55 protein-coding genes (1 of these 55 running past the window's edge) are annotated in these 56,306 nt (G+C 57.6%); 33 read left to right on the top strand and 22 right to left on the bottom strand.

What is annotated here, in order from left to right; translation table 11 throughout:
• Positions 1-838: 838 nt before the first annotated feature.
• Positions 839-1,522 (bottom strand): fumarylacetoacetate hydrolase family protein, encoded by a 684-nt coding sequence (locus LA5095_RS27210; RefSeq protein ID WP_055120861.1) that lies wholly within the window; start codon positions 1,520-1,522, stop codon positions 839-841.
• Positions 1,523-1,672: 150 nt separating this feature from the next.
• Positions 1,673-2,353 (bottom strand): FadR/GntR family transcriptional regulator, encoded by a 681-nt coding sequence (locus LA5095_RS27215; RefSeq protein WP_055120863.1) that lies wholly within the window; start codon positions 2,351-2,353, stop codon positions 1,673-1,675.
• Between the two features lie 136 nt (positions 2,354-2,489).
• Here LA5095_RS27215 and LA5095_RS27220 point away from each other — a divergent pair, with 136 nt between their 5' ends.
• From LA5095_RS27220 to LA5095_RS27240, 5 genes are all read left to right on the top strand, one after another.
• Positions 2,490-3,416, top strand: coding sequence for a fumarylacetoacetate hydrolase family protein (locus tag LA5095_RS27220; protein WP_055120865.1), 927 nt, complete (start codon positions 2,490-2,492; stop codon positions 3,414-3,416).
• A gap of 66 nt (positions 3,417-3,482) precedes the next feature.
• Positions 3,483-4,508: an ABC transporter substrate-binding protein gene (locus LA5095_RS27225; protein ID WP_055120866.1), complete on the top strand. Its 1,026-nt coding sequence runs from the start codon at positions 3,483-3,485 to the stop codon at positions 4,506-4,508.
• Complete coding sequence (locus LA5095_RS27230) at positions 4,505-5,314, top strand: ABC transporter ATP-binding protein (protein ID WP_055120868.1); 810 nt, start codon at positions 4,505-4,507, stop codon at positions 5,312-5,314. Before LA5095_RS27225 ends, LA5095_RS27230 begins: the two co-directional genes overlap by 4 nt.
• Positions 5,311-6,177, top strand: a complete 867-nt coding sequence (locus LA5095_RS27235) for an ABC transporter permease (RefSeq protein WP_055120870.1) — start codon at positions 5,311-5,313, stop codon at positions 6,175-6,177. The genes LA5095_RS27230 and LA5095_RS27235 overlap by 4 nt, the downstream gene beginning before the upstream one ends.
• The gene (locus LA5095_RS27240; protein ID WP_055120872.1) at positions 6,161-7,246 is read left to right on the top strand and encodes an Ldh family oxidoreductase; all 1,086 of its coding nucleotides are present in this window, start codon (positions 6,161-6,163) and stop codon (positions 7,244-7,246) included. Before LA5095_RS27235 ends, LA5095_RS27240 begins: the two co-directional genes overlap by 17 nt.
• Positions 7,247-7,339: 93 nt before the next feature.
• Here the strand turns inward: LA5095_RS27240 and LA5095_RS27245 are convergent, their stop codons facing one another.
• Both LA5095_RS27245 and LA5095_RS27250 read right to left on the bottom strand, forming a co-directional pair.
• On the bottom strand, positions 7,340-8,029 hold the full coding sequence (locus tag LA5095_RS27245) for a GntR family transcriptional regulator (protein ID WP_055120874.1): 690 nt from the start codon (positions 8,027-8,029) through the stop codon (positions 7,340-7,342).
• Positions 8,022-10,883, bottom strand: coding sequence for an FAD-binding and (Fe-S)-binding domain-containing protein (locus tag LA5095_RS27250; protein ID WP_082442987.1), 2,862 nt, complete (start codon positions 10,881-10,883; stop codon positions 8,022-8,024). The genes LA5095_RS27245 and LA5095_RS27250 overlap by 8 nt, the downstream gene beginning before the upstream one ends.
• A 167-nt stretch (positions 10,884-11,050) precedes the next feature.
• Here LA5095_RS27250 and LA5095_RS27255 point away from each other — a divergent pair, with 167 nt between their 5' ends.
• The 8 genes from LA5095_RS27255 to LA5095_RS27295 all read left to right on the top strand — a co-directional run bounded on the left by LA5095_RS27255 (position 11,051) and on the right by LA5095_RS27295 (position 18,743).
• Positions 11,051-12,229, top strand: coding sequence for a pyridoxal-phosphate-dependent aminotransferase family protein (locus LA5095_RS27255; protein WP_055120877.1), 1,179 nt, complete (start codon positions 11,051-11,053; stop codon positions 12,227-12,229).
• A gap of 35 nt (positions 12,230-12,264) precedes the next feature.
• Entirely contained in the window at positions 12,265-13,245 is a 981-nt protein-coding gene (locus LA5095_RS27260; protein WP_055120879.1) for a TRAP transporter substrate-binding protein, read from the top strand.
• Positions 13,246-13,347: 102 nt separating this feature from the next.
• Positions 13,348-13,914: a TRAP transporter small permease gene (locus LA5095_RS27265; RefSeq protein ID WP_235808903.1), complete on the top strand. Its 567-nt coding sequence runs from the start codon at positions 13,348-13,350 to the stop codon at positions 13,912-13,914.
• On the top strand, positions 13,914-15,194 hold the full coding sequence (locus tag LA5095_RS27270; RefSeq protein WP_055120881.1) for a TRAP transporter large permease: 1,281 nt from the start codon (positions 13,914-13,916) through the stop codon (positions 15,192-15,194). The genes LA5095_RS27265 and LA5095_RS27270 overlap by 1 nt, the downstream gene beginning before the upstream one ends.
• Entirely contained in the window at positions 15,191-15,967 is a 777-nt protein-coding gene (locus tag LA5095_RS27275) for an enoyl-CoA hydratase/isomerase family protein (protein ID WP_055120883.1), read from the top strand. The genes LA5095_RS27270 and LA5095_RS27275 overlap by 4 nt, the downstream gene beginning before the upstream one ends.
• Complete coding sequence (locus LA5095_RS27280; RefSeq protein WP_055120885.1) at positions 15,964-17,169, top strand: CaiB/BaiF CoA transferase family protein; 1,206 nt, start codon at positions 15,964-15,966, stop codon at positions 17,167-17,169. Before LA5095_RS27275 ends, LA5095_RS27280 begins: the two co-directional genes overlap by 4 nt.
• Positions 17,170-17,211: 42 nt before the next feature.
• Positions 17,212-17,637, top strand: coding sequence for a GlcG/HbpS family heme-binding protein (locus LA5095_RS27285; protein ID WP_055120889.1), 426 nt, complete (start codon positions 17,212-17,214; stop codon positions 17,635-17,637).
• A 920-nt stretch (positions 17,638-18,557) separates the two neighbouring features.
• Positions 18,558-18,743 carry a hypothetical protein gene (locus LA5095_RS27295; RefSeq protein ID WP_055120892.1) on the top strand — a complete coding sequence of 62 codons (186 nt, stop codon included), beginning with the start codon at positions 18,558-18,560 and terminating at the stop codon, positions 18,741-18,743.
• Between the two features lie 290 nt (positions 18,744-19,033).
• On the opposite strand, the gene nqrF is transcribed toward LA5095_RS27295, so the two are convergent.
• The 6 genes from nqrF to LA5095_RS27325 are packed head-to-tail and all read right to left on the bottom strand — an operon-like array spanning position 19,034 to position 24,897.
• Positions 19,034-20,254: an NADH:ubiquinone reductase (Na(+)-transporting) subunit F gene (gene nqrF, locus LA5095_RS27300; protein WP_055120894.1), complete on the bottom strand. Its 1,221-nt coding sequence runs from the start codon at positions 20,252-20,254 to the stop codon at positions 19,034-19,036.
• Between the two features lie 14 nt (positions 20,255-20,268).
• Positions 20,269-20,877: an NADH:ubiquinone reductase (Na(+)-transporting) subunit E gene (gene nqrE, locus LA5095_RS27305; RefSeq protein ID WP_029064970.1), complete on the bottom strand. Its 609-nt coding sequence runs from the start codon at positions 20,875-20,877 to the stop codon at positions 20,269-20,271.
• Positions 20,877-21,530, bottom strand: a complete 654-nt coding sequence (locus LA5095_RS27310) for an NADH:ubiquinone reductase (Na(+)-transporting) subunit D (RefSeq protein WP_055120896.1) — start codon at positions 21,528-21,530, stop codon at positions 20,877-20,879. The genes nqrE and LA5095_RS27310 overlap by 1 nt, the downstream gene beginning before the upstream one ends.
• A complete protein-coding gene (locus tag LA5095_RS27315) occupies positions 21,530-22,348 on the bottom strand; it encodes a Na(+)-translocating NADH-quinone reductase subunit C (RefSeq protein WP_055120897.1) in 819 nt (272 codons plus the stop codon). The genes LA5095_RS27310 and LA5095_RS27315 overlap by 1 nt, the downstream gene beginning before the upstream one ends.
• Positions 22,341-23,549, bottom strand: coding sequence for an NADH:ubiquinone reductase (Na(+)-transporting) subunit B (locus tag LA5095_RS27320; protein WP_055120899.1), 1,209 nt, complete (start codon positions 23,547-23,549; stop codon positions 22,341-22,343). The genes LA5095_RS27315 and LA5095_RS27320 overlap by 8 nt, the downstream gene beginning before the upstream one ends.
• A 4-nt stretch (positions 23,550-23,553) precedes the next feature.
• Positions 23,554-24,897, bottom strand: a complete 1,344-nt coding sequence (locus tag LA5095_RS27325; RefSeq protein WP_055120901.1) for a Na(+)-translocating NADH-quinone reductase subunit A — start codon at positions 24,895-24,897, stop codon at positions 23,554-23,556.
• A 286-nt stretch (positions 24,898-25,183) separates the two neighbouring features.
• On the opposite strand from LA5095_RS27325, the gene LA5095_RS27330 reads away from it, so the two are divergent.
• From LA5095_RS27330 to LA5095_RS27340, 3 genes are all read left to right on the top strand, one after another.
• Positions 25,184-26,215, top strand: coding sequence for an FAD:protein FMN transferase (locus LA5095_RS27330; protein WP_055121111.1), 1,032 nt, complete (start codon positions 25,184-25,186; stop codon positions 26,213-26,215).
• Positions 26,216-26,246: 31 nt separating this feature from the next.
• Positions 26,247-26,492: a (Na+)-NQR maturation NqrM gene (gene nqrM, locus LA5095_RS27335; RefSeq protein ID WP_055120902.1), complete on the top strand. Its 246-nt coding sequence runs from the start codon at positions 26,247-26,249 to the stop codon at positions 26,490-26,492.
• Between the two features lie 182 nt (positions 26,493-26,674).
• Entirely contained in the window at positions 26,675-27,199 is a 525-nt protein-coding gene (locus LA5095_RS27340; protein ID WP_055120904.1) for a CBS domain-containing protein, read from the top strand.
• Positions 27,200-27,294: 95 nt separating this feature from the next.
• Here the strand turns inward: LA5095_RS27340 and dld are convergent, their stop codons facing one another.
• The 7 genes from dld to LA5095_RS27375 form a co-directional block, all read right to left on the bottom strand.
• Positions 27,295-29,001, bottom strand: a complete 1,707-nt coding sequence (dld, locus tag LA5095_RS27345) for a D-lactate dehydrogenase (protein ID WP_055121112.1) — start codon at positions 28,999-29,001, stop codon at positions 27,295-27,297.
• Between the two features lie 242 nt (positions 29,002-29,243).
• On the bottom strand, positions 29,244-30,224 hold the full coding sequence (locus LA5095_RS27350) for a D-2-hydroxyacid dehydrogenase family protein (RefSeq protein ID WP_055120906.1): 981 nt from the start codon (positions 30,222-30,224) through the stop codon (positions 29,244-29,246).
• Positions 30,221-30,493 carry a hypothetical protein gene (locus tag LA5095_RS27355; RefSeq protein WP_055120908.1) on the bottom strand — a complete coding sequence of 91 codons (273 nt, stop codon included), beginning with the start codon at positions 30,491-30,493 and terminating at the stop codon, positions 30,221-30,223. The genes LA5095_RS27350 and LA5095_RS27355 overlap by 4 nt, the downstream gene beginning before the upstream one ends.
• Positions 30,486-31,577: a 4-oxalomesaconate tautomerase gene (locus LA5095_RS27360; protein ID WP_055120910.1), complete on the bottom strand. Its 1,092-nt coding sequence runs from the start codon at positions 31,575-31,577 to the stop codon at positions 30,486-30,488. Before LA5095_RS27360 ends, LA5095_RS27355 begins: the two co-directional genes overlap by 8 nt.
• Positions 31,574-32,635, bottom strand: coding sequence for an isocitrate/isopropylmalate dehydrogenase family protein (locus tag LA5095_RS27365; RefSeq protein WP_055120913.1), 1,062 nt, complete (start codon positions 32,633-32,635; stop codon positions 31,574-31,576). The genes LA5095_RS27360 and LA5095_RS27365 overlap by 4 nt, the downstream gene beginning before the upstream one ends.
• Positions 32,636-32,645: 10 nt before the next feature.
• Complete coding sequence (locus LA5095_RS27370) at positions 32,646-34,673, bottom strand: tripartite tricarboxylate transporter permease (protein WP_055120915.1); 2,028 nt, start codon at positions 34,671-34,673, stop codon at positions 32,646-32,648.
• A gap of 70 nt (positions 34,674-34,743) precedes the next feature.
• Positions 34,744-35,850 (bottom strand): tricarboxylate transporter, encoded by a 1,107-nt coding sequence (locus tag LA5095_RS27375; protein WP_029064983.1) that lies wholly within the window; start codon positions 35,848-35,850, stop codon positions 34,744-34,746.
• 127 nt (positions 35,851-35,977) lie between these two features.
• Here LA5095_RS27375 and LA5095_RS27380 point away from each other — a divergent pair, with 127 nt between their 5' ends.
• Together LA5095_RS27380 and LA5095_RS27385 are read left to right on the top strand one after the other, a co-directional pair.
• A complete protein-coding gene (locus LA5095_RS27380) occupies positions 35,978-36,649 on the top strand; it encodes a response regulator transcription factor (RefSeq protein ID WP_055120917.1) in 672 nt (223 codons plus the stop codon).
• Positions 36,646-38,007, top strand: a complete 1,362-nt coding sequence (locus LA5095_RS27385; RefSeq protein ID WP_055120919.1) for a sensor histidine kinase — start codon at positions 36,646-36,648, stop codon at positions 38,005-38,007. The genes LA5095_RS27380 and LA5095_RS27385 overlap by 4 nt, the downstream gene beginning before the upstream one ends.
• A gap of 33 nt (positions 38,008-38,040) precedes the next feature.
• On the opposite strand, the gene LA5095_RS27390 is transcribed toward LA5095_RS27385, so the two are convergent.
• Positions 38,041-38,928: a LysR family transcriptional regulator gene (locus LA5095_RS27390; protein ID WP_055120921.1), complete on the bottom strand. Its 888-nt coding sequence runs from the start codon at positions 38,926-38,928 to the stop codon at positions 38,041-38,043.
• 97 nt (positions 38,929-39,025) lie between these two features.
• On the opposite strand from LA5095_RS27390, the gene LA5095_RS27395 reads away from it, so the two are divergent.
• Together LA5095_RS27395 and LA5095_RS27400 are read left to right on the top strand one after the other, a co-directional pair.
• Positions 39,026-39,496, top strand: a complete 471-nt coding sequence (locus LA5095_RS27395; RefSeq protein WP_055120923.1) for a c-type cytochrome — start codon at positions 39,026-39,028, stop codon at positions 39,494-39,496.
• 20 nt (positions 39,497-39,516) lie between these two features.
• Complete coding sequence (locus tag LA5095_RS27400) at positions 39,517-40,077, top strand: luciferase domain-containing protein (protein ID WP_055120925.1); 561 nt, start codon at positions 39,517-39,519, stop codon at positions 40,075-40,077.
• A gap of 93 nt (positions 40,078-40,170) precedes the next feature.
• On the opposite strand, the gene LA5095_RS27405 is transcribed toward LA5095_RS27400, so the two are convergent.
• Together LA5095_RS27405 and LA5095_RS32830 are read right to left on the bottom strand one after the other, a co-directional pair.
• Positions 40,171-41,046 carry a homocysteine S-methyltransferase family protein gene (locus tag LA5095_RS27405; protein ID WP_055121113.1) on the bottom strand — a complete coding sequence of 292 codons (876 nt, stop codon included), beginning with the start codon at positions 41,044-41,046 and terminating at the stop codon, positions 40,171-40,173.
• 71 nt (positions 41,047-41,117) lie between these two features.
• On the bottom strand, positions 41,118-41,282 hold the full coding sequence (locus tag LA5095_RS32830) for a hypothetical protein (protein WP_158510446.1): 165 nt from the start codon (positions 41,280-41,282) through the stop codon (positions 41,118-41,120).
• On the opposite strand from LA5095_RS32830, the gene LA5095_RS32525 reads away from it, so the two are divergent.
• Complete coding sequence (locus LA5095_RS32525) at positions 41,262-41,654, top strand: multicopper oxidase domain-containing protein (protein ID WP_055404479.1); 393 nt, start codon at positions 41,262-41,264, stop codon at positions 41,652-41,654. The genes LA5095_RS32830 and LA5095_RS32525 overlap by 21 nt on opposite strands.
• 16 nt (positions 41,655-41,670) lie before the next feature.
• Here the strand turns inward: LA5095_RS32525 and tcuB are convergent, their stop codons facing one another.
• Both tcuB and tcuA read right to left on the bottom strand, forming a co-directional pair.
• Entirely contained in the window at positions 41,671-42,738 is a 1,068-nt protein-coding gene (tcuB, locus tag LA5095_RS27420; protein ID WP_055120930.1) for a tricarballylate utilization 4Fe-4S protein TcuB, read from the bottom strand.
• Positions 42,728-44,113, bottom strand: coding sequence for an FAD-dependent tricarballylate dehydrogenase TcuA (gene tcuA / locus LA5095_RS27425; RefSeq protein WP_055120932.1), 1,386 nt, complete (start codon positions 44,111-44,113; stop codon positions 42,728-42,730). Before tcuA ends, tcuB begins: the two co-directional genes overlap by 11 nt.
• A gap of 79 nt (positions 44,114-44,192) precedes the next feature.
• Between tcuA and LA5095_RS27430 the strand changes: the two genes are divergently transcribed.
• From LA5095_RS27430 to LA5095_RS27485, 12 genes are all read left to right on the top strand, one after another.
• Positions 44,193-45,119 (top strand): LysR family transcriptional regulator, encoded by a 927-nt coding sequence (locus LA5095_RS27430; RefSeq protein ID WP_055120934.1) that lies wholly within the window; start codon positions 44,193-44,195, stop codon positions 45,117-45,119.
• A 359-nt stretch (positions 45,120-45,478) separates the two neighbouring features.
• A complete protein-coding gene (locus LA5095_RS27435) occupies positions 45,479-46,033 on the top strand; it encodes a Pvc16 family protein (protein WP_029064967.1) in 555 nt (184 codons plus the stop codon).
• Complete coding sequence (locus LA5095_RS27440) at positions 46,030-46,779, top strand: hypothetical protein (protein WP_055120936.1); 750 nt, start codon at positions 46,030-46,032, stop codon at positions 46,777-46,779. Before LA5095_RS27435 ends, LA5095_RS27440 begins: the two co-directional genes overlap by 4 nt.
• Positions 46,780-47,056: 277 nt before the next feature.
• The gene (locus LA5095_RS27450) at positions 47,057-48,598 is read left to right on the top strand and encodes a phage tail sheath family protein (protein WP_055120940.1); all 1,542 of its coding nucleotides are present in this window, start codon (positions 47,057-47,059) and stop codon (positions 48,596-48,598) included.
• A 27-nt stretch (positions 48,599-48,625) separates the two neighbouring features.
• Positions 48,626-49,057: a phage tail protein gene (locus LA5095_RS27455; RefSeq protein ID WP_029064965.1), complete on the top strand. Its 432-nt coding sequence runs from the start codon at positions 48,626-48,628 to the stop codon at positions 49,055-49,057.
• A 10-nt stretch (positions 49,058-49,067) separates the two neighbouring features.
• A complete protein-coding gene (locus tag LA5095_RS27460) occupies positions 49,068-49,517 on the top strand; it encodes a phage tail protein (protein WP_029064964.1) in 450 nt (149 codons plus the stop codon).
• A gap of 1 nt (position 49,518) precedes the next feature.
• Positions 49,519-49,689: a hypothetical protein gene (locus LA5095_RS32835; RefSeq protein ID WP_158510447.1), complete on the top strand. Its 171-nt coding sequence runs from the start codon at positions 49,519-49,521 to the stop codon at positions 49,687-49,689.
• Position 49,690: 1 nt separating this feature from the next.
• Positions 49,691-50,398 carry a CIS tube protein gene (locus tag LA5095_RS27465; RefSeq protein WP_055120942.1) on the top strand — a complete coding sequence of 236 codons (708 nt, stop codon included), beginning with the start codon at positions 49,691-49,693 and terminating at the stop codon, positions 50,396-50,398.
• A 3-nt stretch (positions 50,399-50,401) separates the two neighbouring features.
• Positions 50,402-52,132, top strand: a complete 1,731-nt coding sequence (locus LA5095_RS27470; RefSeq protein WP_055120944.1) for a phage baseplate assembly protein V — start codon at positions 50,402-50,404, stop codon at positions 52,130-52,132.
• An 18-nt stretch (positions 52,133-52,150) separates the two neighbouring features.
• Positions 52,151-52,450 carry a PAAR domain-containing protein gene (locus LA5095_RS27475; protein ID WP_055120946.1) on the top strand — a complete coding sequence of 100 codons (300 nt, stop codon included), beginning with the start codon at positions 52,151-52,153 and terminating at the stop codon, positions 52,448-52,450.
• Between the two features lie 3 nt (positions 52,451-52,453).
• Positions 52,454-52,849 carry a GPW/gp25 family protein gene (locus LA5095_RS27480; RefSeq protein WP_055120948.1) on the top strand — a complete coding sequence of 132 codons (396 nt, stop codon included), beginning with the start codon at positions 52,454-52,456 and terminating at the stop codon, positions 52,847-52,849.
• Positions 52,846-56,306: the 5' portion of a baseplate J/gp47 family protein gene (locus tag LA5095_RS27485; RefSeq protein ID WP_055120950.1), read on the top strand. The gene runs 169 nt beyond the window's last position; 3,461 of the gene's 3,630 nt are visible here — the first part of the coding sequence; its start codon is at positions 52,846-52,848; its stop codon lies beyond the right edge, outside the window. The genes LA5095_RS27480 and LA5095_RS27485 overlap by 4 nt, the downstream gene beginning before the upstream one ends.

Raw genomic sequence — 56,306 nt, forward strand, 5'->3', positions numbered from 1 at the left:
CTCGTCAGGCTCATAACCTGAAGGTCGCAGGTTCAAATCCTGCTCCCGCAACCAAATACGCCAAAGGCCGTCCAACAGGGCGGCCTTTGGCGTATCTGGACAGTGGATACAGGCGAGAACCTCTCCGGGCCCATCAAGGAGGGCAAAGCCCGACGCAGAAGGGCAAAAAAACACCAAATCCTGCTCCCGCAACCAACAAAAAAAGCCGCCCACATCGGGCGGCTTTTTTGTTGGAAGGGGGCGCCGATCTTGACCTGACGGGGGCCCCGGAAGGAGGACATAGTCCGACGCAACCGGGCAGAAAACATTCAAATCCAGATCCCGAAACCAAACAAGTTCAAGCCGCCCTCAAGCGCGGCTTTTTTGTTGCACCCGACAAGGACCCGGACCTTGCAAAACGCGACCAAAAGGCCAGGCTCACGACAAGCGCCTAGACCCAAAGCGCAACGCGAAAGCAAAATCCCGATCCCGCAAACAAACAAAGCCCGCCGAGAAATCGGACGGGCTTTTTTTCGTTCTGACCTACAACAAACCGCGCACCCTGATCCTTTGTTTTCCTAAACATAACGGACGACCTCCTCAAAGGTGGAGGATCAACAAATCCGGTAAGACCCAATCGCTGCACAAGCTTTGACGCAACCCATCCTGAGGCAAGTTACAAATACCGAAAAGCAGCATCGGATGCTCTAAGAACAACAGCGTGTGTGTCTGCCAAGATTTCCCGGTTGGCCAGGGTCGGATCTGATGTGCGCTCTTCAAGATGAACGAGAGTGAAATCATCCAGCGATTAGTTGCTTTGAGTAAGGCCAAGCCGCCCGAGCCGGCCTCGCTCCTGGCTTCAGACGACCTTGACGGACAGTGTTCCGACGGATTCGATGCTCGCTTCCATGGTGTCGCCTGGCTCCACGGCATTTACGCCCGAAGGAGTCCCGGCCATGATCACATCTCCCGCCGCGAGTTCGAAGTATTCCGAGAGATAGGAGATCATCTCCGGCACCTTCCAGATCATCTGGTTCAGATCACCTTCTTGTCGCAAGTCGCCGTTGACTGTTAGTTCAATCCGGCCCTGATCCGGGTGGCCAACATCGGAGACCGGATGCAATGGACCCACTGGTCCGGACCGCTCGAATGCTTTGCCGATTTCCCAGGGGCGTCCCATCTTCTTCATTTCGCCCTGCAAGTCCCTGCGCGTCATGTCCAGGGACACACCGTAGCCCCAGACGTGGTCGAGAGCATCTGACAGGGCGATGTTGGTACCTCCACTCTTCAGTCCAACCAGGAGTTCGACCTCGTGGTGTACGTCAGATGTGTGCGGTGGGTAGGGAAATTCTCCGGAAGCGTCCAGATTGTTTGGGTTCTTTTGAAAAAAGAAGGGAGGTTCGCGGTTGGGGTCGTGTCCCATTTCGACAGCATGCGCCGCAAAGTTCCGGCCAATGCAGTAGACGCGACGGACGGGAAAAGACCCTCCGTCGCTGGTGGGAATGACGTGTACCTTTGGTGTCTCGATTACATGCTCAGACATCGCTTTCCTCGCTTGCGGTCAGTTGTAGTTGGGCCCGCAGACTCGCGATACCGACTTAGGACCGCTCGCTTTATGACTTGGACCGAATGCACAAAAAATAAACTCGTTGGCAATGAGTTTTGATCAACCAATTCTTGAATCGGTTGGGGCTTACCCCTCGCCCAAAACGACTTCTGGCATCATCCGCGAATAAACCGAGCGCAGATGTTGCTGCATCATTTGCATGGCCAGTTCACCGTTTCCGGACGAGATCGCCCGCACGATCGCATCGTGTTCGACGAAGCTTGTATAGCCGGGCACGGGCTTGCGGGTATCGCGCGGTTGACCCCAGACAATTGAGCGGCGCACCGAGTTCAGCGTCTCGAAAAAGTACAGGTAAAGCTGATTGCGTGTGCTTCGCGCGATAGCGTGGTGCAACTTGTTGTCCCATGCTTCGTAGGCGCGCCAGTCAATGGCTTCGCGGCATTTCTCAGCGCAAATTTTCATTTGTTTACAATCAGATTTGCTCGCATTCTTTGCAGCGAGCCGCGCCAGTTCGGGTTCAATGCTGTAGCGGACCGTGATCACCTGTTCGGGCTTTATCTGGTCGCGGAGGTAGGTGACATCCTGAAGGTTCAGGACGGGCCGCGAGCCGACGAATGTGCCGCGTCCCACATGCCGCCAGATCAACCCCTGCGCCTCGAGGTCGGCAAGTGCTTTACGCAGTTGGTTGCGTGTCGTGTCCAAACGTTTGCACAGTTCGCGCTCGGGCAAAATGCGGTCGTTCAACCGATATCCGGCACTATCGATCAGGTCACGCAGTCTTTGTGATAGTTCGGTTGTCTCGTTCATGTCGCCACCCAATTTGCTGATTGGTTGATTGAATTAGAGCGAGAGTCAATCAACTCTTGTCAGCAAGGTTAGCAAGAGATCGCGAAACATCGCGACACTCTGCCGCAAAAAAAGACGGTATCGGGAGGAAAATGTCGTGCGTCTAGCCACAGTGTCATCAGGTGGAGAGAATATCTGTGCGGCCGTTCTGAAAGACGACCGGCTTTTGAACCTGTCCAAAGCCGCGCACCACCTGACGGGCCCTGCTGCCGAGGCATTGAAGGCAAATTCAATGCTCCTTCTGATTGCCGGATCGCCGGAGACGCTCGATACCGCACGCAACCTTGTGGACGACGCTGAAGCCGGTCTCCTTGACGCGGCGATTCTGCCCGAGGGGGCAGATCTGCTGGCGCCAATTCCCGTCATTCGCAAGAACGTTCTATGTGTCGGGCGCAACTATGCTGAACACATCACCGAGGGGGACCGGGCGCAAAAGCAGCAGGTCGGCGTAACCGAGTATCCGGTTTTCTTCACCAAACCGCCGACGTCCATCGTAGGCCCGGGCGGCGATGTGCTGACCTTTCCGAACGTCTCAAAGCAAACTGACTACGAAGTTGAACTGGCCGTGATTATCGGCACGCCGGGGCGCAATATCGCCAAGGCGGACGCAATGAAACACGTCTTCGGCTACACTATTTTGAATGACATCTCCGCCCGCGACGTACAGCGCCGCCATGGCGGGCAGAATTTCAAGGGAAAGGCCTTTGACGGCTCTTGCCCCATGGGTCCTTGGATTGTGACCGCGGACGCCATTGATGACCCGCATGCTTTGCCGATTTCGCTGACCGTAAATGGTGAGATCCGGCAGAACGGCAACACCGCGGACATGATTTTCGATATCGAGACACTTATCGCTTCGTTGTCGGAGGGCATGACGTTGGAGCCCGGTGACATCATCGCGACCGGTACGCCGTCGGGCGTGGGATACGCCATGGATCCACCAAGTTTCCTGAAGGATGGCGACACCGTCGTTTGCAACATTTCAGGGATCGGCACGCTCACGAACTCGGTGCGTGCCGTATAAGCGATCTTCCGAAGACGTCGATAGGACGAGGGGGATTGGAAAGAACGCGAAGGGAGGAATAAGCGTATGATGAACCGCAGAACATTAACATCTTTACTGACGGCAGCGCTGGCAGCCGGATTGTTTGGAAAGGTTACGTTTGCGCAAGACTTGCAAGAAATTACTTTCGTGCAGCCGAGCCCGTCAGCCATCAACTCGTTTCCGGTCTTTGTCGCCATAGGCGAAGGGTTTTTCGAAGACGAGGGCTTGAACGTTACGGTCGAAGCCATCAATGGTTCGGGTGCGGTTTTGCAGGCGTTGTCTGCAGGTCAAGCGCAGTTCGGCCGTCCGGGCCCCGGCCCGCTTATCGCAGCGCGTTCACGCGGTGTGGATGCCACACATATCTACAACGTGGCTGCACGGAGCAATTTTGGAATCGCAGTTCAAGAAGGCTCCGATTTTCAGAAGATCGAGGACCTGCGCGGCAAGGTTATCGGGACCGGTACAGCGGACGGTGCTGAGGTGGGCTTTGCCCGCAACGTGCTGACCGGGGCTGGAATGGTCGAAGGCACTGACTTTGAGTTCCTCACGGTCGGTGACGGTGGCCCGGCAACCGCGGCGTTCCTGAACGGTGAAATTGACGCCTATTCTGCGTCCACCGCAGATACAGCGGTTCTCAACCAGCGCGGCATGAAGGTGCGTGACATCACACCCGCCGAGTTCGGCCGGTTCTTCGGCAACGGCATTGCCACCATGGCCGATACGATCGCCAACGACCGTGAGCTTGTTGAAGCATGGAGCCGTGCCTTTGCCAAGGGCCATGCCTTTGCACTGGACGACGCCAATCGCGATGCAGTTCTTGCCCACCTTGCCGCAGGCAATCCGCAGGAAGGTGAAGACAAGGAGTTCCAGGCGGCACTGTTCGATGCGGTTCGTTCCAAGACAATTGCTGCTGGCGACAGCCCGCATCTTGGCTGGTATCCGGCGGCAGTCTGGGAAGAATGGCAGGAAGCTCTTGTCGCTGGCGGTGAAATCCCAGGACCTCTCGATGATCTGAGCGTGATCTGGACCAATGAGTTCGCAGAGCTCGGAAGTGCAGGCGTCGGAAAATGAACGCCTCATTGGCAAATGACTACTCCGGCGCTTCATCTGAAGCGCCGGTTTATGAGTTGACCAATGTCAGCAAGACGTACGCGCGCAATGCGGTGATCGCGCTGGAGAACGTGGACCTCACCTTGCGCCACGGGAGCTTCACGTCGGTTATCGGATCAAGCGGCTGCGGGAAATCGACCCTGTTGAAGATCATGGCGGGGCTCATCCCACCCACGAAAGGCCGTGTGATCCTTCAGGACAAGCCTGTCACCGGTCCGCGGCGCGACATCGGAATGATGTTCCAGCAAGCCACGCTCTTTCCCTGGAAGACCGCGGTCGAGAACATCGTGCTGCCGATCGAGATCCGTGACGGGAAAGCGGCCGCCAAGCAGGCGAGGGAAAAGGCGCATGACCTGCTCGACATTGTCGGGCTGAAAGGGTTCGAGAACGTTTATCCCAATGAATTGTCCGGCGGCATGGCGCAGCGAGCGTCGATCTGCCGGATGCTGATTACCGAACCGGCAGTTCTGCTTTTGGACGAACCGTTCAGCGCGCTGGACGAGCTGTCTCGCGACATGATGAACATGGAATTGCAGAGAATTTGCCGTGAGCAGGACGCGACGGCCTTTCTGGTCACGCATTCCATTCAGGAGGCGGTGATACTGTCGGATGAGATCGTCGTAATGAAACCCCGCCCTGGCCGAATTGCGGAGATCGTCCACGTTGATCTGCCCCGGCCGCGCACGCTTGATATGATGACGACACCGAGATTTGGCGAAATCGTGGATCATATTCGCAGCATGTTGGACAAGGGAGAAGACATGTGACTGATGCGCCCACCAATCAGCGGCTAGAGGCCGAAGCAGCGGACGATACCGTCTGGGTTCAGGAAGTTGCATTCATCGATTCCGTGCCCCGTTGGATCGCCATGACATTTGTGTTCGTGGTTTTCATCGGCACCTGGGATCTGGTAACACGCTTGGAACTCGTTTCGCCGATCATTTTGCCCACGCCGTGGGAAACCTTCGACGACATGATCTTTGTCGGAAACAATCTTCTTAGCGGCGGCTATATGCTTGTTTCTCTTTGGATCACAGTCAAAGAGGTGATCTACGGATTCGCGCTGGCCATCACCCTCGGCTTCTCGCTTGGCGTACTCGTCGGCGAAACAGTGTTCGGCGAAAAAGCTGTCATGCCTTACCTGGTAGCCATCGACACCATGCCGAAGGTTGCTTTTGCGCCCCTCTTTGTTGCCTGGCTGGGCTTCGGCATCGAATCCAAAGTGGCACTGGCGGCGTTTATCGCCACCTTCCCGATCGTGGTGGGAACGGCCGCAGGTCTTCACTCGGCTGATGAGAATGCCCGCATGCTCTTCAAGACCATGGGTGCGAGCCGGATGCAGACGTTGATCAAGATGAAGCTTCCCACCGGGCTGCCGCAGATCTTCACAGGGCTTAAGATCGGCGCCGTCGGCGTTATGGCCGGCGCGATCACGGGCGAATTCCTGGGCGGCGGCAAGGGCTTTGGCGAACTGATTCGGGTCGCTGCATCCCAGCTCAACACGCCCCGGGTATTTTCGCTGATCCTGTATCTGAGCCTCGTCGGGCTTGCACTGTACCTGATCGTGCAATGGACACAGCGCAGGATCGTCTTCTGGCAGAAGGAATCCGTAGGTGCACACGACAACTGAAGAATCCGCCATACCGGTGCAAACCCTGCGCGATTTCGTTTCAGCTGCGCTGCAGTCGAAGGGCGTCCCGCATGATGATGCCGTCACAGTCGCCACGCTCATGGTTGAGGCGGACATCTTTGGGTATGGCACGCATGGTGTTTTTCGCCTGCGGCAATACCTGGCGCGTTTGGACGGTGGCGGCTGCAACCCGACGCCGTCTGTGACTGTGGCGCAGGAAACAATTGCAACGGGGGTGATCGACGGGGACGACGGGCTTGGCCATCTTGCCATGTCCGCTGCGCGCGATCTTGCCATCGAAAAGGCGCGCGCCGCCGGTATTGGCTGGGTTGGTGTCCGCCGCGGCAATCATGCCGGGCCCTTGGCGCTTTATGTGCGCACGCAGGCCGAGGCCGGTCTGCTTGGCATGGCGGCTGCAGTAGGAAGCGCGAACCACGTTCCTCCATACGGGGGAACCGACCTGCTGCTTGGGACCAACCCGATCGCGTTCTCGGCACCTGCAGCCGGTGCCGATCCATTCGTATTCGATATGGCCACAACCGTTGCAGCGATGGGAAAGATCAAGACGCTTCTGCAACAGGGCAAGGAGATGCCGGAAGGCTGGATGGTTGGACGGGACGGCAAACCGCTCACGGATCCAGCCCGGAAATCAGAGGGCTTCCTCCTGCCGATCGGCGGCCCAAAGGGATTTGGTTTGTCGATTGCAATTGGGCTCATGGCCGGTGTGCTCAACGGGGCTGCCTTCGGCTCGGATGTGGTCGACTTCACGAATGACACGAGCTCTTCGACAAATACCGGGATGTTTGTCATGGCACTTGATCCCGCTGCCTTCGGAATTGGGGACGATTTTGCGGGTTCCGCCAGTCGGGTCTTTGACGAGATGCGCGCCTCCGACCCGCTTCCGGGTCACGACCCTGTCCGCTTGCCAGGAGACGGCAAGACCGCGGCGGCTGATGCCCGCCGGTCAAGCGGCCTTGTTCTGAACCCTGCTCTGCGGCGTGACCTGAATGTGCTTGCAGCTGATTGCGGGCTCCCTGCTCCGTTTCCGGACGAACCCGCAAAAGGCTGACAACGCGGCTGCGGGGAACCCTTGCTTGCGAGAAGCGATGCCGGCGATGTCATTCATACAGAGCCACGTCGAAAGCACACCCGGACCTGTTCCCTAGTCGGCTTCATGGTCGGCCGCGTTCTTCAACCAGCGCAGCACTGAATTTTGCTTGTTTTTCATGTGAACGCTCAGGATTGATGCCAGCATCTTGCCGTCGCGCGCTTCCAGCGCTCTCATGATTTCATTGTGTTCGTCCACGGCTTCGCTCCAGCGCTCGTCAGACATGTTGGCCGCATATCGTGCGCGCTGCATACGTGCTGACAATGCCATGCTGGAGTTGGCCAGGGTTTCGTTTCTTGCAGCAGTAAGAATGCCAAGATGGATGTCTTGGTTAAGTTTGAAATACGTGGCCAGGTCCCTGTCGCGATAGCTTTTTATCATTGCGTCGTGAAGCGAGCGGATCCCGGCTATTTCCTCGTCAGTGATCTTTGCGCAGGCCAGCTCACCCGACAGGCCCTCAAGAACGGCAAGCACCGGAAAGACCTCTTCAACCTCTTCTATGGTGATCAAGGTGACCCATGCGCCGCGATTTGGTTCCAATCGGACCAAACCTTCCGCGGCCAAGACCTTCAATGCCTCGCGCATTGGCGTCCGCGAGACGCTGAATTGTTCACAAAGGGCCTTTTCGGGAACTTTCTTGCCCGGGGCAATTTCGCTTTCGATGATCAGGGGACGCAGACGTTCCACCAGTTCAAGGTGAAGCGATCTTCGCTCGATGACCATGTTTGCGGATAAATCAGTCATTTTGCACCGTGTTGTCCGGATTCAGTGCCAAGTCGAGAAGTTGGGCCATGTGCATCGGATTGCAATCGGTGTTGTCCGCTATTTGGTGGCGACAGGACGTGCCATCTGCCACGACAATTGCATCGCCAGATGCGGCGCGAGCAGCGGGAAGAACGTCCAGTTCGGCCATCTTTATCGACGTGTCATATGTGTCCACACCATAGCCAAATGCACCGGCCATACCACAGCAACTGCTGTCGATCTTGGTTACATTGGTGTCCGGCAACAGTGCCAGCATTTTTTCGATTGCGGGCATAACTCCCATTGCTTTCTGATGGCAGTGCCCGTGCAATATCACCTCGGGCGCCGGAGATTCAAGGCGCGAGATGAAGTGCGGATTGTCCCCTTGATCGGCAATGAATTCCTCGAACATCCGTGCCAGTTTAGCGATCTTTTCGCTATCTTCGCCAGGTAAAAGCGCAGGTATCTCGTCGCGAAGGGTCAACAGGCAGCTTGGTTCCAGCCCGACAATGGGAATGTCAAGTTCCGCATAAGGCATCAGGGCATCGATAAGCCGTTTTGCCTCTTGCCGTGCCTGATCAACCAATCCGACCGACAGAAACGTGCGGCCACAACACAATGGACGGCTATTGCCGATAGGTTTTACCACATCGACCACACTGCCCGTGGCGTTCAGAACTCTGACTGCCGCGCGCAGGTTTTCGGGCTCGAAATAGCGGTTGAAACTGTCGACGAACAGAACCGCGTCCGGTGCGGAGGTCGCGCTGACCTCGGTATCCTTGAACGGCTTCGCGGCCCATCTGGGCAAGGGGCGTTTTGCTGTGAAACCCGTCAGGCGTTCGGTTGCCATGGCCAAACCCGGTACCTTGTCCCGCAGGTTCAAGAGAAATGGCATTTTTGCCGCCCAGGGCGCATATCGCGGCAAATAGCCGATGAGGCGATCATGAAGGCTGGAGCCATGCTTTTTGGCGCGCGCAGACAGCACCTCAATCTTCATCCGCGCCATATCCACGCCGGTCGGGCACTCGCGCTTGCAGCCCTTGCAGGACACACAAAGCTTCATCGCATCTGCCATCTCTTCCGATACCAGTGCGTCGGGCCCAAGCTGTCCGGAAATCGCAAGGCGGAGGGTGTTGGCGCGGCCGCGGGTCAGGTCCTTTTCCTTGCGCGTCACTCGAAACGAGGGACACATGACGCCGCCTCTCAGTTTGCGGCAGGCGCCGTTGTTGTTGCACATTTCAACCGCACCCTGAAATCCGCCATCTTTGCCGGACCACTCGGACCACTCCAGTTCGGTTTTCAGTTGCGAGGCCCGGTATTCCGGTCCATAGCGAAACAGGCGACGGTCATCCATCTTTGGCGCATTGACGATCTTGCCGGGGTTAAACACGCCGGTCGGATCGAAACGGTCTTTCACCTCCTCAAAGGTTGCGACCATCCGAGAGCCAAACATCTTTTCATGAAATTCCGAGCGGACGATGCCGTCACCATGCTCACCTGAATGCGACCCCTTGTAACGGGCAACAAGATCAAAACACTCTTCGGCAATCGCGCGCATTGTGGCGACGTCATTGTCCAGCTTCAGGTTCAACACCGGGCGCACGTGCAGGCACCCGACCGACGCATGTGCGTACCATGTACCTGTGGTGCCGTGGCGTTCAAAAATCTCCGTGAGCCCAGCCGTGTAGGCGGCAAGGTCAGGCAGTTCAACCGCGCAATCCTCTACAAACGATACGGGCTTTCCCGCGGTCTTCATGGACATCATTATGTTGAGGCCAGATTTGCGCAGTTCAGCGATCTGTCCCTGCAGGCCTGCATCCGTCACCGCGGTGACACCGCCCCAGGCCTTGCCGGTCCCGGTCCAGGAAAACCCGAGATCGCCCATCATCTGCTCGAGATCTTTTAACTTTTGCACCCCGTTGGCTCGCGTGAATTCCACCAGCAGCAAAGCCTCTGGTGTGCCGGTCACAAAATTTTCGATTGTCCTGGCAAAAAGCGGAATGTCGCGAGCCAGCGCGATCATCGTATGATCGACCAACTCGACGCCCTCGGGATCAAGTGTCACCAGATGCTGCGCCGCGTCCATTGCCTGATGGAAGGTCGGGAAGTGGCACACACCCAGGGCTTTGCCATCCTGAAGCGGGGAGAGTTTCAGCTCGATCGCGGTTGTGTAGGCAAGCGTGCCTTCCGAGCCAACAAGAAGATGAGCGAGGTTCTGGGCGTCCAGTCCAGAGGTCAGCGCGTCGATGTTGTAGCCACCCACGCGGCGCATGACATTGGGGAACCGGGCAGCGACTTCAGCCGATTCCCTCTGGCCGATCGCCGCAAGATCGTGGGAAAGCGTGTTGTAAGCCGTGTTCTGCTCGGCAAGACCTGCCCCAAACCTGTGTTTGCTGCCATCGGCCAGGATCGCGTCGATCGACAGGACATTGTCCCGCATCATGCCGTACCGGATGGATTTCCCACCGCAGGAGTTGTTTCCCGTCATCCCGCCAATTGTTGCGCGCGACGCTGTGGAGACATCGACCGGGAACCAAAGTCCATGCGGTTTGAGCACCCGATTCAGTTCATCGAGCACGATGCCCGGGCGCACGACACAGCGTTTGTTTGCGACGTCAAGTTCGAGAATTTCGTTGAAATGCTCGGAGTTGTCCAAAACCAGCGCTTCGTTGACGGTCTGTCCACACTGTGATGTGCCGCCGCCGCGGGGAAGGATCGGCACGCCTTGATCGCACGCGCAGTCAATCGCCGCGAGAATGTCGTCTTCTGATCTGGGTGTCAGCACGCCCACCGGCATCATCTGATAAATCGATGCGTCCGTCGCATAGCGACCGCGCGAGAACGAATCGAACATCAGATCGCCCGACACCCTTTTTGAAAGCTCACGCGCAATGTCGTTCAACGCCGGGATCCTTGGTTCGTGTAATCTGAAAATGAATTATGAATTAAAAATTGCATATTCACAACTTCAATGTCATTCTGTGACGCACGTTCAAACGCAGGTCCCACAAGGTTCGATTTATGAGACAAGCTGGTCGTCATTTTCTGCAAATTCCCGGCCCCAGTTCGGTTCCGGATCGCATACTGAGCGCGATCTCCGGTCAGGTGATTGACCACAGGGGGCCGGCGTTCGGCAAAGTCGGTGCGCAGGCGCTGGAAGGGATCAAAACCATCTTCAAGACCGAGCAGAACGTCGTGATCTATCCATCGTCGGGCACCGGCGGTTGGGAGGCGGCGCTGGTCAATGTGCTGTCGCCGGGCGACCGGGTTCTGATGTTTGAAACCGGGCATTTTGCGACGTTGTGGAAAACGATTGCCGAGAAACTGGGCTTGAAGCCTGAGTTCATAGAAGGTGACTGGCGCGGCGGTGCCGATCCGGACCAGATCGAGGCATATCTGGCTGAAGACAGAAATCATGAGATCAAGGCCGTCTGCGTTGTCCACAACGAGACATCGACGGGGTCCGTCTCGCCGATTGCTGCTGTCCGCAAGGCAATCGACAACGCCGGACATCCGGCACTGTTCATGGTCGATACGATCTCGGGACTCGCGTCGCTCGACTATCAGCACGATGAATGGGGCGTTGATGTCACCGTTTCCGGATCGCAAAAGGGACTGATGTTGCCGCCGGGTCTTTCGTTCAACGCGGTAAGTGCCAAGGCCATGGCGGCGAACGCCTCGGCCGCATTAAAGCGGTCATATTGGGACTGGGCGGATATGGTCGGTCCGAACAAAACAGGATACTTCCCGTATACGCCTGCCACGAACCTTCTTTACGGGCTGAACGTCGCCATTGACATGCTGCACGAAGAAGGACTGGAAAATGTCTTTGCCCGACATGCGCGTCACGGGACAGCTGCACGTGCTGCCGTCCGCAGCTGGGGGCTGGAAGTTCTCTGCAACAAGCAGGGGCAGGAAAGCGGCGTGCTGACGGCTGTCATGGTCCCGGAAGGCCACAGCGCAGATAGGTTCAGGGCAACGACCTTGGAACACTACGATATTTCTTTGGGTAACGGCCTGTCGAAGGTTGCCGATAAAGTATTCCGCATCGGCCATCTTGGTGACTTCAACGATCTCATGTTGGTCGCAACATTGGCGGGCGTCGAAATGGGTCTGACAAAGGCCGGAATTCCCCACAACGCAGGGGGAGTCGGAGCTGCGATGGCGATGCTGGAGAACACGCAAATCGCGGCAGAGTGACGAAAACAGTCACATTTCCAAGGGAGGAAACACACATGACCATCAAGGCAATTCTTATTGCAACAGCCGCTGCGATTGGCGGAACAAGCAGTGCCTTTGCCGCCGACATCACGCTGAAGTTTGGCCATGTCGGCAATCCTGGTTCACTGTTCGAAGCAAGCGTCGACAATTTCGCGGAATGTGTGAATTCGTCGATGGGCGGCAAAGTCGAGGTTCAGACGTTCGGCTCTTCGCAGTTGGGCAAGGACAAGGAGCTTTTGCAAAAGCTGAAGCTGGGTCAGGTCGACTTCGCGCTTCCGTCGTCCGTCATGTCTTCGGTCGATGACACGTTCGGCATATTTGAGATGCCCTACATCATCCGCGACCGCGATCACATGCGCCGTGTCCAGGACGCGATGATGGACAAGTTTCAGGCCGCTGCAAACGGTGGCGGATATCACATCGTTGGCCTGGCCGAGAACGGCTTCCGCCACATCACCAACAACACGCGGGCAATCAATGTGCCGAGTGACCTAGAAGGCATCAAACTTCGCACTCCCAACGGTGTGTGGCGTGTCAAGATGTTCACGGAATACGGCGCAAACCCGACGCCAATGGCATTCTCGGACGTGTTTACCGCGTTGCAAACCGGCGTGATGGACGGCCAGGAAAACCCCTATGCGCAGATTGCATCCGCAAAATTCCAGGAAGTCCAGAAATACCTGTCAATTACCGGCCATGTTTACACGCCTGCCTACATCCTCGCTTCGCAGAAGGGATTTGCGAAACTGCCGGAGGATGTGCAGGCCGGCCTGACCGCCTGTGCGGCGTCCACGCAGGACTTCACCTACGAAAAAGCGGCACAGCTCGAAACCGAATTGCTGGACGTGATCAAGGCTGCCGGTGTCGAGGTGAATGAGGCGAACAAGGATGCATTCGTCGAGGCATCCGCGCCGATCTACAAGGCATTCGCCGACGAGGTCGAAGGCGGGCAAGACATGATTGACCAGGTTCTGGGCCTGGCGAACTCAAACTGACGCTTGTATCGGGCAGCGGGCAATCCGCTGCCCTTTCATTCTTGTGGCTATACAGATCCGCGTGAGCCTCCCTTTGGCTCCTGCAAGAAGACAAGGCGCGAAGTGAACCAGCTCTCAATCTCACTCCTACCTCGGATTGTCACGATCCTCGGCAAAGTGCTTGAATGGATCACGATCTCGCTGATGGTGCTTCTGACCTTCGTCGTGATTTCGGCGGTGATTGCGCGTCTCTCGGGCCAGAGTTTTTCGTGGTATGACGAAGTCGCCGCGATCATGCTCGCCTGGATAACCTACTACGGCTCGGCGCTCGCTGCGCTTCACCGTCGTCACATCGGGTTTGATACGGTGCTTCTGGCGATGCCGGTCAAGGCGCGTCTGGCGGCCCTGCTGGCGGGCGAGGCAATCGTGTTGATCTTCTTTGTGCTGATGGCGCGAGCCGGGCTTCAGGTTCTCGAAGTTCTCGAAGGCGACACGCTGATCTCACTGACCTGGGTTCCGGTTCAATTCACCCAGTCGATTATCCCGATTGGCGCGATCCTGTTCATCCTGTGCCAGCTTCTCAGCCTGCCGAACTACTGGAAAGTCACCGCCGCCGGCGTTTCGCTGGAACACGCGGAGATCGAGGAAGAGGTTGAGGCCGAGATGATCAAGAACAAGGATCGTAACTGATGTTGATGGCTGCGATCTTTTGCGCACTGCTGGCGATGATCTGCATTAATGTGCCAATTGCAGTTGCGCTGGCCATGTGTGGCGTGATCGGCCTCCTGGCGGTCGAGGGCACAGGCAGTTTGGTCACGATTGCCCTGGACATGTATGACGGATCCACCAAGTTTTCGTTGATCGCGATTCCGATGTTTGTGCTGGCAGGTGCCATTATGAACGCGGGCGGGATCACGGATCGGCTGATCAATTTCGTGTCCGCCATCATAGGCTTCATCCGCGGTGGTCTGGCGATGGTCAATATTGGCGTGTCGCTGTTCTTCGCGGAGATCTCGGGATCGGCTGTAGCGGACGTCGCTGCAATGGGCTCGATTCTGATCCCGCAGATGAAAAAGCGCGGCTACTCAAAGGAGTTTTCCGCCGCCGTCACGTCGTCCTCGGCCTCTCTGGCGATTATCATCCCGCCATCGATCCCCATGATCCTTTATGCAGCCTCAGCCAACACCTCAGTCGAGCAATTGTTTGTGGCAGGCGTTGTGCCGGGGCTCCTGGGCGCTGCCGGGTTGATGGGCGTCGCCTATGCTTTCGCGAAACGCTATGACTATCCGGTGGAAGAGGCATTCAACCTGCCGCGCGTACGCGAGACGTTCAAGGACGCGCTGCCCGCTTTTGCGTTGCCTGTGATCATCCTGGGCGGGATATTCGGCGGATTTGTCACCGCAACCGAAGCCGCAGGGTTGGCCGTGCTTGCTGCACTTGTTGTCTCTGCCTGGTATCGCAACCTGAACTTGGCACATTTGCGCCGGGCGATGCTCGACGGCGGCATACAAACCGCCGTGGTCATGCTTTTGGTTGCCGCATCGGTTCTTATGGGCGGTTTCTTGACCCGTGCGCAGATCCCTCAGCAACTGGCGGAAGCGATCTTGTCCGTCACCGCTCAGCAATGGGCGATCTTGCTGATCCTGAACTTCTTTTTCCTGATCATCGGGTTCTTTCTGCACTCGGCGGCCGCGATCATTCTGGTTGTCCCGATTGTGATCCCGCTGATCTCCGCCGCGGGCATTGATCCCGTGCATTTTGGTCTCGTCGTCACCCTGAACCTGGCAATTGGCCAACAGACACCGCCGGTCGCTTCCGTTCTGATCACGTCCTGCTCAGTGGCCCGGGCGAACATCTGGGCCGTGTCGAAAGTGAATATCTTCTTTGTCGCGGTTCTGTTGGCCGTGCTGATGCTCTGCACTTACGTGCCAACGGTGCCGATGTTCCTCGTCGAGTACTTCTACCGATGACCGAAGAACTTACCCAACACCTGAATGACGGTGTCTTGTGGGTGGCGTTCAACCGCCCGGAGACGCGCAACGCGCTGACATTTGCGATGTACGACGCGCTCGCAAATCTCTGCACATCGCTGCCAACCAATGGACCGATCAGGGCCATCGTTATTTCCGGTAACGGCGGAAAGGCGTTCGCGGCCGGCACCGATATGAGCCAGTTTCGCGACTTCAAGACTGCGCAGGACGCGCTGGACTACGAAGCCCGGATCGCACAGGTGCTGGACGACTTGGAACGTTGTCCGGTACCGACGATCGCAGCGATCAATGGCGCGTGCACGGGCGGCGGGGCCGCGATCGCGGCGGCGTGTGATCTGCGTATCACCTCTTCCAGCCTCAAGTTCGGGTTTCCCATCGCACGTACCTTGGGAAACTGCCTTGCCAGCGATAACCTTGCCCGCCTGTCGGATCTGATGGGAGCAGGCCGCGTCCGCGAAATCATATTCACTGCGCGGCTGATCCTGGCTGAAGAAGCCCAGGCGATTGGTCTGGTGAGTGAGGTTCTGCCGGATGAGGCGGCACTTATGGCGCGCGCCAAGGAACTGGCACAGTTGGTCGGCACCATGGCGCCCCTGACCTTGCGCTCCACAAAAGAGGCCATGCGTCGCCGGCGAGCTGCGATTGCAGTTGAAGACGACGACCTGATCGCGATGTGTTACACCAGCGATGATTTCCACATCGGTATCGATGCATTTCTGAGCAAATCCAAACCGGATTGGACCGGAAAATGACGGCCGCAACCGGACCCTTGACCGGTATGAAGGTCATCGAGCTTGCGCATATCATGGCAGGTCCGGTGTGCGGCTTGATGCTGGCGGACATGGGCGCGGATGTCATTAAGGTGGAAAAGCCGCAAGGCGATGATTCTCGCCGGTTCGTCCCACCCGAGATTGAAGGTGAATCCGCCGCATATATGATGATGAACCGCAACAAGCGGGGAATAGCACTGAACCTCAAGGACCCGTCGGCGCGAGACATATTGCACAAGCTCCTTTCAGATGCGGATGTCGTGATAGAAAATTATCGCCTTGGCACAATGGAACGGCTGGGTCTCGGCTATGAGGATCTGGCGGCAGTCAACCCGCGCCTGATCTATTGCGAAATCTCCGGGTTTGGGCGTACCGGTCCGTACGCTGAGCGTGGCGGTTTTGATTTGATAGCCCAGGGCATGGCCGGTCTGATGTCGATCACCGGCGAGGGACCGGGGCGTCCGCCGGTCAAAGTGGCTGCACCGATTTCAGACATCAATGCCGGTATTCTGGCGGCCATGGGTGTGAGTGCGGCATACGCAAATGCGTTGAAGACCGGCCGGGGGCAAAAAGTTGACACGTCGCTGTTTGAGGCCGCGATTGTGCAAACATACTGGCAATCGGCGATTGCTTTTTCTACAGGTGAAAATCCACAACCGCTTGGCTCAGCGCATCCGCTCAACGCACCTTACCAGGCGTTCGCAACCAGCGACGGCTGGATCAATGTTGGCGCCGCGAACCAGAGCAACTGGCTCCGTTTGCTGGATGTCATCGATACGCCTGAGCTTGATGCCGATCCGAGATTTGCGTCGAACCAGTCGCGGATGCAAAACCTGCCTGCGCTCGTCGAAATCCTGAATGAGAAACTTCAGCGGGACACGACCGCCAACTGGTTGGCCAAGATGGAAGCCGCGGCGCTTCCAGCCGGTCCGGTCCTGGGCATTCTGGAGATGCACGAGGACCCTCAGGCGGTTGCACGTGATATGATCGTGGAGACAAATCACCCCATCGCTGGCGATGTTAAAACCGTTGGACACCCGGTCAAATTCAGCAAAACACCTGCCAAAGTTGCCAGAGCCGCGCCGGTGTTGGGACAACATAGCCGAGAGGTGTTGCAACAGCTTGGGTATGATCAGGAAACTGTCGCGAGCCTGATGGCAAGCGGGGCGGTCATAGCCGCATAGTCTCCTAATAGGCCAAGGCGTAGACGTAGATCGGGGGTCGGAGTGAAACTTGCTTTGGATACAGCGCAGAAAATTGTCTCGGCCGCTTTGGACTGGCGGCGCGTCCAAGGGATGAAGCCCATTACGGTAGCTGTTCTTGATAGCGGCGGATTTTTGATGGCGCTGGCCCGCGAAGATGGCACCAGCAATCTGCGTCCTGACATTGCTCAGGGCAAGGCGCGGGGGGCTATCGGTATGGGGCTTGGCTCGCGTGCCCTGTTTGAACGGGCAAAGTCACAGCCCTATTTTATCCAGGCAATGAACAGCATTGCCGAAGGATCGCTGGTGCCGGTTCCCGGCGGCGTTTTAATCAAAGAGGACGGCCAAATCCTGGGGGCAGTTGGAATAACCGGTGACTCGTCCGACAATGATGAAACTTGCGCAATCGCGGCAATTGAGGCAGCCGGATTCACGGCAGACGGAGGCTGATCGACGCCCGAGCCGACGAGAACGGTTCGGCCGCCTCAACGTCCGGCATTCCAGCCGTGTTGCTCCGTTGAAAATCATGCTGCCGCAGCAAAAAACTCCACAGCAAGACCTAGTAAAATCAAGACCTGGCGAAAAAACGCACTGCGTGTGTGGCGGCGGCCAATTGAATCCACCGCATCACTAGGCGATCTTCCCCCTATTTGGTTGGCTTTCGATTAGCAGTGTTCGTGCGTGATTGATCAAATGGCGGTCGGAATTCTTCAAGTAGCGCTCGCCGGATGCGGTCGGAGATCGAATCTGCATTGCACTTGTGGGTTCAGCACACCCTACTTGGACAAAAGGACTCATCCGGCCGATTGCAATAGGGCAGGTAAAGCAGTGAAACCGCCTCGTGCAAGCTCTGGTCTTGTCAGGTGGCAGCTGAAGACACCACACAGGTTCCCTTGTCCTCCCTCTGATCCTCCCCATTTGAAGCGGCCCAACGTTCCACTCCGGAATGCTCTGAAAGCAATAGTCTCGGTGTGATCAGGCTCCCGCAACCAAACAGGATCAAGTCACCCTGAAGGGCGTCATTTTTGTTGAATTGGACAAGGCACATCCCCCCGGCAGAAACCAGAACAGTGACCAGGCCCGGCGCAAAAGGAAAAACTCTCAAAGCAAATCAGACAAAATTCGCTAACTCGACCTGAAGCTTCGATCTTTGAACGAAACTCTGGCCGTTTGTGCCGACAGTTGGACAAACCCAGAGTAGATTCGATAGCCATGGAACCATTTCCGAGAAGCATGTCGGAGCAACAACGCCTTGATACCTGTTCAATGACCGTTGTAGAAAGCGTCCACAATCTGTGGACTTGGTTTCAAGGGAAACAAAGCCAATTTAGTCCGTCGCGGGCCGCTCTGGAACTCAACAGGAACGTTTTTTGGAAGAGATCTACCTTACGCCGTTGACCGGATCCATTCTTGTTGTCCTGGCAGTCGGCTCCGGTCACCTTTTTCGGGACAACTGGAAAAAGCAGGAAGATGGATGGCAACGCAGAGCCTGGCTCTACGGAGTGCTCGCAGGAGGAAGTCTTTTGACGCTTGCCTTCGTTCCCTTGAAATTCTGAGACTTTCTTGTGGTGCTGAAAGGGCGCGGGCTCGGATGGGGTGGAATCCTAGGTTAAGGTATTTTGATCTCTATTGAAGTTTGTGGATGACATTGTCCTCTGCCTCCTCACCTCTTCGTAAAATTCCTTATACGGTTCACAATCGCAAGCATGGCGTTTTTTAGACCCCCGGGTCGCGGTCGTTCCACCGGTAGGAGAGGCCGTCTTCATACGGAGTTCGAATGTATCACCGTTATGTATCTCAATAAGAAAAACCGGCAACTGATTGCCGGTTTTTTGTCTTGTTCGTTTTAGCCACCAAAGTCGTCGAGCATGATGTCTTCCCGGTCGACGCCCATTTCTACGAGCATGTTGATGACCGAGGAGTTCATGATCGGCGGTCCGCACATGTAGAATTCACAATCCTCCGGAGCGGGGTGGTCCTTCAGATACTGCTCGAAAAGCACGTTGTGAATGAACCCGGTGTAACCGTCCCAATCGTCACCGGGCTGCGGATCCGACAATGCAACATGCCATTCGAAGTTCGGGTTTTCCGCCGCCAGCTGGTCGAAGTCTTCAACGAAGAACATCTCCCGCTTTGAACGTGCGCCATACCAGAAGGTGATCTTGCGCTTGGAACTCAGCCGCTTGAGCTGATCGAAGATGTGGCTGCGCATGGGTGCCATCCCGGCACCGCCACCGACAAAAACCATCTCCTTGTCGGTTTCGCGTGCGAAGAACTCACCAAACGGACCGGAAATTGTGACCTTGTCGCCCGGTTTCAGATCGAAGATATAGGAGGACATCTGGCCCGGTGGAATTCCCTCTGAACCGGGTGGAGGCGACGCGACACGGACATTGAGCATGATCATGCCCTTTTCTTCCGGATAGTTCGCCATCGAATAGGCGCGTTCTATCGGAACGTCGACGGTGGACTTGTACTGCCAGAGATTGAACTTGTCCCAGTCCTCCCGGTATTCCTCCTCGATATCGAATTCCGTGTAGGACAGGCTGTGCGCGGGTGCCTCGATCTGGATGTAGCCGCCGGCCCGGAAATTGACATCTTCACCTTCCGGCAGGTCGAGAACCAGCGCCTTGATGAAAGTTGCGACGTTTTCGTTCGAGCGGACGGTGCACTCCCACTTTTTGACACCGAAAACCTCTTCGGGAACTTCAATGTCCATGTCCTGCTTGACCGCAACCTGACAGGACAGGCGGTCGCCGCAGGAGGCCTCGCGTTTCGTGATATGGCTTTCCTCCGTCGGAAGAATCGATCCGCCACCGGAGTGAATCTTGACGCGGCACTGCGCACATGTTCCGCCGCCACCGCAGGCAGAGGGAACGAAGAGCTTCTGTTCGGCGAGTGTCTGCAACAACTTGCCGCCGGCGGGAACCGAAATGGTCTTCTCCCCGTTGATGGTGATGCTGACATTCCCGGTCGACACAAGCTGACTGCGCGCGACCATGATTATGGTCACCAGGGCTAGCACGATCAACGTGAACAGGATGACGCCCAGGCTGAATGTTTCCATTCCGATCGTCTCCCTTAGAGTTTGACGCCGCTGAAGGACATGAAGGCCATGGCCATCAGACCGGCGGTGATGAAGGTGATGCCGAGGCCCTGCAGGCCGTCGGGTACGTCTGAGTATTTCAGTTTTTCCCGGACACCTGCCATTGCGGTGATTGCGAGAGCCCAGCCGAAACCAGACGCGATACCGTAGGTGGTCGACTGCGCAAAATCGTAGTCGCGCTCCACCATGAACAGCGATCCGCCGAGAATGGCGCAGTTCACCGTGATCAGCGGCAGGAAGATGCCGAGCGCGTTGTAAAGCGGTGGGAAGAACTTATCGAGGATCATCTCCAGGATCTGAACCATGGCCGCAATGACGCCGATATAGGAAATCAGGCCCAGGAACGTCAGGTCGACATCGGGAAAGCCTGCCCAGGCAAGGGCGCCCGGCTTCAGCAGATACGTCAGCAGCAGATTGTTTGTCGGCACGGTAATCGCCTGAACGACCATTACCGAGATGCCGAGACCGATCGCCGTGGAGATCTTCTTGGAAACGGCAATGAATGTGCACATGCCGAGAAAAAATGACAGCGCAAGGTTTTCAACGAAAATCGCCTTGACTGCGAGTGCGACCAGGCCTTCCATCAATGAGCCTCAACCGTTTGTATTTTGAATTCACGTTCTTCGACCTGCTTCGGTTTCCAGGTCCGGAAAGCCCAGATCAGAAGCCCGATGACGAAAAATGCCGACGGTGGCAGCAGCAGCAATCCGTTCGGTACGTACCACCCGCCATTGTTGACGGTTTGCAGGATCGTAACGCCGAAAAGCGAACCTGCGCCGAACAACTCGCGAATGAAACCGACGAGCATCAGGATCAGTCCGTAGCCGAGCCCGTTGCCGACGCCGTCCAGGAAAGAGGCGACTGGCGGGTTTTTCATCGCGAATGCTTCCGCACGGCCCATCACGATGCAGTTGGTGATGATGAGGCCAACGAACACGGACAGTGTCTTTGAGATCTCGTACGCGAATGCCTTGAGGATCTGATCCACCAGGATCACCAGTGAGGCAATGATCACCATCTGCACGATAATGCGGATCGAACTCGGAATGTGGTTGCGCAGCATGGAGATGAACATGGAGGAAAAACCGGTCACGGAAATCACCGCCAGTGCCATCACAAAGGACACCTGCAGCGACGAGGTGACCGCCAGTGCCGAGCAGATCCCGAGAACCTGCAAAGTGATCGGATTGTTGTCGACCAGGGGATCAACGAGCAGTTCTCTGCGCTTGTGTGCCATCAGATGTCTCCTGCTTGAAGGTTGCTCAGAAAGGTTTCGTAGCCTTCTTCGCCCATCCAGAACTTGACCAGATTGTCAACGCCGCGCGAGGTCAGGGTGGCCCCTGCAATGGCGTCGATATGATATTCGATACCGGCTGCCGGCGGCGCCTTGTCGACGGTGATCTGCAGGTCACCATTGTCGTCACGCAGTTTTTTGCCGGTCCAAAGCGCCTTCCAGCGTGGGTTGTCGACTTCGGCGCCGAGGCCGGGTGTTTCGGCGTGCTGGTAGAATTGAAGTCCGAAAATGTCGTTTCCATTGGCCTCGAGCGCAATGAAACCGTAAAGCGTCGACCAGAGCCCATATCCGTGAACCGGCAGTATGACCTTGTCGATGGAACCGTCTTCCTTGCGAAGCAGGTAGATGGTCTTGAAATTCGACTGACGGCCGATGCCTGCCGGGTCGCTGGAAAGGTCCCGGCTGAGCTCCGGGTCATCGGCGGCTGCCCGTTCGTCGAATGTCGCGACGTCAAATTCATCGGTGAACTTGCCGGTCGTCAGGTCGAGAACATGCGGTTCAAAGGCCTGAAAGGCTTCCCGGATGTTTTCGCCCGGCGTGTAGACACCCGCGACCTGCAGGATATTGATCCTCTTGTCGCGAAGCTTGTTCTCCTCCTGGATCGGCCGCAGCGAAACGGCCGCGACAGAGACGATCATGGAAGCGAACAGGCACAGGGTAACTGCAACGAACAATGTCTTGGGAACCGAGTCGGCCGGAAGATCGAGAAACCGCCGCAAGGGCCCCTTTCGGGCATTCGTGTCAGGAGTGTTGTCAGCCATACCGGCGCATCCTCCGCTTAATATTGGCTTGAACGACAAAATAGTCGATTAGCGGCGCAAACACGTTTGCAAACAGAATGGCGAGCATCATGCCTTCAGGGAAGGCCGGGTTGACCACACGGATCAGTACGACCATCACGCCGACCAGCGCCCCGTAGAAATAGCGGCCTGCGTTGGTATGCGACGCGGAAACCGGCTCGGTGACCATGAAGGCAAGGCCAAAGGCATAGCCGCCGATCACGAGGTGCCAGTACCAGGGCATGGCAAACATCGGGTTCGTGCTGGACCCGATCATGTTCAGGAGCAGCGAGAAACCGATCATTCCGGCAAGACAGCCGACGATCAGGCGCCAGTTGGCGATCTTCGTGACTAGCAGGAATGCGAGTCCGATCAGGCAGGCGAGTGTTGAGGTCTCGCCGAGACTGCCCTGCATGAATCCGAGAAAGGCGTCCATCCAGGTAATCCCGGCGGACGTCAGCTCCCGGTAGCCCTCCGAAGCGCTGATGGAGAGAGCGGTCGCGCCGGAAAATCCGTCAACAGGTGTCCAGACCGTGTCGCCGGACATGTAGGCAGGATAGGCGAAATAGAGGAAAGCGCGGCCGGTCAGCGCCGGATTGAGGAAATTCTTGCCGGTTCCGCCGAACACTTCCTTGCCGATGACAACACCGAAGGCGATCCCGAGCGCCACCTGCCACAAGGGCGTGGAAGCAGGCAGGATCAGCGTGTAGAGCATGGAAGTGACAAGAAACCCTTCGTTGACTTCATGACCGCGGATGGTCGCGAAAACAACTTCGCAGATGCCTCCTGCCACCAACGTCGCGATGTAGATGGGGAAGAAGTAAAGCGCCCCGTGTATCATGCAGGCGAATATGTTCGACGGATCCAGCCCGATGCCGAACATCTGCAAAATCCAGATCCGCCAGCCGGTCTGGGCTTCTGGACCGAGTGCCGCAAGCGCCGAGTTCGCCTGGAAGCCTGTGTTGTACCAGGCAAACAGGATGCAGGGGATCGTCGAAATGACCACGTAGGTCATGATCCGCTTCATGTCGACGTAACTACGCACATGCGGTGCGTTCTTGGTTACTGTTTTCGGCGTGTAGACGAGGGATTCCACCATCTCGTAGATGGGGAACAGTTTCTCGTATTTTCCACCCTTTTCAAAAAGGGGCTCAATACGGTCAAAGAACCTGCGCAGACCCAAAGGATCAGCCCTCCTTCTCGATCTTTTCCAGGCACTCGCGAAGGGCAAGGCCATATTCGTATTTTGCAGGGCAAGCGAAACCGACGAGACCGAGGTCTTCTTCATCGAGTTCAAGCGCGCCAAGCGCCTGCGCGGCGTCGGTGTCCTTGATCAGGAGCGCCCTGAGCAACTGCGTCGGAAGGAAATCCTGCGGCATGAGCTCTTCAAACGTGCCCGTTGGAACCATTGCGCGACGCCCGCCATTCAGATTGCTGGTCAACGCATAGAGTTTCTTGGAAAATGCAGAGGCAAGAACCGGCTGGAATGCATATTTTCCGGGCATCGGACGGATCCATCCGAGCGGGATCTGCTTCTTGTCTTCCTCGATCATCGAAACCTGCCGGTGATACCGGCCGACATAGCTCATCGGGCCGTCAGCTGCGCGTCCGCTGAGAACGGAGCCAGACAGGATACGCGGAATGCAATCCGCGGCAATCTCGCCCTCTGCAAGATCCTCAATGGATGCACCGGACAACGTCCGCACCAGACGGGGGTTTTTTGCAATCGGACCGCAGATCGAAATCACGATGGTCGGGTCAAGGTGCCCGGTTCGTGCAAGAGCGCCGATTGCCAGGACATCCTGGTATGAAATTGTCCAGACCGACTGTTCCGCCCTGGGGGGTGTCAGAAAATGCATATGCGTTCCCGGCAAGCCGGCCGGGTGCGGACCGGTAAAGCCAACGGGAGTTACGCCCGCGGCCGCGGCCCCGTCGAATGACAGGTCCGGAGACTGGCAGAGATAGGTAGGTCCATCCGTCAGCTTTGAAACGGCAAGGAGACCCTTTGCGAAATCATCGACGCGTTCCTCGATGATGACGTTCGCCTCCGCTGCAAGCGGTTCACTTTCCAGGGCGGTCACATAGATGGCGAGCGGTTTGCCGTCTGTCTGCGGAACCTTTGAATAAGGACGGGACTTGAAGGAGGTCCAAAGGCCTGCAGCGCAGATTTTCGTTTTGACGTCATCTGCACTCGCATCGTCCGCCAGTGCGCCGAAGTCGATCCCTTTGTCGTCGACGTTGTCGACCTCGACCACAATGCTTTGCAAGACGCGACGTGCCCCGCGATTGATTGCACGGACACGGCCGGTCACGGGCGAAACGATCATGGCCTCCGGATTGTCCTTGTGAAAGAACAGCGGAGTTCCCCGTTTGACCTCTTCGTGTTCCTGCACAAGCACCTTGGGCTTGAGACCGATGTAGTCCGGTCCGACAAGTCCGACGGAGCGCACAGGCTGTCCCTGGTGGATTTTCTGCTCTGGCGCGCCCGCGAGTGGCAGATCCAGGCCTTTTTTGATGTTTATTGTATCCATCTTAAACCCGCTGCGGATGTTCAGGAGTGCCGCAGTTTGAAACTTGCTTCATTGATGGTGATTTCGACTGGTCACGCGAGCATGACTGGCTTTCACCGAGAGGCCGACTTCTGAGGATTTATTGGAATGCCAGCAGAAAAACAACTGGCGTTTCAAACTAAAAAACAGTATCAGCCCCGTAACAAAGCCCCCGTGTTGATCCCAGACTGCACCATGCATCCGGCAAGGTTAACGCATCCTTTGGCTTTTGCCCATTAGATCGAATATCTACCTTGTGATTGACACCATGAAAAAGACCCTCTTCGTTCTTGCGGCCCTTTCACTTTCTGCCTGTATGGGTGAAGAGCCGGCAAAAGTCATCACACTTTCAGGCAAGACGATGGGGACCACCTACAACATTACGGCGGTAGGTGTACCCGATGATCTTGAAGAGGCGGCTCTGTCCGGCGACGTGGAGGCAGTCCTTGCGGATGTCAACGCCAAGATGTCGAACTGGGACAAAAACTCCGAGGTGTCACGGTTCAATGTTTCTGAAGAAACGGCACCGGTTGAAATTTCAGCGGATTTCGTAACCGTGATGACGGCCGCGAACGAAGTTCACAAGCTCAGTGACGGCAAATTCGACGTTACTCTGGGACCACTGATTGAACTCTGGGGGTTTGGTCCGCGCAAGCCTGACGACCCCGTGCCCTCGGACGAGGACATCGAAGCGGCACTTGCATTTGTTGGCCAGGCAGAAAAGCTCTCGCTTGATCCGGAGGCTTCGGTGCTTTCCAAATCCGCGCCTGAAGTCGGCATCAATCTTTCAGCCATTGCAAAAGGCTTCGGTATTGATGCCGTTGCCGCGAAGCTCAAGGCGCTCGGTATCGACAATTACATGGTCGAGATCGGTGGCGATCTTGTCGCGTCCGGACTCAATGACAAGGGAGCCGCCTGGAAAATTGGCATTGAAAAGCCTGAACCTGGAGAAAAGGCGGTCGAGCAAGTCGTCTCGCTTGAAGACAAGGGCCTGGCGACATCGGGCGATTATCGCAATTTTGTTGAGCACGAAGGTGTGCGCTACTCCCATATCATCGATCCGGTAACGGGAAAGCCGATCACGCATTGGACAACATCCGTCAGCGTTGTTGCCGATGATGCCATGATGGCCGATGCCTGGGCGACCGCAATGCTGGTTCTGGGGTCCGAACGCGGTCTTGAAGCTGCGGAAGCCAACAACATTGCCGTGTTTTTCATTTCCCGTGATGAAACCGCAGACAAAAGCGCATATGTTACACAGGAGAGCAGCGCCTTCGAGGCATTGCTCAAAGAGAAGTAATTCGGTAACCGGCGTCGCTTAGAAATCTCATATGGCTACTTTCCTGATTGCATTTGTCCTCCTGCTTCTCGTCGTGACGGGCATGTCGCTTGGTGTCATTCTCATGGGGAAGACAATCAAGGGCAGTTGCGGCGGTCTTAACGCCATTTCCGGAGCGGACAAGTGCGTGGTGTGTCACAAGGACGTCGATCCGGACAGTCCGCTACGCGACAAACTGCAGTGCCCTCGCGCACGCAAGATGCTGGAAAAGATGGATAAACCGGCGGAAGTTGTCTGACCGGACTGTACCCGATATTGCCACTCCTCAAAATCCGGACCGCAACACCGAAGGCCCCCCTCTTGTTTTCGGCGTGTCACGGCTATCGGAAATTCCTTTGCCCTTTGGACGTTTCCTATTGTGAAATCCTGTCGTAAGCTCGAACGGCGAACGCTGAATTCAACGGTGAGAAGGAAGTCCCCATGGCCCCAAGTTCCTACCAGGCTCCCATGCGTGGCGACACGAAAGAAAAACGGACGGTCAGCCAGTCTGTCGATACCAATCTAGGCTCTTCGACCAGCACCGTGGCCAAGATACTTGAGAAAAAGGGTTCGAACGTCTACTCCGTCCTGCCGGGCGATACCGTGAAGACGGCTGTTGAAGTGCTCAAGGACAAGCGTATCGGTGCGCTTCTGGTGACGGACGAAAACGGCGAGATGATCGGTATCTTGTCAGAGCGGGATATCGTTCGCAAACTTGCCGAAACGCCCGGCCAGACGCTGCCTCAGCAGGTCGACGGCCTGATGACCCGCAACGTCAAGACATGTGCTCCTTCCGATCCGCTGGTAACCGTTTTGCAGATGATGTCGGAAGGAAGGTTCCGCCACCTTCCGGTCATGGATGGAGGCAAGCTCTGCGGCATGATCACCATCGGTGACGTCGTCAATTTCCGCCTGACCGAACTGGAATATGAAGCTCTGAAGATGAAACAGATGATCGTCGGCTGAAGCCGGTTGCGGGCGCCATGTTCAAGAGTCTGAATTGACCTCCCGTGCGGCCGATGTGCCGCGCGGGAGGTTTTTTGTCGAAGTACCGGTATGCCTCAGTGGTAGCATTTGCGACGGGACATTTTCCCGATGCCCGGATTTAGGGTGTTGGTCGGGTCGCATTCCTTGTAGAAATTCGCAAGATCCGGCTTTGCGGCATAAAGATGCCCGACATTGTGTTCTGCCGGATATTCGGCGCCGCGTTCGTCCAGGATTTGGAGCATTTTTTCCTTGAGCTTTTTCGGATCGACGCCCTTTTTCACGATATAGTCCTGATGAAGGACATGGCAGAAGAAATGCCCGTAATAGAGTTTGTGGATCAGACCTTCTTCCAGCTCGGCCGGCAATACTTCGAACCAGTCGCGGTCGTCGCGGCGTAGCGCAATGTCGAGCGCAAGAATGTCTTCAACCTCGTTTTCGTGGACGGCATGGTAACGAACGGCGGCACCGGCCGCCGCGAAACGGTGCAGACCGGCAATCTTGCCTTCCCGGGCCGTGCAGACGAACCAGTCGCCGTCTTCTTTTTCAAAGAACTCAGAAAGAAAACTCTCGGCCTCCGCAACACCGCCATCGCGCATTTTCAGGATCAGGTGATGCTCATATTGGCTACGGAATGCCTCCATGCGACCCGGCAAGACGTTCGGCCAGATCCGGCTGAGGGCCTGCATGAACCTGTCGGTGAGATTGTCGGGAAGAAGCGGCACGCGGGACAGCCTTGCGTCGACCCAGCCCTTCATCGCAAATATCCCCGGCAGCCGGTCCGTACCCAGTTTGTCGATCAGGACCAGGGTGTCTTTACCGTAGCGTTTTGAAATGTCGTAGATTTCGGCATGCATATACTCACCCGAGACGGGCAGGTGCTCGAATTCGGCCAGGATATGGCGGCGAAGACGTGTCAGAACCTGGGTGTCGTTAGTGCCGATATAGAAAACCTTTTCCGCTTCCGGCTTGGGATAGGTGTCGAGCCTCGCTGCAAAGACCGCCAGTTTGCCCGCGCAGCCGGAGGCTTCATGCAGACGTTGCTTGTCAGCATTGAAACGCGCCGGACTTGGCGAATCGATCTCGCGGACCCTTCGGTGGTAGTCCGAGTCGGACGCTTTCAGGTTGGTGTCTTCAACGTCATCGGATGAATAGTCACCTTCTTCCAGGCGTCTGAGGATTGTCTCCGGATCATCGCCGAGACGGATACCGAGATGGTTGACCAGTTCAAGGCGCCCTTCTTCGGTAATCTGCGCAAACAGGGACAACTCGGTATAGGACGGTCCGCGTTCGACCAGGGAACCGCCGGAATTGTTGCAGACGCCGCCGATAATCGACGCACCTATGCACGAAGAACCGATCACCGAATGCGGTTCACGGGCGAGGGGAGCCATCAGTTTTTCAAGCGAGAACAAGGTTGCTCCGGGAAAGCTGACGATTTGCTGGCCGTCGTTCAGGAGCTGGATCTTGTCCATCCGTTTCGTGCTGATAATGACAGCGTCTCGATCATACTGACCATTGGGTGTCGACCCCTCGGTCAGACCGGTGTTGGCCGCCTGCATGATGACGATCTTGTCCGCATCGACACAGGCCTTCAACACTTGCCACTGCTCGAGGAGGGTGCCTGGTTGGACAACCGCAACGGCCTCCCCCTCACCGGACCGGAAGCCTTTGCAGAAGCGTTCCATCGATCTGGGATTCGTGATCACGTGCCGTTGGCCGACGATTTGCCGAAATCGGTCCACCAGCTGCTTGTTGGTCGTCGAAGCGGTCGTGTCGTGCATCTGATTTTCCCGTTTGGCATCCTGTTTCGGTGCGCGGTTCCAACTGGCAGCGCCTGTGTGCCGTGGATGACCTTTGCTGACAAGTATCGCAGGACCGGGTTTTTCCAACGGCCAACGTTCTCGTGATGACTACAGTGATTAGCGGCAATGCCTGCTTGGAACAATTAGCAATGTTCCGGACGGGATTTTGAAATGAGGGCGCGAGACCTTGCTCGCACCCTATGTCCTGCTGCAGGCCGTTGTCAGTCCTTGTTTTCAGAGCGGACTTCAGGGTTGATCATGTGGATCGGCTCGCCCGCCGCATAGGCAGTCACCTGATCGAAAATGTCCGAGAACTGGAGATTGAACTCGTCTTCGGTCACATAGCCGATATGAGGTGTCGGCAGGACATTCGGATGCGTCAGCAAAGGGTTGGCGGCATCTGTCAGGGGTTCGGTGTCGAATACGTCGATCGCGGCAAAAATCCGTCCGCGGTCTATTTCAGCTTCCAGCACACCCGGTGCGATCAGGCCTGAACGGGACGTGTTGACCAGGAGGGCCCTCGGCTGCATGGCAGACAGGTCCTGTGCGGTTAAGATGCCGCGTGTGTCCGGTTTCAGCCGGACATGCAAGCTGACGATGTCGGAAGTTCCGAAAAACGCGTCCCGGCTTTCGGCCACATTGGCACCATCGGCAGACGCGCGCGCGCGGCCGGCTTCTGACGACCACCATTGGATCTTCATGCCGATGGCTTCGGCGTAACCTGCAACAGCCTTGGCAATGCGGCCGTATCCGTAAAGTCCAAGCGTTCTGCCCCGCAGGCTTCTTCCGACACCCATCTGCCAGTTTCCACTGCGGACGGAGGCAACCTGTTGCGGTATCTGGCGATAGCTTGACAGGATGAGAGCCAACGTCAGTTCCGCGGCGGCGTAGGATGGTGTTCCCGCGTGCATGTTGGAGCACAGAAGGACCCCGTTTCGCGTACACGCCTCAACGTCGATATGCGGATAGACGCTCCGTTGGGAAATCAGTTTCAGGCCGGGCAACTGGTCCAGCAATTCCGCGGTTACTTTCGTGCGTTCGCGGAACAGGACAACAGCATCGGCGGGTCGAAGCCTTGTTGCAAGTTCACCAGGGTCTTCGACGTGATCCGTCCAGACCGTGACATCATGATCTTTCAGCTTGGCGAAGCAGGGAAGACCGCGCAGCGTGTCGAACCAGTCATCGAGAATATGAACTTTCATCGGCTTTCCACACCGCTGCCTTCAACCAGCGTCCGGGGTGTCGGCACGAAGACATCGGTCTGCAGCACGCTCAGTGCCTTGGTGATCTGGGTTCGTTTGGAAAGAAGGTGATTGTACTGGGCATCGCAGCCTGAAACCGGGGTCGGATAGTCCCTGATTTCGTCGGAAAGAAGCTGGCGCGCCGTATCCAGCGCAAGAACAGCTGCGTCGATGTTGTCTTCGTAGCGCATCATATCCTCCAGTCGTTCGAAATTGGCGATGTCAGTCACGGGACCAGATGTCACCCGGAACGAAAACGTCGCCGCTTGCCAGCTTCCGCGCGGTTCGCAGCAGTCCGGCAGACTTCACGTGAAAGTCTCTCCCCTGATGTTCATAGTCTATCACGACTTCCATATTACCCATCGGGTGTTCGAGCCGCAGATTCGCAGGAGATTGTGGCATCGGTGCGAGAAATCCTTCCCCTATGGTACCGCTCATTAGAAGGCAAGAGGCAAGGCATTGGGACCCGGTGACCGCGAGAGTCGGGTGACATTTCCACGGCATGAAATAACGGACGCAGGCAGAGCCGCCATCGCGCGCCGCGGCCAGCAGCCCGAATTTCGGCGTGACTGATTTCGTGACGTCGCCCAGTCCCATCCGTTCGCCCGCAATCAGGCGGACGGCTTCCATTTTTTCAAAGAGTGGCTTGTTCGCGTCCAGATCTGTCGCGCTTTCATAGCCGGTAACGCCGAAATCCTCCGCGCGCCCGATCACCATCGGCATTGCGACGTCCATGCAGGTTACCTCGAGCCCGAGGATCTCTTCCTTCGGTTTTCCGGTCGGCAGGATCCCGCTCGTCAGGCTGCCTTCCACTTTCATGAATTTTAACTCGATGGGCGCAGCGTTTCCCGGAACCCCGTCAATCGCGGCATTGCCGTCATAACGGACCGTTCCGCCCGGCGTTTGAACGCGTTCAGTGACGAGGCTGCCGGTGTTTACTGCCCTGATCTTGACGTCTGTGACATCTCCAGCCGGCTCGACGAGGCCCATTTCGATGGCGGCGGGGCCGACGCCCACCAGAATGTTACCGCAGGAAGGTTTGAAATCGACGAGCCTTTCTTCCACGCCGACCTGGGCGAAGAAATAGTCGATGTCTGCCCAGTCGTCGTCTGATTTTGACAGCATGGCAACCTTGGTCGTCACCGCGGTGCCGCCACCGATGCCGTCTATGTTGAATGGATGTCCGGCTCCGACGATGGAAATCAGAACAGCGGACAGTTCATTCAGATCCTCCGGCAGATCGTTGCGCCGCAGATAGGGGCCACGGGAAGAGCCGCCGCGCATGAACACGAAAGGTGTGGGTGTCTGCATCATGTGTCAGCCTCCTGGATGAGATCGACAAGGACTTTGGAAAAGGCCTGCGTTCCGAGTGGTCCTCCCAGATCGGAGGTTCGCGTTCGGGGGTCGGCGATCGCCTTCTTCAGGGAAACTTCGATGAGTGCTTTGGCCCTGACCAGTTCCAGATGACCGAGAAGCATGGCAGCCGACCCGATCAGTGAGGTCGGGTTAGCCCGGTCATGGCCCGCTATATCGGGAGCCGATCCGTGCTGCGCCTGGGCGGCTGCATTTTGCGGTCCGAGATTGAGTGAAGCGGCAAGTCCGAGACCGCCGGCAAGTTCGCTCGCAAGGTCGGACAGGATATCGCCGAACATGTTGGTCGTTACGATCACGTCGAACCGGCCCGGGTCGCGGACAAGCAGCGCAGCGGCGGCATCGACGAGAACCTCGTCATATTGAATGCCGGGATACCCTGTCGCGATGCGGCGCATGACGTCGAGAAACAGGCCGTCGCTCGTGCGCATCACATTGGCCTTGTGAACCGCCGTGACCTTCTTTCGGCCGTTTGCGGCCGCATGGTCAAAAGCCGCCCGGCCGATGCGTTCGCTGCCGCGTTCGGTGATCAGCCGCATTGCCATGGCAACACCGGGAACCGGCATGAACTCGCCTGGTCCGGAATGCAGGTTCTTGTCCGCGTAAAAGCCCTCGAGATTCTCGCGAAAGATAATCAGGTCGACCGGTGCACCGGTTGGCGTCGCAAGGCCCTTGAAGCTCTGTGCCGGGCGAATGTTGGCAAATAGATCGAGTTCCTTGCGCAGTACACCGGAGGGATTGAGGCCGCCGTCTTCCCTGGAAGGATAGGCATTGTGGGAAACCGGTCCGAGAATGACACCGTCTGCGGCAAGCGCGGCTTCAATGACCTGTTCCGGTATCGTCGAACCTTCCGCATTGAGCGCCGGAAAACCGATTTCCCCGTCAGCAAGGCTGACGGTCTCGCCGCTCCTTGTGCAGGCTGCCTCGACCACCACCTTGGTGGCCGCCATGATCTCCGGGCCGATCCCGTCTCCGGCAAGACAGAGGAGCGAAAGCGTCATCTGCTGTTCCTCATGTCAGCGGCCATGGCAGATCGACGTAGGACTGCAGCAAACCAGGTGGGAAATCCCGATTGAGTAGCCAGGCCATGCCACACATGAAGGCGATCCCGCAGCCGCCGTAAACAAGCGCATACGGCAGGCTTCGTTTTGCACGGTAGTGGATGAAGGAAACCAGGAAACCGGCCAGCGCGAGGATGAAACCAACGAGCGAAGTGAGGATCAGAAGACCCGCGAACCAGGCAAGCGTTGCCCAGAGGCCGTGCTGGTTGCCCTCGGGATTGCCGGCCTCGCTGTCGCAGAAAAGCGGGCTTTTCTCAGAATTTGTTCGCATCCGGACCAGCAGGATCAGGCAGCCGATGATTGATATCAGCCCGACGAATTGTGGGAAAACACGGTCAGCAGAGGCGTAGTCGGGTATGAGGGAGGCATTTGTGAAGGCGAATGCGATGTAAGCCAGAATGGCGACCAGGAAGATCAGCGGTGCCCGCTTGGTTCCTGTCGGCAATTCACCTTCCGCGCGGATGTTCTTCGACTGGCGCAGGCCAACCACGACCGAAACGATCGTGATGATGATGAGAACGATCACGATCGGCGAGAAAATGTATTCCATCCCTTCCGCAAAACCCTTGCGGAAGCGCGAGGCCGCGATCTGGACTGCCTGGTTGGTGTAGGTCTCCGCCGGGTTGGACAGGACGAAACCGATCAGGAAGGCAGGTCGCGACCAGTCAAACCGCCGCATCAGGATGCCGAGAAGCCCGATGGCAAACAGTGCCACCAGATCCATCAGGTTCTGGCCTGACTGGAAGGCGGCGAAGGAAATGATCATGAACAGGAACGGGGCAAGCAGTCCGAACGGAATGGTCGTCAGGCGGGCAATCCCGCTGGATCCGAGAATGCAGATGATCGTGCCGACCACGTTTGCAAGCGCCAGCAACCAGACGATCGCGTAGGTCACGTCGAGATTGTTTTTCAGCATCGACGGCCCGACTTCGATCTGCCCCGAGCCCAGTAGTGCGACGGCACCGATGAAGACGGCCATGGATCCGGAGCCCGGAATGCCGAAGAGCAGTGTTGGTACGAGACCCCCACCTTCCTTGGCGTTGTTTGAGCTCTCCGGTCCGATGACGCCCCTGATGTCACCATTGCCGAATTTGGACTTGTCCTTGGATGTCTGAACGGTGTGACCGTAGGCGATCCAGTCGACTACCGACCCGCCGAGACCGGGAATGACACCGACTGTAACGCCGATCAGGGAGCAGCGTATGCTGAGCCAGATGTTGGAAAACCAGTCGCGCACACCGTGCAGCCAGCCCCCGCCGAGCATGGACCGTTCGGAAATCGCACGGTCCTGGCGCAGCAGGGCGACGATTTCCGGTATCGCGAAAATGCCAAGACCGACAATGACCAGTTTAAGTCCGTCGGTCAGGTAGGGCATGTCATAGGTTGCCATGCGCAATGCACCGGCACTGTCACCTTCACCGATCGTGCCGACCATCAGGCCGAGACCGGCGGCAACGATGCCCTTGATGGCAACCTGCCCGGCAAGAATGCCGACCATCGACAAGCCGAACAGCGTGATCATCAACAGTTCGGGTGTCCGGAATTCCAGCACGATCGGGCGGGCAACAAGAATGAAGACTGTGAGAAAGGCAGCACCGACCAGCCCGCCGAACAGGGAAGACGCGAACGCTGCAGAAAGGGCGCGTGCCGCTTCACCCTTCTTTGCCAGCGGAAAGCCGTCGAGAACGGTTGCCTGCGAAGCCGACGAACCTGGAATACCCATCAGGACCGAGGCGAATGTGTCCGAAGTCGGTACGACCGCGACCATGCCGATCATCAGGGCAAGTCCGAGAACCGGATCCATGCCGAACATGAAGGGCAGCAGGAGCGACAGCCCCGCGATGCCCCCAAGGCCCGGAAACACGCCGACGCACAGGCCCATCACGACACCCAGGATCAGGTAGCCGATGACGGCAGGCTGCAGGATCATCGCCGACGCGTCGGCGAGCGCGGGTAAAGCGGTGCCAAGAATGTCCACTGGATCGCCCCGGATTATGTTTTCTGGAAGAAGGGGCCCGTCCGGTTCGTCCGGACGGGCAGAAGTGTGACTACTTCAGGGAGACGCCGTAGCGCTCCTGTAGCCAGCCGACCACGAATTCTTTCGCGCTGGCAGGCACTTCGGTCGCACTTTTCAGCGCGGCGTCAGCTTCCGCACCGGTCATCTGCGGATATTTTCCAAGGCGTCCCGCGGAGATTTCGGCGAAATCGCCACGTGCCTTCACCGCTTCAAAGGCCTTGGAATAGGTATCGATGGCGTCCTGGGTCGCGCCGTTCGGCAGGAAAACCATTTTCTGAGCGGGAAAGCCTGCAATGAAGAAGGCCTTCCAGGCATCCCACTTTTCGCCGGACGTTTCGCAACCTTCGGTCGCCTCGCAGACTTCCTTGAAAGTCGGCATGTCGGGGAATGTCGGGTCGCGGACGATGTTGCCATCTGAGTCAAGAGCGCCCCAGCTCATCATTGGAACAGCCGTTCCGGCTTCCACCAGAGGCGTGACGCCTTTCAGATAGGAAGAGGATGTCTGGTAGTCGATATTGGCTTCGCCGCGCTCGAACATCAGGCGTCCATCGCCACGTCCCTTGATACCGAACACCGGTTCGACATTGAGGCCGAGCATTTCCCAGGCCAGCAGCGGCACCAGATCGAGCCGGGTCGCACCCTGGGAACCGTAGATAAAGTCGGTTTCTTTCAGCGCGCCTGCATCATTTCCGCTCATCTTTGCTGCGAGATCCGGCGGCAGGTAGGCGACGCCGCCGGTACCGGAGGCCAGAACCACGTTCCAGTCCTTGTAGTCGTAACGCACACGCGGATCACCGAGCAGATACGGGAACTGTGTCGACCCTGAAGAACCGAAGATTACCGTGCCTTCGCTGTCGCCGAATTTCTGGTTCTGGAACCAGTTGGCACCTTTGGTGGACCCGGCACCCGGCATGAACTTGACGACGACGGTCGGCTGTCCCGGCAGGGCTTCGCTCAGAAGCGGGGCATAGAAATTCGCCCACTTTGCGGAGCCGCCGGTCTCGGAGAACGGGATGACCCATTCGACGGTTTTGCCCGAAAGATCGAGATCAGCAGCAAGGGCCTGGGCCGGTAAAAGGGTACCGGCAACACACGTCACACTCAGCGCCATCTGGCGCGCAAGCTTCTTCAAAACCATGATTTCCTCCCGTTGGTGTGGACAACCCTCCCGGTTGCCGCACTCTCAGCGCTTTCAAAAGCGGCTTGATGCGGAGAGTTTTCCCTGCGAAGCTTGCACCAAGCTTTCATCGACAAAAGAATAAATAATGCGGATCGCTCTGGTCGAAGATAATGTAAGTCTCGCAAAAGGTATTGCCTATCAGCTGCGCGATGCGGGCCACTCCGTCGATGTCCTGCATCACGGAGACGACGCAGACATGTTTCTGCAGCAGGAAGGCGGTGATCTTGTCATCCTCGATATCAACCTGCCAGGGAAAAGCGGTCTTGATCTGCTTGCCGACCTGAGGGACCGGGAAGATCCGCGGCCCGTAATTCTTCTGACGGCCAGATCGGAAACCGAGGATCGCGTGCAGGGGCTTGATGCCGGTGCCGACGATTACCTGGTCAAACCCTTCGAGATGGAGGAGCTCGCCGCGCGGATACGTGCGCTCGGGCGGCGCAAGGGCGTTGCGCCGAGGCAACTGATTGACATAGGAACTCTTAAACTCGACGTCGGCGCGCTGCAATTGCTGGACGGTGAAACCGCACTGGAGCTCCCGCGGCGAGAACTGGCGCTTCTGGCGGCACTTTCCCAGGCGAACGGGCGAACGGTTTCGAAGGCCGGTCTTCTGGACCAGCTTTACGGTGCCGGCAGCGAGACCGATGAGAAAGTCATCGAGGTTTATGTGTCACGGTTGAGAAAACGACTGGTGCCGTATGGTGTGAACATCCAGGTACATCGGGGTATCGGCTATTCCCTTGGCAAGTCCCGCCAATGAAGAGAATCTATTCTCTTCGCCTGCGCCTGACCCTGATCATCCTGGTTCCCCTGCTGTTTGTGGCCGGCGCGACCGGATTGTGGCAGCTCAACAACGCGCGTGTCACGGCGGGTGATGTTTTTGATCGCAGTCTTCAGTCAGCTGCGCTTGCCGTTACCAATGATGTGGCGCTCTCCGGAGGGGATGCACTTGCGCCCAACACGCGCAAGATTCTCTCCGACACGTCCGGCGGCCCGGTGTTCTACCATGTCTACGCACCCGACGGTGTCATCGTCGCCGGATACGCGACACCGCCAGTGGGTATCCCGCTTGCAGGCGACGGTGATCTCAATCCTGTTTATTTCAATGCGGAATATCTCGGGCGGGACGTGCGCGGCTTCAGGATGCGTACGCGGATGCAGGTTGACGGTTTCAGCGGTATTTTCACCACGACTGTCTGGCAGGACGTTGCCATCCGAGAAACGTTTGTCGAAGACCTCATGCTGCGCTCGCTGATCACGATATCGTCGATCATCACCTCCCTTGCCTTGATCGTATGGTTCGGCATCCGGATCGGGTTACACCCGCTGAACGATCTTCAGCAGGCAATCGACCTGCGTTCCGGCGCGGTTCTGAAGCCGATTCAAAGGCCGGTTCCAGTCGAGGTGGAAGGCATTGTGCGGACGCTCAACAGGTTGCTTGGCCAGGTCTCCGAAGCGATGGCCACCCAAAGCGAATTCATTTCAAATGCCGCGCACCAACTTCGAAATCCGATTGCCGGTGTCCTGGCATTGGCTGAATCCGTGCGCTCGGCTCCGAGCGATGCAGATATGCGCGAACGTGCGGACGATCTGGTCGACGCCGCCAAGGAAACCAGCCATCTTGCGCAGAAACTTCTGACATATGAGCGGACCAAATCGATCAGCCCGACGTCGGCGAAGGAGAATTTTTCCATCAATGACCTGCTAGTCGGGATCGTGGATAGTTTCCGCCGAAAGAATGCGGACACCGTTGCGGTTGATCTCAGAATTCCGGAAGAAGATATCTCCGTCACGGGGGATCGGACCATGATCCGGGAGGCAGTATCGAACCTGATCGACAATGCCTTGAAGCATGGCGGTTCGCAATTGTCCGAGATCACGGTGAGTCTGGAGGCTGTTTCCGCAACAACTACGATTGTTGTCCAGGATAACGGGAAGGGTCTTACGGATGCGCAGATCCAGACTGCCCTGCAACGCTTCGGTCAGGTATCGGAGCGCAGTGATGGTAGTGGCCTCGGATTGCCGATCGTCGAGCGTGTCGCGGAGAGGCATGGCGGTGGATTGAAGCTGCACGCCGGACAACCGGGCCTTGAAGCCCGGTTCACCATCGCGCGGTAGAACTGCCTGCGGAAGCGGACATGGGCAACGGGCCTAGGTGATCACATTCAACTGCTTCGTGTCCGCCGCCAGAGCGCTGGTGAAAAATCCCAGAAGTGCTTCTATGTTTCGCTGTTGCCTGAAGTCCTTGTGCGTCGCCACCCAGATGCCGGTTTCCGGTTCGCCTCCGATGGTTCCAAACGGCACGAGCTGATCGGTTTTCTGTCCGACGAAGGCAGGCAGCAAGGCAAGGCCAAGCCCCTGTGCCGCGAGGGCAGCAAGCATCAGAAAGCTGTCTGCGGAGAATTCGAACCGGGTCCCGACGCTGGAAAGTTGCCATTCTCCGACAGTGGATTTCGCGAAGTCCGGGGCGACACCCAGCCATTTGTGTTCGCTGATGGTCAGATCCCGGTTTCTCTCCAGGTATCCCGAAGCTCCAAAGGCACGGAATTCCACGGATCCGGCTTTCGCCCCGCTGAGTTCCGGTGGCAATTCGGTTCCGGGTCTTATCAGGATCTCCGCACCGGAGAGCGACAGGTCGATCGGATCATTTGATACGGCGATTTCGATGTTGATGTTGGGATGAACCTCTCTGAGAGCAGCCAGGTAGCCCGGTAACAGCAAACAGGCGATCGCGTCGGTGGTGGCAAGGCGAAAGGTTCCTTCTATGCCCTTGGATGTTGATGTCAGACTTCTCCTGATCCGGGCGGAAGCATGATCCATCAGCTTGAGCGAAGCCAGGAGTGCCCGCCCTTCCGGACGCAGCCGATATCCGTCATTTCTCCGGTCGAACAATTTGACCTCGCTGGCGGCTTCCAGCAGAGCGATCCTTCTCAGGACTGTGGCGTGGTTCACACCGAGCACGCGTGATGCGGCCGACAGTGACCCCTGGTCTGCAACGGCATGGACATATTGAAGGTCATCCCATCGTATCCTGTGCATCAGTGCACATCCTTTCGTGTCAAATTTGAGAATTTACCCGTCTATCTAATCATGAGATGTAGATGGTGTTCAATTTTGCACAGCAAAGGAGTGACCGATGAAATACGGATTCAAGTTGGTCTGCGCGCTGGGATTTGTCGCCGTCGCCGGCATGAGCACATCCGTTGCCGATGGACATTTCGACAATGCGATCAAGGCACGCAAAGCGGTCATGACGCTATATGCGTGGAATTTGGGACAGTTGGGCGCGATGGCCAAGGGCGAGATCGAATACAACGCCGAGGCCGCCGAGATCGCCGCGGAAAACATCAGGATCCTGGCAACCATGAACAATGGCGCGGTATGGCCGCAAGGATCTGACAGTACGGCATTGCCAGGAAAAACCCGCGCGAAGGTCGAGGCCTGGACCACATACCCGGAAAGTGCCGAGATCAGCAAAACCCTGGCAACGGCAGCCATCGCCATGAGCGAAGCCGCAGGCACCGGTCTTGAAGGTGTCCGGGCCAACATCGGAGCGATTGGTGGTGCGTGCAAGGAGTGTCACACCAAATTCCGCGAGAGCGAATAACAGATCCGGGTCTGTCGACAATGAAAGCATGGACAAAGTCGGGACGTCTTGCCGTCTTGGCGCTTGTGATCGCCGGGTTGGCGCTGGTGTCTGCCAATGCCCGCGATACCCGACTTCCAAATAGGGACGGTCCGACACCTCGCACGACGACAGGCGTTCCGCATATCCAGATCGGCGCCAGGAATTCCCCCCGGATTTCGGAGCGTCTTTTGACACGCGTTGCGACCCTCCCGGAAGTGAAGATTCGTGCCACGGTCATTTCGCTACCGGGAGCCAGGGGGTTCTGGCTGAGTGAAACCCTCGACCTGGCGCATCCGGAAGCGATCGTCGGGGGCCGGGAATTTGCGCATCTGCACCCGGATGGAAGTCTTCATGCTTCACTGTCCCCGAAGCGCGCACGCGAAGCGGTTAAGGCCGGCTGGGCAACCATGCACCCCTGGGCAAACACACGGCCGGGCTGGGAAGGTTTTGTCCTGCTCTATACACCTAGGACTGCGGACGAGGCGGATATTGTTTTCCAGCTCGTTGTCGATGGTTACAACTATGTGACCGGCCGGAATTTTTCAGCACCGGACCTTTGATCGGGAAATGATATTCCGGCCTTGACTGCAGTTCTGTGTTGGCTTCGTTCTCCGTGTGCTTCCCGGTCTGTTGGTTGTGATGCGAGTCCCCGGTCAGCCGAATCGCCGTGAAAGTTCCTTGATGTGGTCCGGACCGACTTCGCAGCACCCGCCGACAATGGTGGCGCCGGTATCGATCCACTGGTCCACATGGTCAGCATAGGCTGATGGCGTCAGATCGATGCGCGAGGTCAGTTTCGTCACAGCGCTGCCCTTCTTCTGAAAATCTGGACTGATACCGGTAAAACCGTTGGCATAGGCGCCGAATGGAACGCCTGCATTGCCAATGCTCTCAAGCCCCATCGTTATGGCTTCGGGTACAGAGCAATTCAAAAGGATGGCCTGCGGCGGGTTCGCCGCGATTTCATCCAGTGCAGCGGCAAGACTTTCGCCGGACCGCAGACGTGTCCCGTCAGTATCGTCGACAGTCAGCGCCAGCCAGACCGGCTTGCCGTTTCCAAGTGCACCCCTGAGCGATGCCCTGGCCTGTTCGATCGATGCGATTGTCTCGATCAAGTAGACGTCCACATAGTCTGACTGGATCCGGCATACTTCGCCGTACAGCTCCGCAGATTGATCTTCAGGCGGCGCGCCGTCATGACTGTAGGACCAGCCAAGAGGGCCTACGGATCCAACAACCAGTCCCGTTCCGTGGTTGTCGCGGGAACGGCAGGCCATTTCGCAAGCCAAATGGTGCAGTTCGTCGAAGCGATCCTCGATTCCGGCAGGGTGCAATCGATCGCGGTGAATGGCATAGGTGTTGGTCGTCGCGACATGTGATCCGGCTGCGAAGAAAGCATCGTGAATGTCCCGCACCAGATCCGGCCGTTCCATCATGATCTGGGTGGACCAGAGGCCGGTGGGTTTCAAGCCGCTGCGGCGGACGAGTTCCTGACCCATGCCGCCGTCCAGAATTCTGATCGATGTCATTTCCACGGTCGCACCTTGCTAACTGTCGCCTGTCGGCAGCGGCTCCAGCATATCCTCAAAAAACCAGGCGGTCAGCTCGTTTCGGCTGGAAACACCTGCTTTCCGGTAAACGGCAGAACCCTGTTTGCGCACACCGCTCCTGTACCCGGCAGGCTGGCAACCATCAGCCGCCCCGCAAAACCGAGATAATCAACACCCGGGACTTCGTACTCGATATGGACGGGGATGAAGGTCACGGTGCCCATTCCGGTCATGCCGCGATGGACATGACCATCAACGGCTCGGCGATGGACATGAATGTCATCAACGAGCAGGTCAGGCGCGGCGTCTGGGAGCGATGGCGCATTCGCTCAAATCAGGGCGCGCATCCGTTTCACGTGCATGGGTGTTCATTCCTTGTCGAACAGATGGAAGGTGATGCCGCGACGCCTGACCAGCAGGGTTGGAAAGACACCGTCGTGCTGGATGATGACGACTGGTCGGAAATCGTTGTTCGCTTTGATCATCAGGCAACCGAACAGCATCCCTACATGTATCATTGCCACATCCTCGAACATGAAGATCGCGGAATGATGGGCCAGTTCACGGTGACTGATTCCACCGGATAGACAACCCGCAGCGTGTTTACCCCGCCGACTTTCGCTGTTCGTCCCTGATCAGCGCGGCGAGGCGGTAGAACCCATGCACCATCTTGGTATAGGGCGTCAGCAGGAAGAAGCTGAGGACGGAGCCGAGATGGATTGCCAGGAGGGCGGGCATCGCGGTGGTGCCGCCGAGCGCATAGAGCCCCAGGCCGGACAGTGCGACCAGAAAGAGCAGCAGGATGAAGCCCATCTCGCCGCCCCATGCAGAAGGTGCGCCAAGAGACTGGTCAGCCTTCAGTTTCAACGACGCCAGCCAGATCGTACCGATCACCATCAGAAGACCACCGGGGATGCCGAGCAGTTTCGGCAGCGACCAGAATGGATAGGGCGCAGGCATATCGAAGCCATAATGAAGGATCGTGCCCGCCGTGGTCGAGGCAAAGCAGAGTAGAAAGCCGTACATGACTGCCTGATGCGCAAACCGGCGGGCCTGGCTGAACCGGTCTTCATCCTCGAAATTGCAGCCATCGCCGTGTCCACCGGCAAGGTTCTTCATCTTTGCGGCGGAAGCGAAGGCATCGACAATCTGGTCGTGTGTGATCCTGCCGCCCTCTGTTGCCGTCCAGTACCGCCGGAGGCTGACGGCAATGCTCATGAGTGGAAACAGAAAGGCGGGCAGAAAGATCGCCACCATCGCTGAGTGCGACAATACGGCATAAAAACCGGAGCCGCCCGCTGACCCGAGCATCCGGAACGCAAGGAACAGAACGCCAAATCCAAGCACGGTCGCCAGCGCAATCATCACGCCGCTCTTTTGAAAGCGGCGCGCCAGCGGAGCCGGCCATGCGAAGCTTTCCCAGCTGTCCTGGCGCACTTCAGCAAGCGCTTTCGGCAGGTTCAGATCGAACTCGTGGGGTGCAGTGTACTGGCAGGCATAGTAGCAGCCCCGGCAATTGTGGCAGAGATTGGCCAGCTGGGTGAGATTGGCCTCTGAAAAGAAGCGCTCCTGGTGTAGCGCCGGGAAGACGGAACAATAACCTTCGCAATAGCGGCAGGCGTTGCATATCTCGGCCTGGCGGCGGGCTTCCCGCAGAAGATCAGTTTGCATGATTGGCGGCCTCCTGACCTGCGATGCGTCCGAAGACGGTGCCTATGGTCATTCCGAAACCGGCGAGATATCCCTGACCGAGGATCGACCCGGCCATGGTTTCGCCTGCGGCCCAAAGGTTTCGGATCGGACCGTTTTCCGTGCTGCAGCGGGCTTTTTCGTCGACCTTCAGTCCAAGATAAGTGAAGGTCACGCCTGTCCTGAGGCTGTAGCCGTAAAAGGGCGCCTCGGTTATGGGCCGTGCCCAGTTGGACTTGGGCGGGGTCAGGCCGGACGTGGTAACGCCGTCCAGTTCGGTCGGGTGAAATGTCGATGTGTCGCCGCAGGCCGCGTTGAAAGCGGTTACGGTTTCAAGCAGTTTTTCCGGCGGCAGTCCCATCTTGTCGGCAAGCTCTTCAAGCGTATCCGCCTTGACCGGTGGAAAGACCGACGGCATGAACAGGTCGAGGGACTTGGCGTCGATGACAACGTAGCCGATCTGATCCAGCTGATTGGCGATAAGGCGTCCCCAGATCGCGTATCGCTTGGGCCAGACATCCTCACCCTCGTCGTGGAACCGCTCTGCATTCTTGTTGACAACAATGGAAAATGGCACGCAGTCGAGCCGGGTGACGATACCCCCGTCGAATTTCGGTGCGCGGCCATCGATCGCGACCGCGTGGCACTGGGTCGGATCGCCAACGGACCGGACACCCTGATCGAGGAGATCCGCCAACACGACACCCCGATTGTAAGGCGTGCCGCGGATCAGGAAATTCTGTGCCGGAGGACCCCAGGCCCGGGTGAGCCAGTCGGTATTCGCCTGGAACCCGCCGGAGGCGACAATGACTGCTCGTGGTGCAAAGCTACGGTGCTGACCCTCGTGGGTGTAGTCAACCCGGCTGATCCGGTCGCCCTCGAGTTGCAGATGCGTGACATTGGCTTCGTAAAGAACGTCAACACCCAGTTTGCCGGCCGTGCGGTAGTAGGCATTCACCAGCGATTTTCCACCGCCCATGAAGAACGCGTTGGTACGCGCCAGCGAGAGGGTGCCGGACAGGGAGGGCTGGAAACGGACACCGTGGGCTTCCATCCACGGCAGGCATTCTTCGGAAGTGCGAATGGCAATCCGCGCCAGTCTTTCATCCGTCTTTCCGCCAGTGACCTTCAGAAGATCCTCGAAATACTCGTCCTCGCCGTAGGCCTCGACAAGTGGCCCCAGCGGTGTTGAGTGCATGCACCTGAAATTTCTGGTATGGCGCGAATTGCCACCCCGGTAGGTTTTCGGGGCGGTTTCCAGCACGACGACCTTCGCGCCTCTTTCCGCCGCTGTCATTGCTGCGCACAGGGCGGCATTGCCACCGCCTATGACGGCAATATCATATTCGCTGGTCATGGTGCTTGTCCTCTCGGAGCGGTCATACCAGCTGATTTATTATTTTGACTATTGTCGGTTTTCTTGAAATTAATGCGCAATGCGCATTAATTATGATTTCAACGACCTGGAGGCCTTTCTTGCAGTCATTGAAACGGGCTCGTTTCACATTGCGGCGGAGCGGTTGAACCTGTCGCAATCGGCAATCACGCGCAGGGTGCAGAAATTGGAGGGCGTGCTCGGGTCAACGCTGTTTGAACGCACGACGCGGGCGGTCAGACCAACTCTGGCGGCCAAGAGGTTGCAGGCCCGGGCCGAAGTCATGCTGGAAAGTGCGCGCGAAACCACGCTTGTCATGCGCGACGAAAGCGTTGCCTACGAGCACCAGCGCAGCGCCCTCGTCACCATCGCATTGATACCCACGGTGGTGACCTACCTGTTGTCGCCCACCCTTCGCCTGCTTCAGGAAAGTGGCATGTCGGTACGCGTGCGCCTGCTTGACCATGCGGCGAATGAGGTGGCTGGGGCCGTGTCGCAGGGTGAAGCGGATTTCGGTATCTGCTCCATCGGATCTTTGGAACCCAACACTCATTTCGAACCGCTCTTTGACGATCTCATCGTGCTTGTCCTGCCAGACGGTCACCCGTTGGCCGGGCAGGATCAGCTGACATGGTCAGATCTCAAGGCAGAGCCATTGATCCTGCCGGCAAGGGGAACCGGCAACCGGCTGTTGATCGACGAGGCGATGGCGAAAAGCCGGTTGACGGCGCAGTGGACCTATGAAGTCGGACGTTCAACGACGGCGATGGAGCTTGTCAACGAGGGTATCGGCGTCGCTTTGCTGCCACGTTCGGCCATGCTGTCTGCTCAAGGCCGGACACTGGTTTTCAGGCAGCTCCTCGAACCGGCTGTTGCGCGTCCTGTCGGCTTGCTGACCAGAACGGGCGTCGCCGACAGCACGGTCGTCGGCGCCTTCAAGGATGCCATCCGGCAAATCTCGGGCAGGCTTGGGGCTTTGTCCCTGTGAAGGGCCCTGTTTCGATCGCAAAGGGGCAATTGGCTGCCGGAATTGCGTTACAACTCAGATTGCCAATGGCCCGTATGCAGGACTTCCGGTGGCAGGCCATATTGACAAAAATGCGCCTATACAGAAAAGCTTGACACGCAGCGGATCCCGCAACCCAATTTGCAAGTAAAGCGAGCATTGTAATAAATCTTCTAGAACATTCAGTGCTACTGTTGACGTAAAGTAATTCTTGTACCTACTATTCCAGACTGACGATTTTCTATTCTAATACATTTCTGATCGCCAATTTATGGCGAGGGATACCTTTGTGTTTTCAAAGGCCTTCTTGATTTTTTGGAAAAAAGAAGTGGTGCTCGACCATGATAAGTGAGGCACTCGAATTTGTCCGCCGGGAGGTGCGCGATCATCTTGCCGTGAGCGATGCGGAGGCACAACTTGAAAGTGCAAGAGTGCTCACCGAAGAAGGCTCCGAGGGACTGACGATCACCCTGATCAATGTCGAGGAAGAGGCCGCGCTCCGCAATACACCGAACATGTTTGTGGTCGATGGACTTCCGGTTCAGCGTCAGCCTTCGGTTTTCATGAACCTGTATCTTTTGTTTGCCTTCGATTTCCCGAATTACGGCACCAGCCTGTTCAATCTTTCAGAGACAATCGCGCTGTTTCAGGACCGGCGAATATTCACGACGGCGGACGACAGGACCGACAATCCGTTTCCCGAACGCGCGGTCCAGCTCGCCTTCGATCATCACAACATGAGCTTCGAGGCGCTCAACAATCTCTGGTCGATCATGGGCGGGACGATGTTTCCCTGCGTGATTTACAAAGTCCGATTGGTCGAAATCCGCCGCGATGTTGCGGACGAAACCTTGCGGGAAATCGACACGATCGAACTGGACATGAGCGGGATATGAGTTTCATTCGCCAATATCGCCGCTTTGTGCGGGTCAGCTTCGAAGATGACGGCGGGCAGCCGGTTGATGCCTTTGACGTGCGCCTGACAGGTCACACGCGCAGGGTTCTGTCCGACCACGCCTTGATCTTCCGGCCCGGAGTCGCGGGGTTTTCAATTTACAGCCGCCGCAATCCGGACGAAGCGGATCCGCTTATCGGACCGATAACCGGGCGAACACGTCTGAGTTTCGGTCTCCGCCTGACAGATCCGCAGTTTCATGCACGCTATCATCCGGACCTGCAGCCTGCCGCCCGGCAGATCCTCCTGCACAATCTGGACGCTACAGGGACGGTGCAAACCTCCGGAGCGCTGAGCAGCGCGGCAACGGTCGAGCAGGCGGATCTTGTCCGGGTTGGAGCAGCGAAGAGTTTTCCTGTCACCCTGGATCTGACTGCCGGTGTTCCTGACCGTCTGCAGGCAAGGAACCGTTTCGACAACAGCCTTCTTGTCGAACAGGAGTTCACCGCTCCAGCCGGCCCGGTTCTGCGGCTGAACGCAGACCTGAATTCCCTGGAACATCCAGCGGTGCGCCTGACGACGCCGGTGGCAGGTGTCCTCGACCAGCTTGTCTATGCAGACGATGAAATCAGCAGCAGCGGCGTTGAATTGATCCTCGATCTCTGGTGGGAGCAGCGTCAGGACGTCGTACCCACACCAGGCGGGGCTCAATTCACCGCATCCTTTCGAGCAAGGGACGGGGCGTGACAATGAAATCGGTCTGGCGGCAGAAATGGCAAAACCCCGCAGGGAAGAATGTGAAGAGCGTTTGTTCTGCCAGGTCAAGCGCACTGACACAGCAATGCAAAACCTTATTCCGTCAGTCGGATTTGTTCGCCTGGGACCCCTGCTGCAACGCGAATGGCTTGAAGATGAACCAGGTTTCTTCGCTCACGCTTCTGGCATCTGGCCAAAGCGCTCCAATCCAAATCCACTTCGTCAATGGGTCCTGACCCTGGAGTAAGCCCCCGAGAGGAACATCGCCATGACCAACCTGATGCTATCGACGCCCGGCGTGGCGATACAGGAACTTCCGTTCAACACGCCAACGATTGCGGGTGTGGCAACGGCGATACCCGCCTTTATCGGTCCGGTGAGAAACACCAACGCACCGGACGGAACGACCCTGATTGGCAGCACCTGGCGCATCAGCTCATTGCCGGAGTTTGAGGCCTTGTTCGGCATCCCGGCCGCGAGCAGCTTCAACATACGCGCCGACAAGCGCATCGACCAGAACGGAGCGCTCCTGGGGGTTGATGTCAGCTACCAGGTTGCCCCCGAACGCATTCCCACCGGGCAGCGGCTTTTTTATCACGCATTGCAGCTCTACTTCGACAATGGCGGCGGCCCTTGCCACATACGCCCGATCGATACCACCGCAAATGCTCAGGCAAATTTTGAAGACGCCATAACCGCGTTGGAAAGTACCGATGAAATAACACTCAACGTCATCGTCAATACGATCGGTGCCGACGCCGCAAACTACGGGACGCTGGCGACCGCCTCCATGCAATCCTGCAACCGCATGCAGGACCGTTTCACGATCGCGGATGTCATTGACGCCCGCCCTGGTGGAATCGTCGACAATTCGGGCATCCCCTCGACACTCGGACAGGACGTTACCACGGAGTTCCGGGACAGGGTGACGGCCGTGTCGGAGGACGTGCTGAAATATGGCGCTGCGTATATTCCATATCTCAACACGAATATGCCGGTTCTTTACCAGGCCGGAACGGTTGATATCGACGCTGCTTCACAGTTGATCACGTTCGATGCGGAGGGAAACCAGACAGGCACCGCGGATCTGTTCACCAACGGTGGTGCGGACCTGCCTCTTTCGGACGATTTCTTTCAAGGAGTCGTCGATCTGGTGACGCCGGCCAATTCTCAGCCCGGTGAAAAGCCGGTTGTCGAAGCGGTGCTCAATCTCCTGACCGGCACCACGCTGATCATGCCGCCTTCTCCGGCCATGGCGGGGATCTATGCGCGTGTTGACCGCCAGCGTGGCGTTCAGGTGGCACCGGCAAATGTCGGTGTCATGAACACGATCGGCCCGGCACTCGCGATCACCGACGAAGAACAGGGACTTTTGAACGTCGATCCAACCTCGGGTAAATCGGTAAATGCGATCCGTTTCTTTACTGGCCGGGGCACCGTGGTCTGGGGAGCTCGCACGCTCGCCGGGAACAGCGGCGACTGGAAATTCGTCAACAGGCGCCGGGCGGCAATTTATCTTGAAGAAAGCATCGGGGATGCGCTCGAGGCTTTTGTTTTCGAACCCAATGTGTCCAAGACCTGGGTCCGCGTAAAGCGCATGATTGAAGGTTTCCTGCTCAACGAATGGCGCGCGGGAACCCTTGCAGGACCGACCGCTGCCGACGCGTTTGAGGTATCTATCGGCCTCGGAACGACCATGAGCCAGCAGGACATCGTCGACGGCATCATGCGCGTACTCGTGCGTGTTGCGCTGCCGGGTCCGGCGGAAAAGATCATCCTCCAGTTTACGCAAAAGGCGCAGGCGGCCTGAGCCGTCGCATCCGAAAGGATCTGAAAAATGGTCAACTATCCGATCGCAAAATACAATTTCGAGGTCGAAATGGAGGGGTTCACCCGCATCGGCTTCACTGAAGTTTCCGGACTGGACATCGAGACAGAGGTCATCGAATACCGGGAAGGTGCCTATCCGGAACCGTCAAAGGTGCAGATACCCGGCATGAAGAAATACGGAACGGTGACCTGCAAGCGCGGCATGGTGCGGGGCGACAACGAGATCTACGACTGGTTCCAGACGATCCTGGATCCGTCAAACCGGCGCGATGTTCAGATATCGTTGCTCGACGAGATGCGCGAACCGGTTTTCGTCTGGGTGATTTCCAATGCGTTCGTCACCAAGATTGCCTCGACCGATCTCAAGGCGGACGGAAACGAGATCGCGATCGAGTCGATGGAATTCAAGGGCGATTCCATAGCTATCTCGACACCGTGAGGTTCGGATCATGGCGCTGACCCACCCTTACAACCTGCCGCTCATTCACAACTTCCGGGTGGAATTTGATTTGCCCGGAGCCGGCGATCTGGATGTCCGCTTCCGGGAGGTGTCGGGCCTGTCCATGGAGCTTGAGCAGGAGACCGTGACAGAGGGTGGTGAGAACCGCTTCGTCCACAAGGTGCCCGTGCGTGCAAGCTATCCCGATCTCGTTCTGAAACGCGGACTGATTGGCGAAAGCGCGGTCACGCAATGGATCAGAGATGCCATTCAGAACCTCGTTATCCGTCCGATCACGATGAGCGTCGTCCTCCTCGATCCGAAACTGGAGCCACTGCGCACGTTTTCGGTAGTGAACGCCTGGCCGAAAAAATGGTCGGTATCCGATTTCAATGCGGAGACAAGCGAGATCGCGGTTGAAACACTTGAACTTGCCTACGCCTATTTCCGGGAGGTTTGACATGGCAGTACAGATCAATCTGATCGAATTTCGGGGACGGATCGAGGGAAGCCCCGGGTCAAAGCCAGACAATGAGATGTCTGCGACCGAAAAGGCCACGGAACGGGAACGTGTGATATCCGCAGCGGTTTCGGAAGCCATCTCCGTCATCAGACGTCGCGAGGAACGCTGATATGCCTCCGGCTGATGGTACTTTGGTGAAACTGATGATTGTTCCCTACGAATCGTCCAAGGCGTTCGCTGACAGCCTGCCTGCCGGACCGACATTCGAGGCGCAGATCAATCCTGCCGAATATACAGACGCCGTCGAACTGGAAATGAACGCCGATGAAACGCCTCAGGGCGCTGATGGCAATGAGGCGAAGATCAAGGGTATCAAGCCCCGGACATTCACATTCGACCTTCCTCTGGAAGGTTCAGGTGTACTGAACGCGAACGGCCGGCATGGCGGGGACCTCGGGTCTTCCGAAACCCTGATCGAACGTCTCGATGCCTTTCGGGAAACCGTCGGGTTTTCCGGTGAAGTCCACAGGCAACGGTTCCTGCATCTTGCCTGGGGGCGCTTGTCCGTCACCTGCGCGCTGGAAACTTATTCTGTCAATTTCAAGCTGTTTGACCCTCAGGGCAATCCACTGCGTGCCGTCCTGAGCGCAACATTCAAGGAGCACAAGGATCCTGAAGTTCAGGAAAAGGAGAAAAACCTCGCCAGTCCGGACATCATGCATGGTCATTTGATTCACGATGGCGACACGCTTGTGAACCTGACTTACGGGGTCTACCGCGATCCGGGTCTTTACATCGCCGTCGCGGAAGTGAATGGCCTCGACACGGTCCGCAATCTCGACTCGGGATCGGACTTGATCCTGCCGCCGGTGAGGTAACGGATGCCGCTCGAACCCACCCGCAGCGCTGCCCTGACCACGGTCACGATCCGTTCGAACGGTTCGGAAATACCTGGCACGTTCGCGTTGCTGTCGCTTGAAGTCTCGCAAGTCTGCGGCTGCATCCCGTATGCGCACCTCATCTTCCAGGATGGAGATCCGGCAAAACAGAGCTTTGATGTGGCAGCATCCGATGAATTCGCACCTGGCGCTGAAATCGAGATCGACCTTGGCTACAACCGCGAGGAAAATCTGGTTTTCAAAGGGCTTGCGACACGATTGCGCGTCGAGGCTCCGCTCAATGGATCATCACGGTTGCATGTTGAAGTCAAACATGCCGCGTTCCGTATGCACCACGCACGGCATTCCAGGGTCTGGACCGATGTGACGGATGCAGACGCCCTGTCTGATCTGGCAGCCGGTTATGGCATCGGCTTTGACGGCAGCTCGGAAACAGCGCGACCACAGCTTGTGCAGCACCAGGCTAGCGATTGGGACTTTTCGGTGTTGCGCGGGGAACGGATCGGGCAACTGTTGCTCGGCGGACCTGACGGGCTTCGGTTGTTTGCTCCCGATTCCAACGCCGAGCCGTCGGTGACGCTCGAATATGGCCGCACGCTCTTCAGTCTCGATCTGGAATTGAACGCGGAAGCTCAGGCGGCCGAGATTTCAGTCGGCGCGTGGAGCCCGGCAGACGCTTCGATCGAAACGGCGGAAAGTGCGGCAGGCGATGTCGCGGGGCCCGGCAATCTCGATGGGTCTGCTCTGGCGGAAGCCTCCGGCGTGAAGCCGAAACCAAGGCAGGCGGGTGCGCGCGACCAGGCAGAACTCGACGACTGGGCTCGCGCGGCGATGCAGCGCCGACGCTTGTCGGCGGTCACCGGGATGGTGGAGGTGCAGGGTTCTTCAAGTCTCAACGTCGGCGACACGGTCGACCTGAAGGGATTGGGTCCGCGCTTCGATGGACCGGCGTTTGTTTCCGGATTGCGTCATTCGATTTCGCGTGGCGATTGGCGCTGCTTCGTCCAGATTGGCCTCGATCCTGCCTTCCACGATGAACGGCACGACATCTGTGCACCACCTGCTGCTGGTCTGATCCCGTCGATATCGGGGTTGCAGATCGGCATTGTCGACGAAGTTCACGATGATCCTGCAGGCGAAGACCGTGTCGCTGTCCGGCTTGCGACGGAAACCGAGACATCCGAACCCATCTGGGCACGACCGATGAGTGTAGGCGGCGGTGCGGAACGGGGCCTGGTCATGCTGCCGGATCCCGGTAGCGAATGCCTGCTCGGATTTTTGGACAGCGACCCGCGCGATCCTGTGCTGATAGGCGGTCTGCACAGTTCTGCCGCCGCTTCACCGCTGCCAGGTGCGGACGGTAATGATCTCAAAGGCCTGGTGTCGCGTGCCGGCACCCGCATCGTCTTCGACGATAGCGGACCTTCGCTGGTGATCGAAACGGAGGGAGACCGGACGATCGCGCTCTCCGACGACGATGGCACGATCGTCATATCCGACAGGGCCGGCAACAAGATGGAATTCGACGACAGCGGCATCACGCTTTCCAGCAATTCCGACATCACTCTGGATGCCAGGGGCGATGTCCGGATCGATGGCATGAACGTCAACGCCGCCGCGAAAATTGGCATGGAGGTGAAGGGGAACACCTCGGCCAATCTGAAAAGTTCGGGGTCGACCGTCGTGCGCGGCGCGACAGTCGACATCAACTAGGAACACGGGAGGATCGACATGCCACCGGCTGCCCGGATCAGCGACTTCCATACCTGCCCGATGCAGACCCCGGCTGTCGTGCCGGTCCCGCATGTTGGCGGGCCGATCGGTGGTCCGGGCGTGCCGTTGGTTAGGATCGGCGGCTTGCCTGCAGCGGTTCAGGGAGACATCGCAACATGCGTTGGCCCGCCTGACACAATCATCAAGGGATCAATGACGGTCAGGATCGGAGGCCGTCCGGCCGCCCGTCAGGGAGATCCGACAGCACATGGCGGAATGATTGCCATGGGGCTTCCAACAGTCCGGATCGGAGGGTGAGAAATGGCCGTCGAGGACCGCTTCATCGGTACGGGTTGGGGGTTTCCGCCGACATTCGAAAATGGTGCGGTTGAGATGACCCAGGGCATTCAGAACATTCGCGAAAGCCTCAGAATTATCCTGACAACGACACTTGGTGAACGGCTCATGAGGCCGGATTTCGGGTGCAGGATCAAGGAAGAGGTTTTCGGGCCGATGAATTCCACGCGCCTGACGATGATCGAAACGGTGATCCGGCGCGCTATCCTGCTGCATGAACCGCGTGTCGAGGCAAAACGCGTCGCCGTGGAGGCCCGGCAGCCGGAAGGCATTCTGGAGATTTCCCTGGAATACGAGATCCGGGGAGCGAAGTCGCGGTTCAGTCTGGTGCTGCCTTATGAGCTGGAGGCCGTATCATGAGCACCTGCGATCGCCGTGGCCCCTTGTCAAGAACCGGAACGGCGCAGCCGGACCGCGACATCGCCGAACGGCGGGCAGATCATTTCCAGCTCGATGAACGGGATGTTGCGGATCTGATCCAGTTCGGAAGGCGATTTGCGCGGCAGATCAGGTTTTATCGGAAAGACGGTGCTGCGGCAGGTGATTGGGCAGCCTTCTTCGACAGCGACATCTCTGCTGTGCTGGCGTCTGTCGCGCGGTTGCCGGTTGAGCCCTTCCGGCGTGCGCTCAGCGACGCACAGGGCTTTCTTGAAAGCGATCCGGCGCGGCCGGAGGCGCAACTGCGTGCGCATTTTGCACTGGTATTTCATCTTGCGATCGCGCTTGTACAGGAGTTGACGCTTCGCTTGTCCCCACTTGAGGCCGAGCATCCCTTCCGCCGCAGCATCACGAGACTTCTGGTGCAAAGCGCGGCACCCCGTCTGGCTGAACTTGCCCGGTATCACCAGGGGGGGGTCGACGAGGGCGTTGTCCTTGCGAGTGCGCTCAGCAAGAGCAATCTCAACACCTCCGACAGCCCAGGGCCCGGACCACGTATCGCCGACGAGGTTCGCGACATCATCTTCAACGGCGAGGCCTTTGAAGTCACATCGCTGCCTGTTCATGTCGTGAGCGGCTTCGCACCCACCGGTTGGAGCGATTTCTATGACGCGCAATCTCCGGATCCCTCTCCCTATCAGGACGGTTCGGACGTATACGCGCAGATTTACGATGCGTTGAACTACAATCTGCTCGTCTCCACCATGGAGCGTATTTTCCAGGCGCTGGCCCGTGCCAGGAAGGAAGCGGAAGCCCAGCTCAAGCAAAGCCTGCAAGACTTTGCCGGCCATACGCCGCACTACGGACTTTGGCTTGCGTTCCTGTCGATATATGACCGCGCAAGGCGGGAACTGAATGACATTACCGGCCGGCACATGGACTTCTACTATCAGGACGTCCTGCGTCTTGCGCGCAAGGCTCCGGACGCGGATCACGTGCATCTGCTGGTCAAGCTGGCACGGGGAACCGAAGCGCATTTCCTGCCCGCCGGCACTGCCGTCAGGGCAGGGAAGGACGACCAGGGAACAGACGTCGTCTACGAACTTGACGAGGATTTTGTTGCCAATCGCGGCCAGGTCGCGGATTTGAAATCAGTAAACATCGAGACAAAGACATCCGGTGGCAAGCAATATGTAACCGCCCGCGGGTCTCCCGTCACCGCGTCAGCAGACGGGCTGGGGTCCGAACTCCCGGAAACATCGCCACACTTTACCCCCTTCGGTCCGGCGAACGCCCCGTTTGCCCGCATCGGGTTCGCCGTCGCCGATCGCCAGCTTTTCATGCGCGAAGGAAGTCGGATCGCTACCATCAGCTTCAAGACATCGGTGTCCGCTCCGGTTTCGTCGCTGAAAGGGTTCAAGACACGGCTGACAAGCGAAGACGGTTGGCTGGAACTATCTGCTCCGTCCGAACTCAAGGTCAAGATTTCAAAGGAATTGCTGGTCTTCACGCTGACACTTGGCGGCGATCATCCCCCGATTGTCCCACACGATCCTGACGTGCATGAAGGTCTCTACCCGGCCGGACTTCCGGTGGCCGAGATCCTGCTTGACTGGGACGGAAACGAAACTGCGGCCTCCGGAACGATGGCGCTCTTGAGAGATGCCGATCGCAAGAGCGTGAAGATCCAGACCGAAGCCTCCGGACTACGGCAGATGAGCATCCGGACGGATGACGGTACCGCAGACCCGTCTGCAGTTTTCACGCCGTTTGGCGTGCAGCCCCGCAAGGACGCGCACTGGATAATTGGCTCAAGCGAAGTGTTCTGCCGTTCCCTGGATACGCTGACGGTCAAGGTGAAATGGGCGGAGACCTATGTGAAGGGGCAGTTCTTCGACAATCTGGACGCCGGCTCATATCAGGTCGGCTTTGACTATCTTTCCGGCGGCATGTGGCGGAGCGGCGATACGAAGACGGCGTCCCTGGATCTGGGCGGCACGGGCATGCGGACTATCGCGGCAATAGAGCCGGGTACGGCTGCCGCGGACGCAGAACTGTTGCCTGAAGATCAGCAATTCGACGCGAAACAGCGCTCGGGTTTCATGCGATTGACGCTGAACCGCGATTTCGGACATGACCGCTATCTTGATGCCAAGACGCTCGCGCTGATCAATCTTGCCGGTGGCGGTGGAACCCAGCCGGTCATCATGAGCGCTGGCAATGTTAAGTCTCCCGAGGTTCAGATCCATCCAAGTGTTGCACCGGGTTTCGAAGCCCTCACGCTGTCATCTGGATTGCCGGATCCGCCATACACTCCGGAAATTGCGGAAATCGCCCTGGATTACAAGGCAAAACAGGTCACCGCTCAAGAAGTTTGGCGGCTGCATCCGTTCGGCATTGAACCGGCCAACGGGCAGGGTCGAATCCTGCCGGACCTGCCCTTCGAAGGAGCCCTGTTTATCGGTGTCATGGCTCTCGATCCGCCCGAAACTCTGTCTTTGTTGATGCAGGTTGCCGACGGCACGGGCGATCCGTTGCTTGAATTGCCTGAACTCGACTACGCCTGGCTGAGCGATGGTGGCTGGAAGGCATTCAAGGCTCAGGACGTCATAGACCGGACCGGAAATCTGGCAGGGTCCGGACTCTTGTCGTTTGCCGTGCCGCAGGAAGCATCGACGTCGGCACCCCACATGCCGTCCGAACTGCACTGGTTCAGAATATCGGCACCTGCAAACGATGAGGCGGTCAATCACCTTCATCTGGTTGCTGCCCAGGCACTTCAGGCAACCTTTGTCGATCAGCGCAACGATCCTGCATTTCTTGAGAACCGGCTGCCGCCCGGAACAATCGGCAAGCTCTTGCGTCCGGATCCGGCGGTCAAGGGATTCGAGCAGCCCTTTGCCGGTTTTGGAGGTCGTGGACAGGAAACGTCGGAAGAATTCCGTCGCAGGGTATCAGAGAGACTTCGGCACAAGGATAGGGCCGTTACCATGTGGGACCATGAACATCTTGCCCTCGAAGCGCTTCCGCATGTCTATCGGGCAAAGTGTCTCAATCATACGGAACTGAAGCGTCAGTCCGGCAAGGTTGTTGGCGACAACGAGATTGCACCCGGCGCCGTTACCTTTGTCGCTGTTCCCTACACGTTTGGTGCCGATCTCAGGGATCCTTTGCGACCCTATTCAGATCGGGCGACGTTGCGCGACTTGCAGGCACATCTCTCGCACCGCTGTTCTCCGTTCGTGAGACTGGAAACCGCCAATCCGAAATTTGAGGAAATCCACGTGACCATGAATGTCGCGTTCCGGGCGGGCATCGCGGACACCGACTTTTATCGCAAGGAGATCGAAAACGCATTGATCGGTCACCTTACGCCCTGGAAGGAGAAAGGATCGCGCGGCGTCGAATTCGGCGGCAAGGTCTACAAGTCGACTGTGAT

Origin of the sequence: Roseibium album (assembly GCF_001404515.1) — a bacterium.
In the GTDB taxonomy this organism is placed as follows: Bacteria; Pseudomonadota; Alphaproteobacteria; order Rhizobiales; family Stappiaceae; genus Roseibium; species Roseibium album.

What these genes read in the sequence shown, in the direction of transcription:
- LA5095_RS27385 (WP_055120919.1), top strand. Translation starts at nt 36,646, where the DNA reads ATGAAGAGAATCTATTCTCTTCGCCTGCGCCTGACCCTGATCATCCTG.
- LA5095_RS27225 (WP_055120866.1), top strand. Translation starts at nt 3,483, where the DNA reads ATGATGAACCGCAGAACATTAACATCTTTACTGACGGCAGCGCTGGCA.
- LA5095_RS27480 (WP_055120948.1), top strand. Translation starts at nt 52,454, where the DNA reads ATGGCCGTCGAGGACCGCTTCATCGGTACGGGTTGGGGGTTTCCGCCG.
- LA5095_RS27470 (WP_055120944.1), top strand. Translation starts at nt 50,402, where the DNA reads ATGCCGCTCGAACCCACCCGCAGCGCTGCCCTGACCACGGTCACGATC.
- LA5095_RS27475 (WP_055120946.1), top strand. Translation starts at nt 52,151, where the DNA reads ATGCCACCGGCTGCCCGGATCAGCGACTTCCATACCTGCCCGATGCAG.
- LA5095_RS27435 (WP_029064967.1), top strand. Translation starts at nt 45,479, where the DNA reads ATGATAAGTGAGGCACTCGAATTTGTCCGCCGGGAGGTGCGCGATCAT.
- LA5095_RS27215 (WP_055120863.1), bottom strand. Translation starts at nt 2,353, where the DNA reads ATGAACGAGACAACCGAACTATCACAAAGACTGCGTGACCTGATCGAT.
- LA5095_RS27330 (WP_055121111.1), top strand. Translation starts at nt 25,184, where the DNA reads ATGAAAAAGACCCTCTTCGTTCTTGCGGCCCTTTCACTTTCTGCCTGT.
- LA5095_RS32835 (WP_158510447.1), top strand. Translation starts at nt 49,519, where the DNA reads ATGGCAGTACAGATCAATCTGATCGAATTTCGGGGACGGATCGAGGGA.
- nqrE (WP_029064970.1), bottom strand. Translation starts at nt 20,877, where the DNA reads ATGGAAGGCCTGGTCGCACTCGCAGTCAAGGCGATTTTCGTTGAAAAC.
- LA5095_RS27360 (WP_055120910.1), bottom strand. Translation starts at nt 31,577, where the DNA reads ATGATGCAGACACCCACACCTTTCGTGTTCATGCGCGGCGGCTCTTCC.
- LA5095_RS27325 (WP_055120901.1), bottom strand. Translation starts at nt 24,897, where the DNA reads ATGGATACAATAAACATCAAAAAAGGCCTGGATCTGCCACTCGCGGGC.
- LA5095_RS27230 (WP_055120868.1), top strand. Translation starts at nt 4,505, where the DNA reads ATGAACGCCTCATTGGCAAATGACTACTCCGGCGCTTCATCTGAAGCG.
- LA5095_RS27245 (WP_055120874.1), bottom strand. Translation starts at nt 8,029, where the DNA reads ATGACTGATTTATCCGCAAACATGGTCATCGAGCGAAGATCGCTTCAC.
- LA5095_RS27455 (WP_029064965.1), top strand. Translation starts at nt 48,626, where the DNA reads ATGGTCAACTATCCGATCGCAAAATACAATTTCGAGGTCGAAATGGAG.
- dld (WP_055121112.1), bottom strand. Translation starts at nt 29,001, where the DNA reads ATGCACGACACGACCGCTTCGACGACCAACAAGCAGCTGGTGGACCGA.
- LA5095_RS27395 (WP_055120923.1), top strand. Translation starts at nt 39,026, where the DNA reads ATGAAATACGGATTCAAGTTGGTCTGCGCGCTGGGATTTGTCGCCGTC.
- LA5095_RS27400 (WP_055120925.1), top strand. Translation starts at nt 39,517, where the DNA reads ATGAAAGCATGGACAAAGTCGGGACGTCTTGCCGTCTTGGCGCTTGTG.
- LA5095_RS27255 (WP_055120877.1), top strand. Translation starts at nt 11,051, where the DNA reads ATGAGACAAGCTGGTCGTCATTTTCTGCAAATTCCCGGCCCCAGTTCG.
- LA5095_RS27280 (WP_055120885.1), top strand. Translation starts at nt 15,964, where the DNA reads ATGACGGCCGCAACCGGACCCTTGACCGGTATGAAGGTCATCGAGCTT.
- LA5095_RS27380 (WP_055120917.1), top strand. Translation starts at nt 35,978, where the DNA reads ATGCGGATCGCTCTGGTCGAAGATAATGTAAGTCTCGCAAAAGGTATT.
- LA5095_RS27275 (WP_055120883.1), top strand. Translation starts at nt 15,191, where the DNA reads ATGACCGAAGAACTTACCCAACACCTGAATGACGGTGTCTTGTGGGTG.
- LA5095_RS27465 (WP_055120942.1), top strand. Translation starts at nt 49,691, where the DNA reads ATGCCTCCGGCTGATGGTACTTTGGTGAAACTGATGATTGTTCCCTAC.
- LA5095_RS27270 (WP_055120881.1), top strand. Translation starts at nt 13,914, where the DNA reads ATGTTGATGGCTGCGATCTTTTGCGCACTGCTGGCGATGATCTGCATT.
- tcuB (WP_055120930.1), bottom strand. Translation starts at nt 42,738, where the DNA reads ATGCAAACTGATCTTCTGCGGGAAGCCCGCCGCCAGGCCGAGATATGC.
- LA5095_RS27250 (WP_082442987.1), bottom strand. Translation starts at nt 10,883, where the DNA reads ATGTTCGATTCGTTCTCGCGCGGTCGCTATGCGACGGACGCATCGATT.
- tcuA (WP_055120932.1), bottom strand. Translation starts at nt 44,113, where the DNA reads ATGACCAGCGAATATGATATTGCCGTCATAGGCGGTGGCAATGCCGCC.
- LA5095_RS27450 (WP_055120940.1), top strand. Translation starts at nt 47,057, where the DNA reads ATGACCAACCTGATGCTATCGACGCCCGGCGTGGCGATACAGGAACTT.
- LA5095_RS27350 (WP_055120906.1), bottom strand. Translation starts at nt 30,224, where the DNA reads ATGAAAGTTCATATTCTCGATGACTGGTTCGACACGCTGCGCGGTCTT.
- LA5095_RS32525 (WP_055404479.1), top strand. Translation starts at nt 41,262, where the DNA reads ATGGACGGGGATGAAGGTCACGGTGCCCATTCCGGTCATGCCGCGATG.
- LA5095_RS27340 (WP_055120904.1), top strand. Translation starts at nt 26,675, where the DNA reads ATGGCCCCAAGTTCCTACCAGGCTCCCATGCGTGGCGACACGAAAGAA.
- LA5095_RS27440 (WP_055120936.1), top strand. Translation starts at nt 46,030, where the DNA reads ATGAGTTTCATTCGCCAATATCGCCGCTTTGTGCGGGTCAGCTTCGAA.
- LA5095_RS27310 (WP_055120896.1), bottom strand. Translation starts at nt 21,530, where the DNA reads ATGGCACACAAGCGCAGAGAACTGCTCGTTGATCCCCTGGTCGACAAC.
- LA5095_RS27390 (WP_055120921.1), bottom strand. Translation starts at nt 38,928, where the DNA reads ATGCACAGGATACGATGGGATGACCTTCAATATGTCCATGCCGTTGCA.
- LA5095_RS27210 (WP_055120861.1), bottom strand. Translation starts at nt 1,522, where the DNA reads ATGTCTGAGCATGTAATCGAGACACCAAAGGTACACGTCATTCCCACC.
- LA5095_RS27260 (WP_055120879.1), top strand. Translation starts at nt 12,265, where the DNA reads ATGACCATCAAGGCAATTCTTATTGCAACAGCCGCTGCGATTGGCGGA.
- LA5095_RS27430 (WP_055120934.1), top strand. Translation starts at nt 44,193, where the DNA reads ATGCGCATTAATTATGATTTCAACGACCTGGAGGCCTTTCTTGCAGTC.
- LA5095_RS27460 (WP_029064964.1), top strand. Translation starts at nt 49,068, where the DNA reads ATGGCGCTGACCCACCCTTACAACCTGCCGCTCATTCACAACTTCCGG.
- LA5095_RS27315 (WP_055120897.1), bottom strand. Translation starts at nt 22,348, where the DNA reads ATGGCTGACAACACTCCTGACACGAATGCCCGAAAGGGGCCCTTGCGG.
- nqrM (WP_055120902.1), top strand. Translation starts at nt 26,247, where the DNA reads ATGGCTACTTTCCTGATTGCATTTGTCCTCCTGCTTCTCGTCGTGACG.
- nqrF (WP_055120894.1), bottom strand. Translation starts at nt 20,254, where the DNA reads ATGGAAACATTCAGCCTGGGCGTCATCCTGTTCACGTTGATCGTGCTA.
- LA5095_RS27405 (WP_055121113.1), bottom strand. Translation starts at nt 41,046, where the DNA reads ATGACATCGATCAGAATTCTGGACGGCGGCATGGGTCAGGAACTCGTC.
- LA5095_RS27375 (WP_029064983.1), bottom strand. Translation starts at nt 35,850, where the DNA reads ATGGTTTTGAAGAAGCTTGCGCGCCAGATGGCGCTGAGTGTGACGTGT.
- LA5095_RS27365 (WP_055120913.1), bottom strand. Translation starts at nt 32,635, where the DNA reads ATGACGCTTTCGCTCCTCTGTCTTGCCGGAGACGGGATCGGCCCGGAG.